We start from the raw sequence: 57,671 nt of genomic DNA, 5'->3' as shown, positions 1-57,671 counted from the left end.
AAATCTTTAGAACTGGAGTCCGATAAGTACTACGCATGGAATAACCTGGGCAATATCTACAAGCAGCTTGGTAGAATGGAGGATGCGCTTCGCTATTATGACCAGGCATTCAAGGTTAATCCTGGTTCAGATATTGCCTACTCAAATAAGATAACGACGCTTCATTATATACCAGGATTTTCGCTTGAAGAAATAGCTAAAGAATGCAGGGCGTGGGATAGTTATTTTAATAAGAAAACGCCTGTCAGGGCAGAGCCCTCTAATAAAGACGTTGAAAAAAAACTGCGTATCGGCATGATTTCAGATGGTTTTCGTCGCCATCCGGTTGGCTATATGATTACGTCGGCTATTGAAAAACTGGTCAGCTACAACTATGAGCTTTACTTTTATTCAACCAATTACGACTATGATGCCTTAACGACGCGTCTTCAGAAAACGGCCGCTAAATGGCAAGAGATCAAGCCATTAGGTGTCGAGCAAACTGAACAACTGATTCGGGAAGACGAGATTGATATTCTGATTGACCTGGCAGGCCATAATTCGGGCAACCGCATGTTAGCCATTGCCAAAGAGCCTGCTCCAATTATCATGAAATGGGTAGGTGGGTTGATCAATACAACGGGTGTCAAGGCAATCGATTATCTGATCAGTGACCATATTGAAACGCCAGAAGGTATTGATCAGCATTATGTGGAAAACCTTATTCGCTTGCCTGGCGACTATGTTTGCTATGAACTACCCGGTTATGAGCCCGATGTTCGTGTGCTCCCTGCATTGAAAAATGGTTATATCACATTTGGTTGTTTTAACAATCCGACCAAGATTAACCCAGAGATTGTTGCTGTATGGTCTGAGATCCTTCTTTCCGTTCCAAATTCCCACATGTTTCTTAAGGGAATGCAGTTTAGCAGTGACGATTTGAAAAAGAGGGTGATCAAGCTTTTTGAAGAGTGTGGCGTGCCGGAAGAGCGGCTGATCATCGAAGGGCCTTCGGCTCATCAACAGCTGTTAGAGAGCTACAATAGGGTCGATATCGCACTGGACCCATGGCCTTATTCGGGTGGGTTAACAACCTGTGAGGCGCTTTTAATGGGTGTGCCTGTGATTACCATGCCAGGACCTACCTTTGCTGGGCGTCATAGTGCCAGTCACCTTGTTAATGCAGGCTTGGCAGAGCTGGTCGTGGGAACATGGGAAGAGTACCGGCAGCGTGCCGTCGGGTTGGCGTCTGACCTGGAAAGTCTTGGCACGATACGCAAAGGGCTGCGGCAGCAGTTGCTAGACTCACCTGTCTGCAACGCAAGAAGCTTTGCAAAACACCTGAATACAGCGTTACGTGCTGCCTGGCAACGCTATTGTGAAGGCAATGCGCCAGCAGCGTTGTCATTTGATCAAAGTGGTCAGGCTTATTTTGAAGGTGACTCAAGGCCTGTTGAGGTTGCGTGTGCAGAACCCATTCTGCAGCATGAGCAGGAGGGCTTTAGTTGGGAGCTAGCTGGTAAAGTTATTGTTATTGATAATGGCAGTAAGCTGATCAGGCAAAATCGCTTTAACCGTTTACGGCAGGTTCAGGCGTTTGGCTTTGTGGGTTTTGACCCTGGGAGCCGAATTGACAATCCTGCTCAGTTTGACGGCAGCGAGGATGTGCAAGTGTTTTCGCATGCCTCTCTTGGTGATGGGCAACCCGCGACATTGTATGCCTGCTTGGACCCCACTCTCAGCAGCACGCTGAAGCCGATGTCATCCGAGCATCAGCGTGAAGCCAATTTAAATCGTACAATGGTGTTGGCCCAGCTACCTATCAATACCATCACGCTGGATAGCATCGATGGACTTTCAAGCCTGGATTGGCTAATCCTGGATGAGCTCAGCGATGCCGCCACCATTCTAGAGAACGGCAAAAATGCGCTGAAAGACACCTTGCTGATTCAGGTCAGTGTGGCTTTTCAACCAACGCATGAAAGGCAGCCAAGCCTCGCCGAGTTGCAACACTGGGCAAGCCGTAACGGCTTCCGCTTTTATCGCTTCAATAACGAGCAACATGCCAGCTACTTACCGGAAACAGTGCCCGAAGAAAAACGTCAGGCCACTGAGCTGCAAAGTGCGGATGTGCTTTTCCTACCCAGCCACGAGCGAATGGCCGAGCTTACTGACAACCAACGCATCAAGCTGGCATTCCTGTTACATACGGTATATGGCATCAGGGATATGGCTTATTTGCTGTTGGCAAAAGTAGATGAGGAGAAGGCAAAGAAATATCTTATAGAAGAAAAGCTGCTTTCGGTTGAGACACCACAGGCCAATGTAGAAAGACAACATCAACTGCCAAAGCGCAAAATTTTCCTTGTTGGTTTTCCAAAGTCAGGTACATCGACTATTCAGAAAGCACTCGAAGAAACGGGCTATACGTCGGCACACTGGAAAGTTAAGGAAGGTTTTGTAGGGCAGCTCATGTATCAAGGGCTGCAGGATCATGATGACCCGTGGCACTACTTACAAGGCTATGATGCCATCACACAAGGTGATGTTTGTATACCTGCCCGGGACCTGAACTATTGGCCAAACTTGGATTTTGAAACTATTGCCAAAATCCAGGAAAAGCACCCTGATTGTTTGTTTATACTCAATTATCGTGATCCTGAAAAAATAGTTTCAAGCATAGAAAGGTGGGGGGATTTGTTGGATCGCCTTAAAGTGAGCTATGTTCCAGGGCTTTATTTTTCTGAAGGTGATGATGCAGAGAACCTGAGAGTCTGGATTGAGAGCCATTTCGATAAAGTGAGGGATTACTTTGAAGGAAGTGAAAACTTCATTGAAGTCGATATCAATAACGAAGATGCCCCAAATAAAATCGGCCAGAAGTTAGGTGTTCAACTTGCGTGGTGGGGTGTGGCCAATGAAAATAAGCAGAAGCAAACTTCCTTTAGTTTGCCTAAGGCTCCTCATATGTCTCCTGCGGAGCGTAAGTTGTTTAAAAAATCACTTAAAAAAGCAGATAAATATTTCGAGTTTGGTTCTGGTGGCTCGACTGTATGGGCTGTCGACCAAGGCTTGACAGTAAAAGGGGTCGAAAGTGACGCTACATGGGTCACCGCGCTGAAGGATAAGTTAGGAGGAAAGTGTCAGGTTGATGCTGTGGATATTGGCCCCACTAAAGAGTGGGGTTTCCCCGTCACTTTGGAGGATTCGGAAAAATTTCCAGCCTATAGCAAGGCAATTCACAGTCATAAGCAATCATTTGACTTGATTCTCATCGATGGCCGCTTTCGTGTTGCTTGTACTATGGCGGCTATTCAACATGTCCTGGAATATTCAGAAGATCCTCAGGAGACCCGTATCTTTATACATGATTTTTGGAATCGCCCTCACTACCACGTTGTGTTGGCATGCTTAGAAACAGTAGAAAAGGTTGAGTCTGCTGGGCTTTTCAGGGTAGCTAAAAATGTGGATAGAAATAAAGTGGCCGCTTTGTGGGAACAGTATGCAAAATCTCCGCAATAGCGCTATCAGGGTGCTTATATATTTCTCTATGTGTAGGGAAATAGTGTTTTGTAGGAAGATGAGGTCTAAGTCGGTATTTTCGCTGTTAGGTTAGTTGCTAATACATAAGTTATATTTGCGTTTGTCAGCGAGGTGCCTTTACATGACTTATGCTCTCTTCTGGGATGCTGATGAGATCGAGAATTATCTAGTCGCTCAGCAAAATGATAAACCACTCCAGCTCATCGTCGATGGCGGCCAAGGAGCTGGCAAAAGCACTCTGATGAATCGGTTGCTGTCTGAATCGAGCCTGCAAGCATTGGCGGATGAGAGGCCATTGGCCTCGATGCCTGCAGCAATGCTGGTTGTCGATGTTCAGCAGGGCGTTACGGCGGTTACTCGCCGTCATTGTGTGTTGATGTCGTTAATGGGGTTGCGTCATATCGCTGTGGCTGTCAACAAGATGGACGCGGTGGCGTATTCCCAGGCACGTTTTGAGAGCATCGTTGCAGAGCTTCAGATTTTCGTGTCGTCGCTGCCTTTGCCTGACATTACGTTCATCCCGGTTTCTTCGCTGTATGGCGATAACATGTTCGCACCCAGTGATAACACGCCGTGGTATGCCGGGACCTCCATACTCGGCTTTATGGAAACGTTGACGGTAGATAGCGAGCGTCTGTTATGCCAGCCGTTTCGCCTGTCTGTGGAAAAAGTTCATCAGGATGCTTCAGGCTTGCAAGCGGCCGAAGGAAGCGTGGCAAGCGGGGCGATATATCCTGGCGATGATATTCGCGTGCAGCCCTCTGGTCGTATCGACAAGGTGAGTCAGGTAGTAGTGGCTGATGAGGGTAGAGTCGATAAGGCCGCTGCTGGGCAGTTGGTTACGCTGTTGCTGGACGGCGACTTGGCTATTGCCTGTGGCGACATTATTTCCAGTGCCGACCAGCCAGCTCAAACGGCGGATCAGTTTGAAGCAGGTTTGATATGGAACAGCAATGAGCCTCTATTGCCTGGGCGTCCCTATGAGATAAGGTTGGGCTCGCAATCAGCGGTCGCTACGGTGACCAGCATCAAGTATCAAATCAACACCGATACCCTGGAGCATGTGGCGGCAAGGCAGCTGCCGGGTGGAGAAATAGGGGTATGCAACCTGAGCTTGAGCCATGAAGTGGCCTTTGATCCGTTCCACGAATCCCCGCAAACCGGCAGTTTTGTGTTGCTTGACCGCATTACGGGCCACATCGTGGGAACGGGGATGCTCAACTTTGCGCTGCGTCGGAGTCAGAACATCCATCGCCAGCACGTGGATATCGATAAGCAAGCGCGTGCCCTGGCGAAAAACCAAAAACCAGCGGTGTTATGGTTCACCGGGCTATCCGGTGCGGGCAAATCGACTATCGCTAATCTCGTCGAGAAAAAGCTGTTTGCCCACGGCCAGCACACCTACTTGCTGGATGGCGATAATGTGCGCCATGGATTGAACCGCGATCTTGGCTTCACCGATGCCGACAGGGTGGAAAATATTCGCCGCGTTGCGGAAGTGGCCAGGCTGATGCTCGATGCGGGGTTGATCGTCATGTCGGCGTTTATCTCGCCGTTTCGCAGTGAGCGCCAACTTGCCCGAGACCTGTTCGTAGACGGAGAGTTTATTGAGGTATTTGTCGACACGCCCCTGGAAGTGGCCGAAAAACGCGACCCCAAGGGGCTCTACAAGAAAGCCCGCCGTGGCGATCTGAAAAACTTTACCGGCATCGACTCGGCTTATGAAGCGCCCCAAGCCCCTGAGCTTACCCTGGATACGGCGGCCATCACGCCAGAAGAAGCGGCCGAGCGGGTGATCCAGCTATTGATTGAAAGACGCGTGGTGAAGTGCCCCGGCGCCCGGTGAGCCATGCGATGGGAGGACTGGCTAGCAGGGCGGTAGCGGCATCCAACGAAAAGGGCGCCTAAGGCAGCCTGGGCAAGCGTAACCTGTGGCGTTGCCTGCCGTTATATTCATTAAAAGAATAAAAAATAATTTCAATATTCTTTTATTCGCTTTTGCGGAGAGAGTAAAATATCGCCCATTACGCCCCATGACGTTTCGTGCGGCGACCCGAATCGTCGGTATTTCGACTAGCGAGGAAATAAGCTCATGCCACTAACACGCCAACTCACATTGACCCTGGGCGCACTTGCCTTGAGCACTGCCAGCGTGGCGTTTGCCGCTGCAGCCCATGCCGAGACGCTCCGCGTGGGCATGTCGGGCGGCTATTTTCCCTTTACCTTTGTAGAACAGGATGAGCTGAAAGGCTTCGAGGTGGATGTCATGAACGCCGTTGGCGAGATCACCGGTGATGACATCGAGTTCGTTACGGCGAGCTTCTCGGGGCTGGCGGGCATGCTCGAATCAGGGCGTATCGACACCATTGCCAACCAGATCACCATTACGCCGGAGCGTGAAGACAAGTATGCCTTTACGGAACCCTACGTGTACGACGGCGCGCAGGTGGTGGTCAAGGCGGGGAATGACACGATCGAGGGTGTCGACGATTTATCCGGCAAAAGCGTCGCGGTGAACCTGGGGTCCAACTACGAGCGGCTGCTGCGTGAACAGCCCAATGCCGATGAAATCGATATTCGCACCTACGAGTCCAACATCGAACAGGATGTGGCCTTGGGTCGGGTAGAGGCCTTTGTCATGGACCGCGTAAGTGCGACCCAGGTCATCAAGGAGAAAGGCCTGCCATTAGAGCTGGCGGGTCAGCCGTTCTCGACCATTGAAAACGCGCTGCCGTTTCGTGATGACGAAGACGGCCGTGCGCAGCGCGACCGGGTAGACGATGCCCTGGCTGAGCTACGCGAGAGCGGCGAGCTGCGCGAGATATCGGAAAAGTGGTTCGATACCGATATCACCCAGCCATAATCGCGGCTCCATCTGTTGATTGCGGCCGTGGCAATGCCACGGCCGTTTGCTTATAAGCGATGCTGCTATGCTCAATCTTGATTATATGTGGGGGCTGTTGCCGGTTCTGCTGCGCTATCTGCCGCTCACGCTCCAAATGGCGACCATCGCTATGGTCTTGGCGCTGGTGTTGGCGTGCCTGCTGGCGGTGGTGCGCGTGTCTCGGGTGCCAGGGTTAAACGGGCTTGCGCTGCTGTTCATCTCGTTTTTCCGCGGCACACCGCTGCTGGTTCAGCTGTTTCTTTTCTACTATGGCTTGCCGCAGCTGATTGAGTCGTTGATCTCGATTACCGGCGTTACCGCCGCCGTGCTGGGGCTGACGCTGCATTTTTCGGCCTACATGGCGGAGTCGATCAGAGCGGCCATTGTCGGGATCGACCGTAGTCAGACCGAGGCCGCGCTTTCCATCGGCATGACCCAGTCGCAGCTGATGCGCCGGATTATTTTGCCCCAGGCGACCCGCGTGGCGACGCCGACTCTGATGAATTACTTTATCGACATGATCAAGGCGACCTCGCTGGCCTTTACGCTGGGGGTTACCGAACTGATGGGCGCGACGCAGAAGGAAGCGGCGGGCAGCTTTCTCTATCTGGAAGCCTTCCTGCTGGTGGCGCTCATCTACTGGGTCATCGTGGAAATGCTGTCCTGGGGGCAGCGCCGTCTGGAAACGTATCTTAACAAGGCCTATCAACGATGATTTCGCTGCAGGGCATTACCAAGCGCTTCGGCGCGCATACGGTATTCAACGACATTGATTTGAGCCTCGCCCAGGGCGAGATCATCGTGATCATTGGGCCTTCCGGTACGGGCAAGTCGACGCTGCTGCGCTGTATCAACTTCCTTGAAAAACCGGATGCCGGGCACTTGCAGGTGGGCGATTTGAAGGTCGACACCCAGCGTGCCAGCAAGGCCGATATCCTGGCGCTGCGTCGGCGCACGGCGTTCGTGTTTCAGAACTATGGCCTGTTCGCCAACAAGACCGCGCTGGATAATATCAGCGAAGGGATGATCGTGGTGGACAAGCTGCCGAAAGCCAGGGCGCATGCGCGGGCCAGAGAGATTCTTGAGCGCATTGGCCTGGCCGATAAAGCGGACGCCTACCCGGCATCGCTTTCGGGCGGCCAGCAGCAGCGCGTGGGCATCGGCCGCGCGATGGCTGCCAACGCCGACGTGATCCTGTTTGATGAACCTACGTCGTCGCTTGATCCTCAATGGGTCGAGGAGGTGTTGAGCCTGATGAAGCAGCTGGCGGTGGAGCGCCAGACGATGATCGTGGTCACCCATGAAATGCAGTTCGCCCGGGACGTGGCCGACCGGGTTGTCTTCATGGACGAAGGCGGCATCGTCGAGCAGGCCCCGCCCGAGGAGCTGTTCACGGCACCCAAGGATGAGCGCACGCGCCACTTTTTGCGAAAGATTTTGGCGCCCATGGGGCAGGCGGTGCCGTAAGGTGGCCGACGTCATTTTGTGTATTGACTACTGCTGGCAAGCCCGCATTCTGCGTGATAGACTATGCCATCCTCTCAGACAAGACCCGTGGACGGGCAGCTGAACTTAACTGCCTGTTGCACTATCTTGGTTGGCCTATTGCGCGAAAATAGCCGCCAAATCAATTGGTTGTTACGGAAGCGTCGTATTGCCCAGGGTGGCTCGCGACGAACACATAGTTAATCCGTTGCCCATTGCGGCAACCTTTATTCTCCAAGGAGATACCAGTGGCGAACAGCAAGCAAGCTCGCAAGCGCGCCCGTCAGGCCGAGAACCGTCGCGTCCTGAAAGCTAGCCAACGCAGCATGGTCCGCACCTACATCAAGCGTGTGATCAAAGCGATCAACACCGGTGACCATGGCCAGGCGATGCAAGAGTTCAAAACAGCGCAGCCGGTCATCGATCGCATCGCTGACAAGGACGTGCTTTCCAAGCGGAAAGCCGCACGCCTGAAAAGCCGCTTGAACAAGCGCATCAAAGCACTGGCGGCGTAAGCCGGCAGGCGCCTTGAAAAAAACCGGCTCCGGCCGGTTTTTTTGTGCCTATGGCGCGAGGTTGTAGGCGGTGTCGACGGGATTTGGGCAAGGATGACATAAGGCGATGACCACGAATTCGCAGCCGGAAGACCGCGAGCAGATCCCGCGTAGCGGGTTGATGCGCTCGGGGCTGATTGTCAGCGCCATGACCATGCTGTCGCGGGTGATGGGGCTTGCGCGCGATGTGGTGGTGGCGGCGCTGCTGGGCGCGGGCGACGGGGCCGATGCGTTTTTCGTGGCCTTCAAGATCCCCAACTTTCTGCGTCGGCTATTTGCCGAAGGCGCGTTCAACCAGGCCTTTGTGCCGGTGCTTTCCGAGTACTCGACCCAGCGCAACAAGCAGGAAATTCGCGAGCTGCTCAATGCCGTAGCGGGCAGTTTAACCGCGATTCTGGCACTGATCACCGCGCTTGCCATGCTCGGCGCGCCCTGGCTGATCTGGCTGTTTGCGCCGGGGTTTGGTCGCGATCCTGAAAAGTTGGCAATGACCGCCGACATGCTACGGTTGACCTTTCCGTATTTGCTGCTGATTTCGCTTACCGCCTTTGCCGGCAGCGTGCTGAACACCTGGAACCGTTTTGCAGTCCCGGCGTTTACGCCAGTGCTGCTCAACCTGTCGCTGATCGGCGCGGCCTTGCTGCTCACCCCGCTGATGGAAGCGCCCGCCATGGCGCTTGCCTGGGGCGTGTTGATTGCCGGTGTGGCGCAGTTGGTGTTCCAGGTGCCGTTCTTGCTGCGCCTGGGGTTGATGCCCACGCCTTGGCCGAACCTGGCCCACGAGGGCGTGCGGCGGATTCTCAAGCTGATGGGCCCGGCGCTGTTTGGCGTCTCGGTATCGCAGATCAACCTGCTGCTGGATACCGTACTGGCCTCGCTGCTGGCGGCGGGCAGCGTGTCGTGGCTGTATTACTCGGACAGGCTGGTGGAGCTGCCGCTGGGCGTGTTTGGCGTGGCGATTGGCACGGTGATCCTGCCGGCGCTTTCCAAGCGCCACGCCGACCAGTCCAGCGCGCACTTTTCGGTCATGCTCGACTGGGCGATTCGCATGGTGCTGTTGCTTGGTTTACCGGCGGCCCTGGCGTTGGTGTTGCTTGCCGAGCCGCTGTTGATCACGCTGTTCCACTACGGCGCGATGACCGACACCGATATCCAGATGGCGGCGATGAGCCTGCGCGCCTACGCCGTTGGGCTGGTGGCCTTTATGTTGATCAAGGTGCTGGCGCCAGGCTTTTTCGCCCGCCAGAACACCAAGACGCCGGTTAAAGTGGCTGTCGTTGCCATGGTCGCCAATATGGTGTTCAACCTGATGTTGGTGTGGCCGCTGGCCCACGCCGGGCTTGCATTGGCCACGGCGCTGTCGGCGTTTTTGAATGCCGGCCTGCTGGGCTACCTGTTGCGCAGGGAAGGCGTGCTGGTGTTTCAGCCTGGCTGGGGGCGCTTTGCGGTGCAGCTGCTGGGCGGCAGCGCGCTGATGTGTGCTGCGCTTTACGTCATCGCGCCCGAATGGACCCAGTGGCTGGCCATGGGCCTGTGGCAGCGGGTCGCGTGGGTGTCGGGGCTGGTAGCGCTGGGCGCGGGGCTGTATTTTGCCTGGCTGGGCGTATTCGGGTTGCGGGTGCGGCATTTGAAAATGCGCGCCTGACGCTGCACTGCGGCGGCCAGGTTCGTTATAATCATGGGCTTTGCCGACCGCGTGTAGAGCGGCGAGCGGGCTAAACGGCTGAGGTGCCATGCGGGTTATTCGAGGTTTGCACAATTTAACCACGTCTTCGCAGGGCTGCGTTGCCACCATCGGTAATTTTGATGGCGTGCACCGCGGCCATCAGGCGATCCTGCAGCAGTGCCGGGAGCATGCCGCACGCCTGGGTGGGCCGGTCACCGTGGTGGTGTTTGAACCCCAACCGCGTGAATTTTTTGCCGGTGATCAGGCACCGCCGCGGCTCACCCGGCTACGCGAAAAAGTGCGCCTGCTGGGCCAGCACGGCGCCGAGCAGGTGCTGTGCCTGCCGTTTAACGATGCGCTGCGCAGCCTGACCGGCCGCGAGTTCATCGATCAAGTGCTGATCGACGGGCTGGGCGTCAGGCATCTGGTGGTAGGTGACGATTTCCGCTTCGGCTGCGACCGGCGCGGCGATTTTACCCTGCTGGAAGCGGTGGGCCGCGAAGAGGGCTTCAGCGTGGAGCACACGCGTACCTTTACCGTGGACGACGAGCGGGTTTCCAGCTCGCGGGTGCGCACCTTGCTGGCCAGCGGCAATTTTTCCGCCGCCGCGCGCTTGTTGGGGCGGCCTTATTCGGTGGATGGCCGGGTGGTACGCGACCAGCAGCTAGGGCGCACCATCGGTGTACCCACCGCCAACCTGCCCATGCTGCCCCAGCCGCTTACGCTGCGCGGGGTCTACGCGGCGGTGGTCGAGCTGGAAAACGGCGAGCGCCACCTGGGCGTGGCCAACGTCGGTTTTCGGCCCACGGTCGGCGCCAAGCGGCCGACCCTGGAGGTACACCTGTTCGATTTTTCAGGTGACCTTTATGGCCAACGCATGACAGTGGTGCCCAGTGCGCGGCTGCGGGGCGAGGTCAAGTTTGACGATATCGAGGCACTGAAAGCGCAGATAGCGCGCGATCAGCGTCAGGCGCGGCGCTACTTTGCGACCGCCGCCGCTGGCAAAAACGCAGCATTTCCGCTGGCCTCGGCCCCGCTCGGGCGAGAGACCGCTTCTTCTGATTCTTCCTCGGCGGGCCATTCCGCCGATGATAACGACGGCTGACCGGACTATGGATTACAAGCACACGCTCAATTTGCCAGAAACCGACTTCCCCATGCGCGGCATGCTGCCCAAGCAGGAGCCGGGGCGGGTGTCGACCTGGCAGGATATGAACCTCTACCAGCGCCTGCGCGACGCGCGTGCGGGGGCGCCGCTGTTTGTCCTGCACGATGGCCCTCCCTACGCCAACGGCAGCATTCATATCGGTCACGCCGTCAACAAGATCCTTAAAGATATTATCGTCAAGTCCAAGAACCTGGCGGGCTTTGACGCGCCTTACGTGCCGGGTTGGGACTGCCACGGTCTGCCCATCGAACACAAGGTGGAAACCACCCACGGCAAGCACCTGGCGCCGGATACCGCCCGTGAGCTGTGCCGCGAGTATGCCGCCGCGCAGATTGAAACCCAGCTGACCGATTTTGTCCGGCTGGGCGTGGTGGGCGACTGGGATCATCCCTACCGCTCGATGGATTTTGCCAACGAAGCGGGCGAGATGCGCGCGCTGGCCGAGATGGTCGACGCGGGCTACGTGTTCAAGGGCCTGAAGCCGGTGAACTGGTGTTTCGACTGCGGCTCGGCGCTGGCCGAAGCCGAGGTCGAGTACGCCGACAAGAAGTCCGATGCCATCGACGTCGCCTTCCCGGTGGAAGACGCAGGCAAGCTCGCCGCCGCCTTTGGCTTAAGCGAGCTGTCCAAGCCCACCGCCGTGGTGATCTGGACCACCACGCCCTGGACCATCCCCGCCAATCAGGCGCTCAACGTCCACCCCGAGTTTACCTACGCGCTGGTCGATACCGGCGAGCGGCTGCTGCTGGTGGCCGAAGAGCTGGTCGAAAGCTGCCTGGAGCGCTATGAGCTGACCGGCGACATCATCGCCACTGCAAAGGGCGAGGCGCTGGATCTCATCAACTTCCGTCACCCGTTCTACGACCGCCTGTCGCCGGTGTACCTTGCCGACTACGTCGAGTCCGAGGTGGGCAGCACCGGTATCGTGCACTCGGCGCCGTCCTACGGCATGGATGACTTTATTACCTGCCGCGAACATGGCATGAGCTTCGACGACATGCTCAACCCGGTGCAGGGCAACGGCGTCTACGCCGACGACCTGCCGTTCTTCGGTGGGCAGATGATCTGGAAGGCCAACCCGAACATCGTTGAGAAGCTGCGCGAGGTGGGCGCGCTGATGGCCCACACGCCCATCAAGCACAGCTACATGCACTGCTGGCGGCATAAGACGCCGGTGATCTACCGTGCTACCGCCCAGTGGTTCGTGGGCATGGATGTGCAGGGCAAAGACGGCAAGACGCTGCGCGAGCGGGCGCTGGAAGGCATCGAGGCCACCCAGTTCACCCCCGCCTGGGGGCAGGCGCGCCTGCACAGCATGATCGCCAACCGCCCGGACTGGTGTATTTCCCGCCAGCGTAACTGGGGCGTCCCCATCCCGTTCTTCCTGCACAAGCAGACCGGCGAGCTGCACCCGAACACGGTTGCGCTGATGGAAGAAGCCGCCAAGCGCGTCGAGCAGGAAGGCATCGACGCCTGGTTCAAGCTCGACCCGGCGGAACTGCTGGGCGCGGAAGCAGCGGATTACGACAAGGTCACCGACACGCTGGACGTGTGGTTCGACTCGGGCACCACCCACCGCCACGTGCTGCGCGGTTCGCACCCCCACGGCCACGAAAGCGGCCCGCGGGCGGATCTGTACCTGGAAGGCTCCGACCAGCACCGTGGCTGGTTCCACTCCTCGCTGCTGACCGGCTCGGCCATCGACGGCCACGCGCCGTATCGCCAACTGCTGACCCACGGCTTCACCGTGGATGCCCATGGCCGCAAGATGTCCAAGTCGATCGGCAACGTGGTCGTGCCGCAAACGGTGATGGACAAGCTGGGCGCCGATATTCTGCGCCTGTGGGTGGCCTCGACCGACTACTCCGGTGAAATGGCGGTGTCGGACGAGATCCTCAAGCGTACTGCGGATGTGTATCGGCGTATCCGCAACACTGCGCGCTTCCTGCTCTCCAACCTCAACGGCTTCGATCCCGAGAAAGACCGGGTAGCGTTTGGCGACATGCTGGCGCTGGATCAGTGGGTGGTCGATCGCGCCGCGCAGTTGCAAGGGCGCATCGAAAAAGCCTACGACGAATATCGCTTTCTGGATGTCTACCAGCAGGTGCACGGCTTCTGTGCCCGCGAGCTGGGTGGTTTCTACCTGGATGTGATCAAGGATCGTCAGTACACCACCCAGGCGGATTCGCTGGCCCGGCGCAGCGCGCAAACCGCTCTGTACCACGTGGTGGAAGCGCTATCCCGCTGGGTCGCGCCGATTCTGTCGTTCACCGCCGAGGAGATCTACGAGCACATCCCCGGTGAGCGCGGCGACAGCATTTTGCTTGAAACCTACTACACCGGGCTCGAGACGCTGGACGACGGGGCCAGCATGGGTCGCGACTTCTGGGAGCAGGTGCTGGAGGTCAAGCACGCGGTCAACAAGTGCCTGGAAGACGCGCGCAACGCCAAGGTGATCAAGGGCAGTCTGGCGGCGGAAGTCACGCTGTACGTCAGCGATGCGCTGCGCACTACGCTCGAAAAGCTCGGCGATGAGCTACGCTTTGTGATGTTGACCAGCGAGGTGCACCTGCAGCCGCTGGCGGACGCCGCCAACGCTGAAAGCACCGAGCTTGACAGCCTTAAAGTAGCGGTATTCGCCAGCGAGTATCAGAAGTGCGAGCGCTGCTGGCACCACCGTCCGGACGTTGGCCAGCACGCCGGGCACGATGATCTGTGTGGTCGCTGCGTGAGCAATCTACCCGATGGCCCCGGTGAGACGCGTCACTATGCCTAAGTCTGCTGCCACCGCAAACGATCAACACGCGCGGCCGCCGATGCACCGGCCGCTGCGCTGGCTGTGGCTGGCGGCGGCGGTGATCGTGCTGGACCTGGCCACCAAGTATCTGGCCAGCCACCTGCTGAACTACGCACAGCCCGTCGAGGTGCTGCCGTTTTTCAACCTGACGCTTTTGCACAATACCGGCGCGGCGTTCAGCTTTCTGGCCGACCATCCCGGCTGGCAGCGCTGGTTCTTTGCGATGGTCGCGATCGGTGCAAGCATTGGCCTGAGCATCTGGCTATCGCGCATCAAGGCCGATGAAAAACTGCTGGCCGTGGCGCTGCCGCTGATCATTGGTGGCGCCCTGGGCAATCTCTACGACCGCCTGGTGCACGGCTATGTGGTCGATTTTCTGTCCTTTCACGCAGCGGGCTGGTACTACCCGGCATTTAACGTGGCGGATATAGGCATTACCCTAGGGGCTGCCGCGCTAATCTGGGAGTCGGTGATGGGCGAGCGGCGACGCAAGAAAGCTCAAGACACTTCGTCTCCCTCCAACAGTGAGTAACGCAATGAGCGACTATCTGATCGACGACGGCATGGAAGTGACCCTGCACTTCACGCTCAAGCTGGAAGACGGCACGGTGGTGGACTCCACCAAGGAAAAAACGCCGGCCACTTTCCAATACGGCGACGGCAACCTGCCGCCGGGCTTTGAGCACCCGATCAAGGGGCTGAAAATGGGCCAGCAGGGCAGCTTCGAGATTACCCCGGAGCACGCCTTCGGCCAGCACAACCCGCAAAATATCCAGACGCTGAAGCGCGACGACTTCGGTGACGAAACACCCGAAATCGGCATGGTGATGTCGTTTGCGGATAAAGCGGGAACGGAATTGCCTGGCGTGGTCAAAACCATCGAGGGTGACCGGATCGAGGTCGACTTCAATCATCCGCTGGCGGGGCGTACCCTGACATTCGATGTTGAAGTGCTGGACGTCAAACCGGTCACAACGCACTAGGAAACGATAAGTAACGACGTTCGTTGCGGCGGCTGAATTCATCCAACGGTGCTCTGCATCAAGGCGCTACTCATGTTGTCAGAATCGCAATCACAGCAGCACACACACCCTATCGAGATCAAGCTGGCCAATCCGCGTGGTTTCTGCGCAGGGGTGGATCGGGCGATCGATATCGTCAACCGGGCGCTGGATGTGTTTGGCCCGCCGATCTACGTCCGCCATGAAGTGGTGCACAACCGCTTTGTGGTGGAAACCCTGCGCGAACGCGGCGCGGTGTTCGTCGAAGAGCTTCACGAAGTGCCCGACGACGTGATTGTGATTTTCTCGGCCCACGGGGTGTCCCGTGCGGTACAGCAGGAAGCCGAAGAGCGCGGCTTGAAAGTCTTTGACGCCACCTGCCCGTTGGTCACCAAGGTGCATCTTGAAGTGCTGCGCTACGCCAAGCGCGGCCAGGAATGCATCCTGATCGGCCACCAGGGTCACCCGGAAGTCGAGGGCACCATGGGACGTTACGATACGGCCAGCGGTGGGCACATTTACTTGGTGGAAGACGAGCACGATGTGGCTAACCTGGACGTTAAAGACCCGACTCAGCTGGCCTTTGTGACGCAAACCACCCTGTCGATGGATGACACCGCCAAGGTGATCGACGCGCTGCGCGATAAATTCCCCGAGATTCAGGGGCCACGCAAGGACGACATCTGCTACGCCACGCAGAATCGCCAGGATGCGGTGCGTGAGCTGGCCGCCGATAGCGATCTGTTGCTGGTGGTTGGCAGCCCCAACAGTTCCAACTCGAATCGCTTGCGCGAGCTTTCCGAGCGCATGGGCACGCCCGCATATCTGATCGATAACGCTGACCAGATCGTCCCCGAATGGCTCGACAACGTCAGCCGCGTGGGCGTCACCGCCGGTGCCAGTGCCCCGGAAGTGCTGGTCAAGGGCGTAATCGAACGTCTGCAAAGCATGGGCGCGACCGCTCCCCAGGAACTGCTCGGCCGCGAGGAGACGATCACTTTCTCCATGCCTCGGGAGCTGCGCGAGCAGGTGATTGCCAGCGGCTAATGCAATGTGTGGAGGTTTGCGACATACTGATTTTGTATGAGCAAACTGATACAGGAGCAAAGCCGCGTGCCCTATGTTTCTCAGCCCTCGTCTGACCGTTCCATCCCGGTGGGTCAGCGCGGCTTTACGCTGATCGAGCTGATGATCGTGCTGGCGATCGTCGGCATCGTGGCGGCCATTGCCTATCCCAGCTACACCCGGTACGCCCAGAAATCCCTGCGCACCGATGCCCACGCCGCGCTGATGCAGGCGGCTTCGGCGCTTGAGCGCTGCAATACGCAATCCTACTCCTACGCTAATTGCGATGATGTGCCGACCAACTCACCCGAGGGTCACTACACCATCGACGTGTCGACCAGCGATGGCGGAGGCTATAAGCTGACGGCCAAGACCGAGCGCGACGATGGCTGTCCTGGCAATATCACCCTCAATGCGATCGGTGAAAGGATGCCCCGTGACTGTTGGTGACCCGGTACAGCAACGAGGCTTTACGCTTATTGAGTTGATGCTGACACTCACCATCGCGTCTCTGCTGACGATGGTTGCCGTTCCCTCCTTTTCTACCTTTATGGCGCGACAGCAACTCGCCGGTGACGTTAATCAGCTTCTCTCGGTGATGACGTTCGCGCGCAGCGAGGCCATCAAGCAGCGTCAGCCCATCACCGTCAGCTTCTCGCCGCCCGACACGTCAATTTCGACGCGTCGCCCCGATGAATGCCGCGACGACGAGCAGATAGACGATAGCGGCGATGACGGCCCGCGCTACGTTTATTCGACCTGGTGCTACTGGGCCGAAAGCCCGGGGAATGACGGTGAAGGCGCTCTCATGCGGGTGGGGCAAGCGGCCAGCATTCGTCAACCCGACGACCCTTTCTCGCTGGTGTTTAAAAGCCTCGGCGATGCCGATGTCAGCGATTGCGCCGACACCGGCCAATGCGAGATTACGCTCGCGCCCTCCGGCGCGGAAGACGCTATCGACCCGGTGACGATCCGGGTGCGCGAAACCGGCAGCCTGCGCAAGGTGACCTCATGACGTCGCAGCGGGGGTTCAGCCTTATCGAAGCGCTGATTGCGCTGCTGGTGCTATCGCTTGGCTTGGTGGGCGTGGCAGCCATGCAGCTCAAGGCATTGCAAAGCGCTTCCGTTGGTTATCAGCGTTCGGTAGCGAGCGTCGCGGCGGTGGATGCCCAGGAGCGTCTTTGGGCGCAGCTGGCGACACTGGATCCCGATGAGACCTGCAAAAATATTAATATTGAAGCGGTAGAAACTGCCTGGAAAAATCATTGGTTTCAAGAGGATGATCATTCGCCCTTGCGTGGCGCTTTACCTTCTTTGAGTAGTATCGGGACAGATGAGGCCACTGATGGTTGTCGCATCTCGATAAATGTAGCCTTAAGTGACGAAGATGCTGATCAGTTCGACTATTCCTTTCGTCTCCCTCTAATAGGGAACTCGTCATGAGACAGCGCCAACAAGGTTTTACCCTGGTAGAGTTGATGGTGGCGATGGTCATCGGCACGATTGTTATTTTGGGGGCTGGTCAGCTCTTCCTAACCACCTTTCAAACTTTCCAGGCTGTTGATAAGGTAAGCCGTAAACAAGAAAACTTGGTTTTTACCGCTCATAGAGTTGCCAGCGAGATTCGCCAGAATGGACCAGGGCGATATACCCTGCGGTGTGAACTAGTAAAAGATAGCTGTAATTGCACAGTGGCAGATCAAAATGAGAACGGACAGCCATTAGTGAGCTTTTTGAAAGACTTGTCAGACGATAACTTAGAAAGCCAGTGTGTCGAGGAAGAGCACGTTTTGGGAGAACGTGTGGAGAACGAATCTGCGCTTTATCGAGTCGCGCTGCCATTGGAAAATAACGGCGAGGCAATTGTTTTTCATGTCGTTCATCGCGCCATGCTCTTTGAGAGCCCTGAAGAGTGAGTTGCTAAGAGCAAGTTGGTTATTTGAAGATAGGCGGCATAGGCGACAAGAATCTTGGTATCACTACAAATAGGTGCATGCGATGAAAAACCAACAAGGGGCTGCGTTAGTCATCGTTATGGCGCTGCTCGCTGGCGCCATGACCCTTGGGCTCTCTGGGATGCAAACCGCCTTGGTGGATGAGCGTTTGGCGAGTAATTACCGGGCTTCAACCCAGGCTCAAATGACGTCGGAAAATGTATTGGCTGCTTTGGCAAGTGATGAAAACAAAGCTACCCGTGAAAACTATCTTGAAGAGCGCCTGGAAAAAGGAAGTGGTGTATTAAAAGGTTCTGAGATAGCTGAGCTTATAAAAAATGGTACGCTTGACGAGTTGGTTGATGGGCTGCTACCCGCCAATTATGAAGATTTGGAGGAAGAAGAAAAGAAGGCTTTGGTTGAAGAGCTTCAAGCTAATTTAGAGCTTGAGTTTGAAGTTGATGGTCAAAATAACACTATTACTATTACTTCTTCGGATCGAGGGCTGCGCAATGATGCATTCCGCGATTCGTCTGTTGTCTATCGCTATAATGTAGATGAGGCAAGCGGTGCAGGTTTTTTTAGTGATGGCTTTATTACCTGTTATGGTGCTGAGTTAAATGGTGGGGGGGGAGTCGCTATTGATAGTTTTGATTCACGAAAAGGTGCCTACGGTGTTGGGGGGAATAGCGGTGGGAAAGCTTCTCTCATAGCTCTTCATGAAAATAGCGATATAGTATTTAATATGGGTTCCACGCCAGGAATGACTGGAGATGTTTTTTCTGCAGGTGGCATTGAGGTAACAAACACAATGCCCATTGTGGGTAGTGTTTATACGGCGGGAAATATATCATTGGATGGGAATAGCGCCTTGATAACAGGTGATTTGTTCTCTGAAGATAGTGTTCTTTTCAAGGTGGGGACTCGAGTAGATGGGAATGTTTCTGCAAATAATAGTATACAAGTATTAGGTAACTGGGGAGAGGTGCGTGCCCTGCAACCAAATGGCAGTACAAGATCCGGTACGACCTATGCAATTGGTGGTGACGCTATATCTCCAGACATTTATACGCAAATAGATAATAGAATTGAAGGTTCCCTGACTAGTGAAAACCCAGAAGTGCGTTTTGAAGATTTTTTAAGCGAAGGGCTAAGTGTCGTCAGAGACAATGATGAATGTTCTGATTACGGTGTCGAGAAAGTTTACGAAGAGTTTAGTTTCAAAAGCAACCCAAGAGATGTTGATGTGGTTAGTAATGTCGGTCCTGTGGGTACCAATATGCTTGGTAAGCCTAATGTGGTCGGTGGTTTTGAAACTTTTCATGTTAATCGGCTAAGGATAGGTGGAAATGGCCTAGTTGTGGAGGAGCCGACAGTTATTGTTGCAGATTCAGATGTGAGTGTAGAGCTATGGGGTAATGATAATGTGATTTCACTAAAAGATGGTGCAACTCTGCGTATTGTGTCAAAGGGGAGGATTTTTTTAAGTGGGTCTAATGTTTTTGATATGAATGGTTTTTCTCCGGTTGTTGATGTGGAAGGCAAGTTGGTTCCTGCATTTTCTTTTAATACGCTGTACGAAGGAAGCGATACTGCTATCAGTATGGCATCTGATGGTGATTTTTATGGTGAGTTATTAGCCCCGTTCGGAAATGTGAATATTACGGGTTCAGCTCGTTTGATGGGGAGGGTCTTTTCGCACACGATTGGTTTAAATGGTGGTGGTTCAATGCACTATGATCGTGCGTATGATGATATAGATATGTCGGTGGGTACTTCTGAGCCTCAGTGGTGTACCTTTGCTGATATATCTCCTCTCGCTATCGCGAGTCCAATTGATCGTTTGAGGTTGCCTTCTTCTCGTGCAACATTTGATGGTGCCGGTATAGTACCTGATATTACAGTTTCCAGTGGCAATGCGGAGAAGGTTTCTAGTGCATCGACTGCTAATGGTAATGTAAGGGAAGGGATTACGAGTGCTTTGTTTGACCGCGAAGAGAATGCTGAAAAGTTTTCTTTATTCATAGATGTGTTAAGGAATAAGGCGGACAGAGTGCTCAATGGTGTGTACAAGAATAATACTTCCTTCGGGGGGGTGGGTGATGAAAAAATTACCTTTGTAAATGGTGATATTGATGCTAATAACATATCTGGTGCAGGTATTTTAGTAGTCAACGGAGACTACAATGGAGGAGGCAACGCTTCCTTTGAAGGACTGATGATTGTGTTGGGTGACTATACTCAGAAAGGCGGCGGTGGTCGGGACTTGAATGGTGCCTTGTTGATCGCTCCATATAGCCGTAGCAGCTTACAGTTTACCCCGGCTAACATTGAATTTATTGGTGGGGGTAATCGTGATTTTAATTATGATGAGGGGGCATTGCGCGCTGCCTTTGGCTTACTTGACGAGAGTGAACAGAAAAGCTGGGCAGATTGTGCTTTGCCCATAAAACCGGATGACGGCTCGTTGTCGTGGTCATTAGTTGATTGGAAGTGACGTTATTCGCCACTTGGCCGAGCTCGCGTTATGATAGTGACATTTGCTTAAGAGCCTGAAAATCATGAATCAGTTCTCCAAAACCCGCGTTCTAACCGGTATCACCACGTCTGGTACGCCCCATCTGGGCAACTACGTGGGGGCGATCAAACCCGCCATCGAGGCGAGCCAGGATCCCAGCGTTCAGTCGTTCTACTTTCTGGCCGATTATCACGCGCTGATCAAGTGTCAGGATCCCAAGCGGGTGCAGCAGTCGCGGCTGGAAATTGCCGCCACCTGGCTGGCGCTGGGGCTGGACACCGATAACGCTATTTTCTATCGCCAGTCGGATATTCCGGAAATCCCCGAGCTGACCTGGATGCTGTCCTGTGTGTGCGCCAAGGGGCTGATGAACCGGGCCCACGCCTACAAGGCCGCCGTGGCGGAAAACGAGGAAGCGGGCAACCAGGATCCGGACAAAGGCATCACGATGGGGCTGTTTGGCTACCCCGTGCTGATGGCCGCCGATATCCTGATGTTCAACGCCCACAAGGTGCCGGTAGGGCGCGATCAAATCCAGCACATCGAGATGGCGCGGGATATCGCCGGGCGCTTCAACCATCTGTACAAAGGTGAGTACTTCACCCTGCCCAACGCGGTGGTGGACGAGAAAAGCCAGGTGCTGGGCGGGCTGGATGGCCGCAAGATGTCCAAAAGCTACAACAATACGATTCCGCTATTTGTGGGCGAGAAAAAGCTGCAAAAGCTGGTGCGCAAGATCAAGACCAACTCGCTGGAGCCCGGCGAGCCGAAAGACCCGGATACCTGCACGCTGTTCCAGATTTATGCGGCCTTTGCCTCCGACGAGGAAACCGCTGCCATGCGTCGGCAGTACGCCGAGGGGATCGGCTGGGGCGACGCGAAAAACCAGGTGTTCGAGTACCTCAACGCCCACCTGGCAGAGCCCCGTGAGCGCTACAACGCGCTGATGGAAGACCCGGGCCACATCGAAGCGGTGCTTCAGCGCGGCGCCGAGCGCGCCCGTGAAGAAACCGCCGTGACCATGGACAAGCTACGCGCCACGGTCGGCCTTGGGCGCTTTAGCTGATTCTCAGTGCGACATCGTATTGTCGACGCCCTTGAACGCCAACGCCCCGCAAAAAGCGGGGCGTTTGTTATTAACGCTGTTCACGATGTTTTGTGTGGCTAAGCGCCCGGGTTCTGCTCGATGCCTTGCAGGTACCAGGGGGCATCCTCGCGCATGGCGCGGGTCAGGTGCCAGGTTTCGTTGAACTCGGTCTGCTCGCCGTTTTCTTCCAGCAGACCATGGAAAATCACCGTCGCTTCGGCATGGTCGCCCATTTCCGTTACATTGCCCAGTTCGGCAAACAGGCGCACGATTTCGGTCTGGTTATTGGCCGGCTGCTGGGCCCGCTCGGCGCGCAGCACGTTGTAGTACTCGGGCGTGACGTATTCCTGCAGGCGGCTGAAGTCGTTATTATCCCAGGCGCGCTGCAGGGTCATGAAATGCTCCTTGGCGCCGCTCAGGAAACGCTCCTTGTCGAACCATGCCGGTGTGGCGGAGGCGGTGGGGCCGCTTGAGGCAACGCCGCCTTGCCCCTGGAAAGACGCTGCGGAAGCGCCCGTTGAGCGCGCATGCCCCGTCGCGGGTTGGCGCATGGCGCGGAACGCCATGACCGCCAGTAAGGCGACGCCGGCCATGACCAGTAGATCCATCAGGCGAAGTTCGTCGAAGGCGCCACCAAAGAACAGCGCCGCCAGCAGCCCGCCGGCCAGCAAGCCGCCGAACATGCCGCCCATGCCCCCACGACGGGCCGCCGCACCGGGCTGGCCCTGATCGCGATTGGTCTGGGCCTGTTGTTGGGTGGCGGCGGGACGGTCGGCCGAGCGCGAAAAGCTGCCGCTGCTAGCGCCGCCGCCCAGGCGGCGGGCATCGGCGGATTCAACCGCCAGACCAACGCCCATCACGCTTACCAGTAACATGACAAAAATCTGTCGCAGCATGGTGTTTCTCCAGGTTATCAAGCGCCTCTGAGCGCAAAGGGGATACAATGGGGAGTATAAAGTGGTTAAAAACGGTCGCTAGTTTACCGCCTATTGATCGCGGGCGTCGTCTGTTTCTAGCGGATAACCATAAAGACAATAATGAGGTGATAACGTGCGTTTGGAACGCGATAAAAGTGTGCTATTGATGGTCGATTTCCAGGCGGGGTTGCTGCCGGTGATCGACGGCGGTGACGAGGCTATTGCTGAGGCCCATTGGCTGTACGGCGTCGCAGAGGCGCTGGAGGTGCCCGTGTGGCTGACCGAGCAGATGCCGGAGAAGCTCGGTGGCACCGCTGCAGCATTATTGGCGGATCGAACCGCGCCGACGATATGGCAAAAGCAGCACTTTGCTGTCACCGAAGACGCCGCGTTTCGGGAGGCGTTGCGCGCCACCGGCCGACAGCAGGTCGTGCTATGCGGTACCGAGGCGCATATTTGCGTGCTGCAAACCGCGCTCGGGCTGTTAGCCGATGGCTATGCGGTGTACTGGCTGAGCGAGGCCACCGCCAGCCGGCGTGCCGGTGAAGCGGCGCTGGCTCGCGAACGGGCCTGTGCGCTGGGGGCGCAGGCGGTTTCGGCGGATATGGTGGCCTACGAGTGGCTGCATCGCTGCGACACAACGTCGTTTGGCGATGTGCACCGCCAGTTCCTGAAGCCTCGCGCGGCAAAGGCGGTGCGGTTTTTTTGACGGCTAGCTGAGCCCTTAGCGGTCAGCCTCGCGGCGGGTAAACACAAAGGTGTCGCCCTGGGAGGCTGCTGGGTCAAACCGGTAGCCGGCGACATCAAAGGCCTTCAGCGCCTCGGGGTCGTTGGCCTGCTGGCGAATGATCCAGGCGCTCATCAATCCGCGTGCCTTTTTAGCGTAGAAGCTGATGATCTTGAAGGTGCCGTTTTTCTCGTCTTTGAACACCGGCGTGATGATCCGGGCATCGAGTTGCTTGGCGTCGACGGCCTTGAAGTATTCATTGGACGCTAGGTTGACCAGCACCTTTGACCCGCTGGCGGCAATGGCGTCATTGAGCGCCGAGGTCAGCGTGGGCTTCCAGTAGGCATATAGATCCTTGCCCGCCGGGTTGGGGAGCTTGGTGCCCATCTCAAGCCGATAAGGCTGAATCAGATCCAGCGGGCGTAGCAGGCCATAAAGCCCAGACAAAATACGCAGATGCTGCTGGGCATAGCGGTTTTCGTCGTCGCTGAAGGTATCGGCTTCAAGCCCCGTGTAGACATCTCCCTGGAAGGCCTGCGCGGCGGGCTTGGCGTTTTCCAGCGAAAACGGCGGCTGCCATTCGGCGAATCGCGCGGCGTTCAGGCCCGCGAGCTTATCGCTGATCCCCATCAGGTCGCTGATCTGCTGGGGCGAGTAGTCACGCAGGATGTCGATCAGCGCCTGGCTGTCGTCCAGAAAGTCCGGCTGGGTGACGTCCTGGGTGGTCGGCGGGGTTTCAAAATCCAGCGTTTTGGCCGGTGAAATGACGCTCAACATGGCAGATTCCTTGGCACGTCCTAGAAGTAATAAGGGCATTATATCAAGCCTCGGCGATGGCCGAGGCTATAGGCCCGATAGCGTCTTTCGCGCGCGAGGCGCGATCAGGGGCAGGGGTTGGGCATGCGGCGATGGATATCGTCGATGGCGTCCAGCACCTCGTCGTCCAGCTTGAGGCTTTCGCTGGCCAGGTTGCTTTCCAGCTGCGCCATGGTGGTGGCGCCGATGATGTTGCTGGTCAGGAAGCTGCGCGAGTTGACGAACGCCAAGGCCATTTGCGCGGGGTCGAGGCCGTAGTCGCGTGCCAGCGACACATAGGCCTTGGTGGCCGCTTCGGCCTCCGGCGAGGTATAGCGCTTGAAACGCTCGAATAGGGTGAGGCGACCGGTCGGCGGCTGCGCACCATCCAGGTATTTGCCCGAGAGCACGCCAAAGCCCAGCGGCGAGTAGGCGAGCAACCCGACATCTTCGCGGTGGGCGATTTCAGCCAGGCCCACCTCGAAGGAACGGTTGAGCAGGTTATAGGGGTTCTGGATCGAGGCCACCCGTGGCACGTCGAGCTGATCGGCGAGTTGCAGGGCGCGCATGGTGCCCCAGGGCGTGTCGTTTGAAAGCCCGATGGCACGAATTTTACCCGCGTCGACCAGCTCCTTGAGCGCGCTCAGGGTCTCTTCCAGTGGCGTGGCGTCTTCTTCCTGGTTATGCACGTAGCCCAGCTTGCCGAAGAAGTTGGTGCTGCGGTCAGGCCAGTGCAGTTGATAAAGGTCAATGTAATCGGTTTGCAGGCGCTCGAGGCTGGTATCGACCGCCTGGAAAAGGTGCTCGCGCGTCAGGCGTGGTCCTCCACGAATATGATCAAGCCCGGGGCCAGCGGCTTTGGTGGCGATAACCACGTCGTCGCGTTCGCGGCGCTGCTTGAGCCAGCTGCCTACATAGCGCTCGGTCAGCCCTTGGGTCTCCGCTTTGGGCGGGACGGGATACATTTCAGCGGTATCGATAAAATTGATGCCAAAGGCCACGGCGCGGTCGAGCTGCTCGTGGGCCTCGGCTTCGCTGTTTTGTTCGCCAAACGTCATGGTGCCCAGGCAAAGTCGGCTGACGTCCAGCCCGGTTCTGCCCAATGGTCGCGTTTGCATGGCTTTCTCCTTGGTTGAGCACGATAACGAGCGGATGCACGGCTAATATAGCGCATCGCGTCGTGGGGTGTGGGGCATGTTAGCGAGGCCTTCGCCAGGCAGCAAATCAGAGGGGTTGAGTCCCCGCCAAGGCAGGCGTATGCTTGCCAGCCCATCGACCGGCTGGCAGCCTGTCGGACTTAACGCTGATCGACTGCGAATCTTCTCGTGACGATCGGTCAAGCCCGACAGGCTGCTGCGGTTTATCGCGTGGTTGGTTGTCTCATAGGGAGTGACGGCTGGCCCAAGGTTTCAACAGACAGACAGGGTGGTTTGCCATGCCACAGGCATCATCTTTGTTTACTCGGCTGGAGTTTCGGCTCGCCGAACGACTGTTTCAGAATCGTTGGCTGTTGCCACGCTCGCCGCGTACTCAGCGGCTTACGCTGCGCTTGTTCAAGCGTTGCGCCGAGGCGGGCCATCCCGACGCGCTTTCCGTGTACGGCCATATGTTGCTGAAGCGCAGCCTGTCGCCCCACGATAAAGCTCGCGGCGCGCGCTATGTGATGGAAGCGGCCCATGCCGGCGATGTGAAATCGCAGTATCAGGCCGCGACCATCTATGAGAACGGTTGTGCACAGTACCCACGCCGTGATGACTATGCGGTTACCTGGTATGCGCGCGCGGCGCAATCCGGCCATGTGCTAGCGGCTGAGCGTCTGGCGCTTGCCTATCGGGTGGGCGAGCTGGGGTTAACGGCCGATGCCGATCAAGCCGCCTATTGGCAGGCCTTGGTGGATCAGCCCTCTGAACACGTGGCGGCCTGACGGGCGCCCTATTTGAGTAAGTGAGGCCGTCTGTGTCCGAGACGCTCCCGACTGTGTTGGATATTGAAGCGTCCGGTTTCGGGCGCGGTAGCTACCCGATCGAGGTGGGGATCGCCCGTGCCGACGGCACCAGCTGCGCGTTTCTGATCCAGCCGCTCGACGAGTGGACGCACTGGGATCCCAAGGCCGAGTTGCTGCACGGGATTTCCCGCGAGCGCCTGATCCGCGAAGGCTACCCGGTGCGCCAGGTGGCGCACTGGCTTAACGACGAGCTTGGCGAGATCGGCAAGGCTTACAGTGACAGCTGGGGATACGATAACACCTGGCTCTCGTTGCTGTTTCACCACGCCGGCATGCTGGCGCGCTTTCGCCTTGAAGCGCTGCGCATCCTGCTCAGCGAAGCGCAGCAGGCCGCGTGGAGTGATACCAAGGAGTCGGTCATCGCGGAGCGTGGCATCCACCGCCATCGCGCCGGTGAAGACGCCCTGCTACTCCAACTGACCTATCAGCGAACCCTCCGGCTCTGCGAGTAGCCGGGCAATCCTCCTATCCCGATGCCTCAACTGCATACCCGTTTGCATGGCCCCTTGCCAGCTAGCGCTTGGCGATAATCGCATCAAGCAGGGCGGCGGGGGTGTCGGCGTCGAGCAACATGTCCCGGGTGGCCTGCGCCATGAAGCCCTGTTCCACGGTGCTGTTTAAAAACGTCAGCAGGGGCGCGTAAAAACCGTCAACGTTGAGCAGCCCGAGTGGCTTGTCGTGCAGCCCCAGATACCCCCAGGTCCAGATTTCGAACAGCTCTTCAAAGGTGCCGATGCCGCCGGGCAGGGCGATGAAGGCATCCGCATTGGCGGCCATGCTGGCTTTGCGCTCGTGCATGTTGGGCACGCGGATCAGCTCGGTCAGGCCGAAATGGGCCTGCTCGCGCTCGACCAGATGATCCGGCATCACGCCGATCACTTCGCCGCCCGCGTCAAGTGCCGCATTGGCCAGCACGCCCATCAGCCCGACCCGGGCGCCGCCGTAGACCAGCGTGTGACCATGGGCCGCCAGGCTGTGGCCAAGCGCCTGGGCGGCGTGACGAAAGGCAGGACTATTGCCTTCCCTAGAGCCAAGATAAACGCAGATTCGGGACATGACACCGGTTCCTTAACGTACAAGATAGAGATAACTAGGTGGGCCGTTGACTCGGCAGTGGTGTGCCGGTCAGGGCAGGAATGCATCGACCTGATAGTGGGCGTCCAGCCACTGGCCGATGACATTGTGGCCGCACAGATGGTGAGCGTACTGGGTATGCAGGCAGCGTATCTGCTGCCAGTTGCTGATGCCGCCAATGCCGCGCTCGGTGAGCACGTCGCGGTAGCCGAGCTTATCCACCTCGACGCGCTGCGCGTCGCTCATCAGCGACCAGCGTGTCTCGACGTAGTCGCGGTGACTTTGCTGGTAGGCCACCAGGAAGTCGGGGTCGTCCTGTAGCTGCTGCTCCAGCGACTTGATAACGCCCACGGCTTCAATGCGCGAAATCTCCACCTTGAGCACGTCGGAGCACAGCCAGTAGAGCGTCGGAAAGGGCTTGCCATCCACAATCGGCGCCATGCGCAGCACCAGCGGGGTGCCGTCGCCGTCCACCGCGGCCACGGCCTCAATGCCCTTGGGCGGGCGGCCGAGCTGTTGGGTAATGATCGCCAGCTGGCGTTCGTCGGGGGCTTGATCGGTGCGAATCACCATGGGGCGTATCTCTTGCGGGCGGTCGTCGTGTGCAGGGTTATTCCTGGACAAACTTGGTGGAGCGGCCGACGGCGCGGAAAAAACAGCGGTTGAGCTGTTCCGGCGATGCCACGTAGTGCCAGGTGCGCTCGCAGTATTCGGCGGCGCGGGCCATCAGCACATCGTAAAGTCGGTTGAACGGCGCATCATAATCGTAGGGGTCGGCACCGAACAAGCGAATATGCGGATAGTCAGCAAAGCGCTCCATGAAGTAGCGCTCGAGGTCCGCCTCGACGGCGCGGTGCTGGGCGGTGTTGTCCGGGTCTAGCCAAAGATTATAGCGGATCGCCATGGGGCACTCCTGGCCGCCCCGTTGCCGGGGCGTTAGCGGTTCAGGCGGGGGCGGGCGCGTCTTGCATATGGGCCTCGAGCGCTTGCCGCAACTCGCCTTCAATGGGCACGGTGCATTTGGCCTGATGGTCATATTGCACTAGAACGGTATGCCCGACGTTGGTTAACTTGCCGTGCTGACGCGCCTCCTGGGTGACGGTAAAGGAGCTTTTGCCCAGGCGCGTCAGGTAGGTACGTAATTCGATATCATGACCGTAAAACAGTTCAGCGCGGTAGTCGACCTCCATCCGCGCCATGATCAAGCGCCACGCCTGGGGGTTCAGGTCGGGGGTGAACAATCTGAACAGGTCGTTGCGCGCCAGCTCGAACCAGGCGGGAAGACGGGTGTTATTGATATGCCCGAGGGCATCGGTGTCGTAAAACGCCGGTTCAATGGTGCGGGTGAACATAACGCCATCCTTGTCATCTTATGAGCAGCGTGGGGGACAAGCCCAGAGGCCGGTTGAAGCGTCAGGATTGCCCCAAGCAAACGCTTGGTCAAGGCCTGGGGGGATGACGCTACACCAGGCGAAGCCCTTGCTGGTCGCGCCAGGCGGCCGCCAGGGCCCTTTCCAGTGGCGTTTGCAGATGCGCGGGCAGCGCCCGTTGCGCGTCTTCCAGATGGTCGAACGTTCGGTTGCGCAGCCAGCAGTAGGCCCAGGCGCAGGCTTCGGCCTCGCTGTCCGGTAGCGGCCGGGCGGGCATCTGGTTGAGCAGGAAAACCGCCGTACGCGGTGCCCATAGCGGAATGTCACCGTCCTGTGACTGGCTCCATGCATCCAGGGTGGCGCCGTCTGGCGTTTCGCTGGGCTCGCCCAACTTGGCGACCCGCGCCGTTTCGGCCAAAATCAGCGCCAGCCGGTCGGCGTCGGCCTGACCCAGCGCGCGCCACTGGCGCAACAGCGCGGGCAATCCGGCGCGCACCTTGGTATAAAAGTCATCTTGCGGCATGCTCAGCTGCACCCCCGGTTAACAAAAGTGAGACGAATAATGGCGTTTGATTTTGCCACGCCCGTTGAGCGGCGCCACCCCGCTGAGGGCTGGGCATCGCAGAAATGGCACCGCTACGCTGACGACGTGCTGCCCCTGTGGGTGGCGGATATGGACTTTCGCTCGCCGCCTGCGGTGATCGACGCCTTGCACGCGCGGGTGGCACACGGCGTTTACGGCTACGGCGAAGTGCCTGCCACGTTAACAGAAACCCTGTGCCAGTGGAGCGCCCACCACTACGACTGGCTCATCAGCGCTGATTGGCAGCAGTGGCTGCCGGGCGTGGTGCCGGCGCTGCATCTGGCCGCCCAGACGCTGACCGCACCGGGCGACGGCGTATTGACGGTTACGCCGATTTACCCGCCATTTCTGGCGGTGGCCGAGCGAACCGGCCGGCTGCCCCAGCAGGCGGCGCTGGCGACCCCGGTGAGCCGTGACGATAGCTGGCGGCTGGATATCGGCGCGCTCGAGGCGGCGGTGACGCCCGAGACCCGCCTGCTGCTGTGGTGCCATCCGCATAATCCGACCGGCCGGGTGTGGTCGTACGGGGAGCTGGCGGCGCTGGCCGCGTTTGTCGAACGGCATGACCTCTGGGTGGTATCCGATGAACTGCATTGCGATCTGCTGCTTGACGAAGGCGCGCGTCATCAACCGCTGGTGGCGGCCTTTCCTGCGCTCGCCAAGCGCACCATCACGCTGTGGGCGCCGTCGAAGACCTTCAATCTGGCGGGGCTGACCACGGCCTGCGCGGTGATCCCCGATCCTGACCTGCGCAAGCGCTTTGCCCAGGCGACCAAAGGCCTGCTGCCCGATGGCAACGTGCTCGGCCTGGTGGCGGCAGAGGCCGCCTATCGCGATGGCGAGCCGTGGCGCCAAGCCCTGCTGCAGGTGCTGCGTGAACATCGCGCCACGCTCAAGGCGCGTGTGGCGACTTGGCCCGGGGTCGAAATGAGTTCGCCCGCCTCGACCTATCTCGCCTGGCTGGACATGCGCGACGCGAACCTTGGTGAATCACCCCAGGCGACGCTCCTCGAGCAGGCCGGGGTCGCCTTGTCCGACGGCGCGGCCTTCGGCCATCCGGGCTATGTGCGGCTCAATTTCGGCACCACCGCCTCGCAGCTGGAGGCGGCGCTCACCCGAATGGATGCGTTGCTGGCCCGCTGAGCAATCAATACAGCAGGGCAAAGAGTTTGCGGCGATAGGCGACGGTCAGTGGATGGTCGGCGCCCAGGGCGTCGAACACCTGCAATAGCGTTTTGCGGGCGGCGTCGTCATTGTAGGCGCGATCCTGCTTCATCAACGTGAGCAGCGCATCCAGCCCGGCCTCGTAGTGACCGTCCGCTACCTGACGCAGTGCACGCTGGTACTGGGCGTCGCTGTCGGTGCGGTCGCCCAGCGCGGCGATCTCCTCGCTGGACAGCGCCTGCTCGCCAAATTCGATGCTGGCTCGCACGCCGCGTGCGGATGGCGCATCGCGCTCTTCCGGCGGCAGGTTGTCCAGCAGGTTACGCGCTTCGTCACGACGCCCCTCGGCCACCAGCGTCCTGGCGAGGGCAACCTGATAGGGATAGTGGTCAGGGTACTGGCTGACCAGGGACTGATAGGTATCCCGCGCGCCGGCGACATCGCCCGCTTCGAGCGCCGCTTCAGCCTGCTCTTCGGGGCTGGGGGGCGCATCTTCGGGAGCGGGGAAGTAGCGGTTGAGCCACTCGCGAACCTGTTTTTCGGGCAGTGCGCCTTGGAAGCCGTCGACCAGGCCGCCCTGGCTGATCAGTTTGACATCGGGAACCGACTGGACACCCAACTGGCTGGCGATTTGCGGGTTGGCCTGGGTATCCAGCTTGGCCAGCAGGAAGGCGCCAGCGTATTCGAGCGCCAGCTTTTCGAGTATCGGCGTCAGCTGGTTGCAGGCCTCAGCGTCCGGCGACCGGCAGTCCATGAGCACCGGCACCTGCGAAGAGGCTTCCAGTACCTGCTGGATGTTACCCGCGTTGAGGTCGATGATAACGTCCTCTGGGCGAACCGCTGACTGGCCGGCCTGAGCTTGCCCGTCGTTGCCTGCGTCAGGGCTGGTCAGCGCTTCACCGGTACGTGGATCAATGATGGACGACATAAACATGCTCGCGAATGGGGAAATTTAGCTATAGATATGCAGCCGAATCCCCGCGGATTCAAGGCGAGCCGGCTAAAAAAGCGATCGGGCCGGCGAGTTGTTTGTATATTCCAGAATGGTATAGATCACGTCGAATAAAACATTTCACGCTAACTTTCTGCCCCGGTAGGCTTAGCGCACTATCCATCTCGATCAAAAGCGCCTGTTGTTCAGCAGGCGCTTTTGGCGTTGCTCAAGGTGATCCTATGACTACAGCGACTCGAACGCCTTCGGCCACGTATCGCGTGCCACTTATCGTGGCGGCGGCGATCGTGCTGGGGGCGCTGATGATCGGCGTGGTGTTTGACGCCAATACCGGCCTGCTGATGATTGTCGGCGGCCTGTTTGGCCTGGTGCTGTATCACGCGGCCTTTGGCTTCACGTCGGCCTGGCGGGTGTTTATCAAGGAGCGCCGTGGGCGCGGCCTGCGCGCGCAGATGGTGATGCTGGCGCTGGCCGTGGTGCTGTTTTTCCCCGCACTGGGGGCGGGTACGCTGTTTGGCCGCGAGGTCTACGGTTTTGTCGCGCCGATTGGCGTTTCGGTGCTGGTGGGCGCGTTTCTCTTCGGCTTGGGTATGCAGCTCGGCGGCGGCTGCGCGTCGGGGACCTTGTTTACCGCCGGCGGCGGCAATGCGCGCATGGTGATCACGCTGCTGTTTTTCATCGTCGGCTCGGTGATCGGCAGCGCGCACTTTGCCTGGTGGCAGAGCCTGCCCGCGTTTCAGCCGGTATCGCTGGTTAACGTGGCGGGCTCCGGCGGGGGCATGGCCATCAGCCTGGTGCTGTTTGCCGCCATTGCCGCGTTTACCCTGGTGATGGAAAAGGGCCGCCATGGCCAGTTGGAGAAAGCCCCGCAGGTCGACAAGCACGGCTACCAGCGCTGGCTGACCGGCCCGTGGCCGCTGGTGGCCGGGGCGGTGGCCCTCGCGGTATTGAATTTTGTCACCCTGGCGCTGGCCGGGCGGCCCTGGGGGATTACCTCGGCGTTTGCGCTATGGGGGGCGAAAGGCTTTGAACTGGTCGGTGGCGATGTGTCCCAGTGGGGCTATTGGCAGTCGTCGGGCAATGCCGCCGCGCTCACTTCCAGCGTATGGAGTGATGTGACGACGGTGATGAATGTCGGCATCATGCTCGGCGCACTTGCCGCCGCCAGCCTGGCGGGTCGCTTTGCGCCGAATTTCAGGATTCCCCTGCGTTCGGTGCTCGCCGCGATCATCGGCGGGTTGCTGCTGGGTTATGGCGCGCGCCTGGCGTTTGGCTGCAATATCGGCGCTTACTTCAGCGGCATTGCGTCCGGCAGCCTCCATGGCTGGGTATGGCTGGTGGCTGCCTTCGCGGGCAACATGCTGGGCGTCAAGCTGCGGCCATTATTCTTCACCGGTGAAGCCGCCCGGCGGCCGGCTGCCAAAACCTGTTAGGGCGCGCTTCGTCAGCGCGATTTTCAGTATGTATCTCTCTTTGCGCCCCAACCTCGGTTGGGGCGTTTTTGTCGCTTTAATGCGCCTGCTTGCTACCTTTGTCGAAAGGGCATGTTACATTACGCTCAAAGACTGCAGACGCGCTATGTTGCTGCATTGCAATAGAAATTTGCGACAAAAAGAGAGTGCTTATGACCACCGCGAGCAAACGCCCCCTGTACCTTCCTTACGCCGGTCCTTCCCTACTTGAAATGCCGCTATTGAACAAAGGCAGTGCGTTTACTCAGCAGGAGCGGCTGGCATTCAACCTGATCGGCCTGCTGCCCCAGAAGGTCGAAACCATTGATGACCAGCTAGAGCGCGTCTATCGTCAGTACCAGCAGTGCCACAGCGACCTGGAGCGACATATTCATTTGCGCGCCATTCAGGACGATAACGAAACGCTGTATTTTCGGCTGGTCTCCGAGCACCTCGAGGAAATGCTGCCGATCATCTACACGCCGACGGTCGGCAAGGCGTGCCAGGAATTTTCCAATATCTATCGTAACCACCGGGGGCTGTTTATCAGCTACCCGGATCGCGAGCACATGGACGACATCCTGCGCAGCGCCACCAAGGATAACGTCAAGGTAATCGTGGTGACCGACGGCGAGCGGATTCTGGGCCTCGGTGATCAGGGCATCGGTGGGATGGGTATCCCCATCGGCAAGCTGGCGCTATATACCGCCTGTGGGGGCATCAGCCCGGCGTATACCCTGCCGATCATGCTCGATGTAGGGACGAACAACAAAGCGCTGCTTGACGATCCGATGTACATGGGCTGGCGGCATGAGCGGGTCAGCCAGGAAGAATATGACGAGTTCATGGCGACCTTCATCGCCGCCGTCAAACGTCGCTGGCCCAATGTGCTGCTGCAGTTCGAGGACTTCGCCCAGGCCAATGCGATGCCGCTGCTCGAGAAGTACCGTGACGAGCTGTGCTGCTTCAACGACGACGTGCAGGGTACCGCCTCGGTGGTCGTGGGCACGCTCATGGCGGGCTGCCAGGCCCGCGAGCAGACTATCGCCGACCAGCGGGTGGTGTTCGTGGGCGGAGGTTCTGCCGGCTGCGGCATCGCCGAGCAGGTCGTGGTGGCGATGCAGACTGAGGGATTGAGCGAGAGCGAGGCTCGCAAGCGCATCTACATGGTGGATCGTGAAGGGCTGATGACCAACGACCAGCCGTGGCAGCGCGACTTCCAGCGGCGCCTGGCCCACGATGCCAGTCTGGTCGCCGAATGGAACGGGCAAGGGCTTGAGGAGACCATTGCGCAGATCAAACCGACGGTGCTGATTGGCGTATGCGGCCAGCGGGGCATTTTCACCGAGCAGGTGGTGCGCACCATGCACGCGGGCTGCGAGCACCCGGTGATCATGCCGCTCTCCAACCCCACTTCCCAGGCGGAAGCCGTGCCGGAAGACGTCATTCGCTGGACCGACGGCCAGGCGCTGGTGGCCACCGGCAGTCCGTTCCCGCCGGTGGTCTTCAACGGCCGCACTTACCCCATTGCCCAGTGCAACAACGCCTATATCTTCCCCGGTATCGGGCTTGGCGTGGTGGCGGCCAGGGCGTCCCGGGTGACCGATGAAATGCTGATGAGTGCCTCGCGAGCGCTGGCGCGGGAGGCACCGCTGGTCAAGAACGGCAAAGGCGCCTTGCTGCCGCCGCTGTCGCGTATTCGCGATATCAGCCAGTCGATCGCCTTCGAGGTAGCGGCCCAGGCACAGCAGAACGGTGTGGCGCTCAAGACCGGCGGTACCGAGCTGCGTGCAGCCATCGAGCGCGCCAGTTGGTCGCCCGAGTACCGTGTCTATCGGCGCCGTGCCTTCTAAATAGACAGCCAGGTTCCGCGCAAAAAAAAAGCCCCCACCAAGTGGGGGCCAGCAAGCATTGGTCGGTTTCCCGATTAGGCTGCGCCAATCATGTTGCGCAGCACGTAATGAAGGATACCACCATGACGGAAGTACGCCAGTTCATTCTCGGTATCGATGCGGCACTTGGCATCAACGGTTCTTTCGCTATCGGCATTCTTGATGGTGACCTTGACGCTACCGCCCGGTGTCAAGTCGCTGAGCCCGGCAATCGAGACTTCTTCATCGCCGGTGAGCCCAAGGCTGATCCGGCTTTCGCCTTCGGGGAACTGCAGCGGTACCACGCCCATGCCGATCAGGTTGGAGCGGTGAATACGCTCGAAGGACTCGGCGAGCACCGCGCGCACGCCCAGAAGGCGCGTGCCCTTGGCGGCCCAGTCCCGCGAGGAGCCGGTGCCGTACTCTTTACCGGCGATCACGACCAGCGGCTTGCCTTCCTCCTTGTACTTCATCGCCGCGTCGTAGATCGCCATCTGCTCGCCGCTGGGCACGTGACGGGTTTCGCCGCCGACCACGCCGTCGAGCATTTCGTTCTTGATCCGCACGTTGGCAAAGGTGCCGCGCATCATGACTTCGTGGTTGCCGCGGCGCGAGCCGTAGGAGTTGAAGTCCACTGGCTTGACGCCTTTCTCCTGAAGGTAGCGTCCGGCGGGGCTGTCGGGCTTGATGGCGCCGGCTGGCGAGATGTGGTCGGTGGTCACCGAGTCACCCAGCATGGCCAGCACGCGGGCGTTGTGCACATCCTCGATGGCGTCAGGCTCGCGGCCCATGCCCTCGAAAAACGGCGGGTGCTGGATGTAGGTCGACTCGGGCCATTGGTAGACCTTGCTTTCCGGCACCTTGATGGCTTTCCAGACATCGTCGCCTTCAAAGACGGCGCCGTATTCCTTGTGGAACATCGCGGTGTTGACCCGCTCGACGGCGGTGGCGATTTCCGCCTGGCTGGGCCAGATATCCTTGAGATAGACCGGATTGCCGTTGCCGTCCTTGCCGAGCGGGTCGTTGCTCAGGTCACACTGCACGTTGCCGGCCAGGGCGTAGGCGACGACCAGGGGCGGCGAGGCCAGCCAGTTGGTCTTCACCAGCGGATGCACGCGCCCTTCGAAGTTACGGTTGCCCGAGAGCACCGAGGCGACGGCCATATCGCCGTCGGCAATGGCCTTTTCAATCTCATCGGGCAGTGGACCGGAGTTACCGATACAGGTGGTGCAGCCGTAGCCGACCAGGTTGAAGCCGAGGGCGTTCAGATCGTCGTCTAAATTGGCGGCGGCCAGGTAGTCGGTGACCACCTTGGAGCCCGGGGCGAGGGATGTCTTGACCCAAGGCTTGGTTGTGAGGCCTTTTTCGCGGGCTTTCTGGGCAAGCAAGCCGGCGGCCATCATCACGCTGGGGTTGGACGTGTTGGTGCACGAGGTAATCGCCGCAATCACCACCGCGCCGGGGTCGAGGTTGAAGTCCTGATCATCGAGCTTCACGGCCTGGCTGGTGTCGTGTTCAAAACTGCGCTCGACCCCCACGGCGGTCTGGCCGCCCTCGGACGACAATTTCCCATTGGCGGTGGGTTCCGCATTGGTGTCTTCCTGCAGGAACTTGTCAAAAGCGGCGGCCATATCCTTGAGGGCGACACGATCCTGGGGACGCTTGGGCCCTGCCAGGCTGGCTTCCACCTCGGTCATGTCCAGGTGCAGCGTGTCGGTAAAGACCGGCTCGTCGCCCGGCTCGCGCCACAGGCCCTGAGTCTTCGCATACGTCTCGACAAGGTCGATTTGCTCGTCTTCCCGACCGGTGAGGCGCATGTAGGTAAGCGTTTCGTCGTCGACCGGGAAGAAGCCGCAGGTGGCGCCGTACTCGGGCGCCATGTTGGCAATGGTCGCCCGGTCGGCCAGCGGCAGGTCTTTCAGGCCGTCGCCATAGAATTCGACAAATTTACCCACGACGCCTTTCTTGCGCAGCATTTCCGTCACGGTAAGCACCAGGTCGGTGGCCGTGATGCCTTCGCGCAGCTTGCCGGTGAGCTTGAAGCCGATGACCTCGGGAATCAGCATAGAGACCGGCTGACCCAGCATGGCCGCTTCCGCCTCGATGCCGCCCACGCCCCAGCCGAGTACGCCCAGGCCGTTGATCATGGTGGTGTGGGAGTCCGTGCCGACCAGAGTGTCGGGGTAGGCCAGGTTGCGGCCGTCTTCTTCCTTGGTCCACACGGCCTTGCCCAGGTATTCCAGGTTGACCTGGTGACAGATGCCGGTGCCCGGCGGCACCACGCGGAAGTTGTCGAACGCCTGCTGACCCCAGCGCAGAAACTCGTAGCGCTCGCGGTTGCGCTGCATCTCGATGTCGACGTTTTCCTGGAATGCGGCGGCGTTGCCGAACTTGTCGACCATGACCGAGTGGTCGATCACCAGGTCAACCGGGGTAAGCGGGTTGATCTTGGCGGGGTCTTCGCCGAGTGTCGCGACGGCGGCGCGCATGGAGGCAAGGTCGACCACCCCCGGCACGCCGGTAAAATCCTGCATCAGTACGCGGGCAGGGCGATAGCCGATCTCGCGGCTGGACTTGCCTTCCTTTTGCCAGTCGACCAGGGCCTGCATATCGTCCTGGGAAACGCTTTCGTCGCTGGCAAAACGCAGCTGGTTTTCGAGCAGAATTTTGAGCGTCTTGGGCAGTCGGTCAATGGAACCGAGTGTCTTGGCAGCGTCTGGCAGGCTGAAATACTGATACTGCGAATTGCCAACCGTTAATGTTCTTTCCGTGTCGGGCAGCTTGCTCATGCGATTCTCCTCTATTGCTTGGCATTGCGCGGTGCGCGCCGGTCACTGTCTTCCTCTAGTATGGCTCATCCTGGTCGTTACACCTGTCGTTCATCACCACGCCTAACGGTTTAGGTGGGTGTGCGAGCGCCTTGTTTCAAGCTGGGTGGGCGTTTTTGAGCCATGTCGGCCTTGCAATCCCTTGTACTTGACGCCATTTCAGGCAGACTCTGTGCAAAATTATCAGCCGACTCTTTACAAGGTGGTGTCATGCAAACACGTCACGAGCGCTTAATCATCCTGGGATCCGGTCCTGCGGGCTACACGGCGGCCGTTTATGCGGCGCGCGCCAACTTGAAGCCGCTGCTGATCACCGGGATGCAAGCGGGAGGACAGTTAACCACCACGACCGATGTGGATAACTGGCCGGGTGATGCGCAGGGCGTGCAGGGTCCCGAACTGATGGAACGCATGAAGCAACACGCCGAGCGTTTCAATACCGAAGTACTTTTCGACCATATTCACGAGGTTAGCGTAGGCGATAAACCCTTCACCTTGAAAGGCGACAATGGTGTATATACCTGCGATGCCCTGATTGTTGCCACCGGTGCCAGCGCGCGTTATCTGGGGCTGCCCAGCGAACAGCAGTTCATGGGGCAAGGGGTTTCCGCCTGCGCTACCTGCGACGGTTTTTTCTACCGCAATCAGGACGTCGTCGTGGTGGGCGGTGGCAACACCGCCGTCGAGGAAGCCCTTTACCTGTCGAATATCGCTGCCAAGGTGACCCTGGTGCACCGTCGCGACACTCTGCGTGCCGAAAAAATCCTCCAGGACAAGCTGTTCGAAAAAGTCGAGGCAGGCAAGATCGAGCTCGAATGGTTCCAGGAGGTGGAAGAAGTATTGGGTGACAACACCGGTGTGACCGGCGTGCGTCTCAAGTCGACCAGGGACGGCTCCCACAAGGATATCCAGGCCCCGGGGCTGTTCGTGGCCATCGGGCACAGCCCGAATACCGGCATCTTTGACGGCCAGCTGGACATGAACGGCGGCTACATCAAGGTGACGTCTGGCCTGCAGGGCAATGCCACGGCTACCAGCGTGCCTGGCGTCTTTGCCTGCGGCGATGTCATGGATCATGTCTATCGTCAGGCCATTACCTCGGCGGGCAGCGGCTGCATGGCGGCCTTGGACGCCGAGCGCTACCTGGACGGCATTGCCGGCTGACACCGCCTTGCTCAGTGCCCACAGTCGGTGGGCACCTGCGCCATCCGCCAGCGACCAAGCTGGCTGAGCACCAGCGTGCTGCCCTCAACGCGTTGCCTACCGCGCTGGGGGCAGAGGGTGAAACGCCCGTTATACCCGCTGCTATGGCCTAGCGCATCGTAACGGATGCGTCGCCAGCCTCGGCTGTACTCTACGTCGACTCCCGGGGTGGCCGGGAAGGTGCGCAGCACGTCGGCGGGGGAGATATTTTCTGTCTGGTCGCCCCGCACCGCCATCAAGTCCCGACTCCAGTTGTCGTCACAGCGCCGCTTGTGAGCAGATTCGACGCTGCTGGGGCACAGCGTGACCGGCTGGCGCTGGCTGATGGCCGTCTGGCGCGCGAAGCCCAGCGCCGTCTGCAGCCGGTTGGCCGCCTCCAGGCGCGCATGACGTTTACCCATTGCCTGGAAGCCGGGAAGTCCCCAGGCGGCGACAATGGCCATGATCAGCAGCGTCACCAATAGCTCCAGAAGCGTGAATCCCTGTGCGTGGTTGCCGCCGACTCGGCGTCCCGACGTTGACATGATACCTCCCTGCGCTTGACCCCTTTATTCCCGGCGTTATGCTCATGGCATGTGTGACGGGTATGAGTCTCTTATCCTAGGCGCTGATGATGCTTTTTGATGTAAGCCATTATGGACAGAGCGTGTGAGCGATTTCTTAATTGTAGGCGGCGGTGTCATCGGCATGATGACAGCGCTGCAGCTAGCCGACGCGGGTCAGCAGGTCAGTCTGGTGGAGCGCGGCATATGCGGCCAGGAAGCGTCCTGGGCGGGCGGCGGCATTGTGTCCCCGCTGTATCCCTGGCGCTATGCGCCGGCGATTTCCCGGCTGTCGCGCTGGTCGGAGGGCGCCTACCCGAGTCTGGCGCTGCGCCTGTGCGAAGAGACCGGCATCGACCCGGAATATCGCCAAAAGGGGCTTCTGTACCTGAACGTTGATGACCCCGAGACCGCGCTGGCCTGGGCGCGGGAGATGGGTAAGCCGCTGGAGCGCGTGAGTGCGGACATGGTGCGTGCCAAGGAGAATTCCCTGCCCGCCACCGAAGGCACGCTATGGATGCCGACCCTGGGCAGCGTGCGTAATCCGCGCCTTGGCAAGTCGCTGCGCGCTCGGCTGTCGGCCATGCCCAACGTGACGCTCCACGAGCAGTGTGAGGTGACGGACTTTGTGCGCCATGGGGAGCGCATCGAGGGGGTGCGTACCGTTCAGCGGGTCATCACCGCCGGGCATACGATCGTATGCGGTGGCGCATGGGCAGGAAAGTTGCTGGAAAGGCTTGGCGTCTCGCTGCCGGTGCGGCCGGTGAAAGGCCAGATGATTGCCTATCAGGCCCCGCCCGGGCTTGTGCGCCGGGTGGTGCTCAAGGACGGTCGCTACGTGATTCCGCGCGCCGACGGGCTGCTGCTGGTGGGCTCGACGCTGGAGGAGAGCGGTTTCGACAAGACCACCGACGAGGACGCGCTGGCCTCACTGCGTCAGAGTGCCGAGAACATCGTCCCGGCGCTTGCCGATTACCCGGTGGCGTATCACTGGGCCGGGCTGAGGCCAGGCTCGCCGGACGGCGTGCCGTTTATCGGCGAACTGCCGGGCTGGCAGCACATATCGGTCAACGCGGGACACTACCGTAACGGGCTGGTGCTGGCCCCGGCGTCGACGCATCTGGTGGCGGATCTGGTGCTGGGGCGTCAGCCGCTGATCGATCCGGCGCCCTATCAGCTGACACCGGCGCGGCTGGGCTAGGTGTCGGTATCGTTGTCGCGCGGGGCTTGTTTCTGCTCCTGAAGGAAACGGTCGCGGTGGGCGCTGGAGCAAAACCATTGTCCCTCGTCGCGTAGCGCTTCGTTTTCCGGCAGGTGCACCTCGCACCAGCGGCAGCGCACCATGTGGCCGCCGTCCTGCTGCTGATCCTGGCGTTCCTGGGTCAGCCGGTCGCGCTGCCATTGCCGATACATGCCCAGCAGCTTTAACCCGGCGTAGAACAGCACCGCGAAAATGAGTAGCCGAATAATCAAAAGGTTCATCCTGTCGTCGCCCTCATGCAATTCGCAAGCGCGGCCTTTGCCTGCGGGCGGCCCTTGCGGGACAATGCGTATTGGTGGTGAGTACCTATCCTAAAAGATTCTCAAGAGATTTGATCGCCCATGCAAGACTTAACGCTGGTCATGGCCCAACTCGATCCCCTGGTGGGGGATATTCCCGGCAATGCCGCGCGCGCCATCGAGGCCGTACGCGAAGCGCGCATCGAGCATGGCGCCGACATCGTGGTGTTTCCCGAGCTGTTTCTGTCGGGCTACCCACCGGAAGATCTCTTGCTGCGCCCGTCGATGGAAACCCGGCTGCGTGAGGCGCGCGCCAGCATGGCCGAGAAAATGTCCCCGGACGTGCTGGTGATCATTGGCTACCCCGGTATGCGCGAAGGCCGCTGCTATAACCTGGCCGGCGTGTTGTACAACGGCCAGTGGGACGCCGAGTATGCCAAGCAGGCGCTGCCCAATTACCAGGTGTTCGACGAGCAGCGCTACTTCACGCCGGGCACCGAGCCGCTGGTCTATGAGCACAAGGGGGCCAAGCTTGGCCTGCTGATCTGCGAGGATCTGTGGGATGGCGCGCCGGTGCAGGCGGCAGCCGCAGCGGGGGCCGAGGTGCTGATCAGCCTGAATGCCTCACCCTATCATCAGGACAAGCCCAGCGAGCGTCTGCGCCTGCTGGAACAGCGCGCGCAAGACGTCCAACGCCCCATCTTCTACGTCAACACCATTGGCGGCCAGGATGAGCTGGTGTTCGACGGCGGCTCCTGCTGCGTCGATGCCCAAGGGCAGATACAGGTGCTGGCGCCTTACTGGCAGGTGGGTCTGATGCCCGTTCAGCTACTGCAGACCGCCGCCGTTTCCTGGGTGCCCCAGGCCGGGGAGGTCGAGCCCGAGGTCGAAACGGAAGAGAGTCTTTACTGCGCCCTGGTGACCGGCGTGCGCGATTACGTCAATAAAAGCGGGTTTGATGGTGTGGTGCTGGGCCTTTCCGGTGGTATCGATTCGGCCCTCTCGTTGGCCATTGCCGTTGACGCGCTGGGGCCTCAGCGGGTGCAGGCGGTGATGATGCCCTATCACTACACCGCCGATATCTCCAAGCAGGACGCCGCCGAGCAGGCCGAGCTGCTGGGGGTGCACTACGACATCATGCCCATCGAATCGATGGTCGAGGCGTTCATGACCACACTGGCGGAAAGCTTTGCCGGCACCGAGCGCGATACCACTGAAGAAAACCTCCAGTCACGCTGTCGCGGTGTGCTGCTGATGGCCATCTCCAACAAGAAAGGCCTGATGGTGCTGACCACCGGCAACAAGAGCGAAATGGCGGTGGGTTACGCGACACTGTACGGCGATATGGTGGGGGGCTACAACGCCATCAAGGACGTGTACAAAACCTGGGTTTACCGGCTGGCTCGCTGGCGGAATACCCAGTCACCGGCGATTCCTGAACGTGTCATTGAACGCCCGCCCAGCGCCGAGCTGGCGCCGGATCAGCAGGATAGCGACTCACTGCCCGACTATGACGTACTGGACGCTATTCTGGCACGCTACATCGAAGGCGATATGAGTGCCGAGGCGATCATTGACGCCGGCTTTGCCCGCGAAGACGTCTACCAGGTCGTCAAGCTGGTCGATCGCTGCGAATACAAGCGCCGCCAGGCGCCGGTGGGCGTGCGGGTAACGCCACGTGGGTTCGGGCGTGATCGGCGCTACCCGATTGTCAACGGCTGGCAGCCCGGCGAATAGTCGGGCGTCGCGCTGCCGACCTAGCAGATCGGCATGCGCGGCGGAACCAGGCTTTGTCTGACCATGTCGCTGGCCGACACCGGCTTGCAGAAGTAGTACCCCTGATAGGCATGGCACTGGTGGTCATGCAGGTAGCGCCAGTGCGCCAGGGTTTCCACGCCCTCGGCGATCACGTTCAGTCCCAGCGAGTGCCCCATGGCGATGATGGTCTGCACGATGGCCATGTCGTCCGGGTCGTGATGCAGGTCGCGGACGAATGACTGATCGATCTTGATCTGATCCAGCGGCAGCCGCTTGAGGTACTGCAGCGACGAATAGCCGGTGCCGAAGTCATCCATCGCGAAGCTGAGGCCCAGCGCCTTGAGTTGGTGCATGCGGGCAATGGTGTCGTCCACCTTGCCGATGACCGTACTCTCGGTGAGTTCCAGCTTCAAACGCTGCGCCGGCGCCCCGGTTTGGCTCAGGATGTTGCTAACCGTGACCACGAAGTCAGGCTGCTGAAACTGCTTGGCGCTGACGTTTACCGCCAGCGTCAAGTGCCGGGTGCTCTCGTCGTTGGCCCAGACAACGAGTTGCTGGCAGGCGGCTTCCAGCACCCAGTCGCCGATCGGTACGATCAGTCCGGTTTCCTCGGCCAGGGGAATAAACTCACCCGGCGAGACAGAGCCGCGACACGGGTGCCGCCAGCGGATCAAGGCTTCCGCCCCGATAGCCTGTCCCTCGCTACCTACCTGTGTCTGATACACCAGTACGAATTCCTGGCGTTCGATGGCCAGGCGCAGGTCGTGTTCCAGTTCGGTTTTAGCTTCCAGTTCCGCCTGAACCGCGGGGTCGTAAAAGCGCATACCGCTGGGGCGCGATTGCTTGGCGAGGTGGGCGGCGGCATTGGAGTACTGGAACAGGTTATCCGTGGTCTCCCCGTCGCCGTTGAATAGGGTGATGCCCATGCTCACGCTCAGGAAATACTCGCGGTCGGCTACCTGGTAGGAGGGGCTGAGTGCCTGCTGCAGTCGTTCGGCGAAGGCCTCGGCCTTCTCGGCTGCCTGCAGCTGTTGCTCGGCCAGTCCGTCGACGATCACCATGAATTCATCGCCGCCCAGGCGGCCGATGCTGGCACTATCGGTGTCCAGCGCGCCGAGCCGCTCGGCGATCTGGCGAAGGAGACTGTCGCCAACCCGGTGGCCGCTGCTGTCGTTGATGCGCTTGAAGTCGTCAACGTCCAGGTAGATCAGGGCGCCGTAGGTGTTTGTCAGCTGGTGGGTGTCCAGGGAATGCTGGAGGTGCTCTTTCATCAGTCGCCAATTGGCCAACCCGGTCAGGGTGTCGTAGTGAGCGAGTCGATGAACCTGGCATTCGGCTTCGCGTCGCTGTTGTTCGATCTCACGTACGTTCAGCAGCGCCGAGGCAATACGCTTGAGTGGGCCGCTGTGATGCTGGCTGAGCTGCTGTATCGTTGCAAAATCAGGCAGCGCCTGATCACGGTTTGAAATCGCCAGGATGGCATCACCGATGGTGAGCAGCCGGCGGTTGATTCGCCAGGCGGCGAGCACTGCCGCACCGATCAAAGGTGCCAGGAGGCCTGCGCCAAGCCAGAAGAGCAGCCCCAGTGATTGGCTCAACGAGCTGGGTTGCTCTCGCGCGATGTTTAGTGCCAGACCGATCAGAACGAAAGCGGGCAGGATGATCATCAGAATCGGTAGCAAAAACACCATGAGAAGGCGTTGGGTGGGTTTCATATTCGCCTCGCTACAGAGGGTCTATCACATAGGCTCCCCCGGGAGGGGAGCCTTTCATTGAGGTAGGTGCCAGGCACTGGCAGACAGTCACACATTGTTAACGCTTAGAAGCTTTCCCACTCGGGCTGGGATTTCTGCTGGCGCAGAGCAGGGCGCGGGGTGTTGGTCGGTGCGCTGGTGGTGCGGGGAGCGTTCGCCAGCGCTCGGGTGTGGTCTTCGCCGCTGCCAGGCAGCTTGAAAATCGACATTGAGTCGATCAGCTTGTGGGCGTTTTCGCGCAGATTGCCTGCCGAACGGGCGCTTTCCTGAACCAGAGCGGCATTCTGCTGAGTAACCTGATCCATTTCGGTCACCGCCTGGCCGACCTCTTGAACCCCGGCGCTCTGTTCGGCGCTGGCATGGCTGATTTCTTTCATGATGTCGGTGACGCGACCGATGGCGGCCACGATTTCTTCGGTTGACCTGCTGGCGTCGGCGGCGCGTTCGTTGCCGTGCTTGACGCGTTCCAGGTTGCTGGAAATCAGGTCGTTGATTTCGCGGGCAGCGTCAGCACTTCGCTGGGCAAGCTTGCGAACCTCTTCGGCCACCACCGCGAAACCGCGACCATGCTCGCCGGCGCGGGCGGCTTCGACCGAGGCGTTCAGAGCCAGAATGTTGGTCTGGAAGGCAATGGAGTCGATGGTCGAGATAATCCCGGCAATTTCCTGCGAGCTCTTGTTGAGGTCGTTCATGGTGTCGACCACCTGGTGGACGGCGTCGCCCCCCTGAGTGGCGGTCTGCGACGCGCTGGATGCTTCCTGGCTCGCTTGCTCGGAGTTCTCGGCGTTGAGTTTTACCGTGCTGTTGAGCTGCTCCATGGCCGAGGCGGTTTCCGCCAGCGCGCTGGCCTGCTGCTCGGTACGCGACGACAGGTCGTTATTGCCCTCGGCAATCTGCTCGCTGTTGCTGGCCACGGCTTCCGCCGAGGCGCGCACTTCGGCAACGATGTTCTGCAGCTGACGCGCCATGTCAACCTGCGAGGCCATGATGCTGCGGGTGTCCCCCTGCTTCAAGCGTCCCTGGCTGTCCAGTTCGCCGCGGCCGATCGCTTCGGCAAAGGCTTTTACGTCGTGGGGCTCTGCACCTAGCTCGCGGAGCAGCTGACGGGTCAGGAATACGGCAATCAAGCTACCTACCAACAGGGCAAACAGCGTTAAACCGAGCATCTGCATCTGAAAACCGGACGCGGTATCACGGGCGGATGCGGTAGTCGCGTCGTTGAGCTGTCCCTGAAGGTCGATGAACTGGTTGATACGGTCAAGCCACTCGGCGTAGGCAGGGCCAGCCTGTTCCAGCAGTATTTGCTCGGCCGTCTCGAAATCTCCTTCGCCGTGGGCGTCCAATACCTGCTCGGTCAACGCGCGAGTGGCCTGCGCCTGCTCCTCGATACTTGCCAGAATACGCTGTTCTTCGCCGCTGTCGGCGTTGTCAGCGATGACGTCTTCCATACCCTGGGAAGCGCTTGTGTAGTTGTCCTGCAAGCGCTGCATGGTGTTCTGGAGCGCGCTGATGTCTCCCGAACGGGTGAGCACGATGTCGCGCAGGGCAATGGCGCGATCATGGACGCTGCCGCGCCAATCGATGGCGTGGCGCTGTTTTTCGCCGTTGACGTCGTTGATGATCGTGAGATCGCGATCGATCTGGTTGACCTGGTAAATGCCGATACCTGTCAGCAACACGAGAAGGGCCAGGATGGCCGAAAAGCCCAGCGCCAGGCGGGTGCTTACTTTGGTTCCGCTGAAGCGGGCGGTGAACAGGCGCATTACGTTTCTCCTTAGGCACCGTGAAGATGCTTGATCATGTTGGTACTGGAATACTAAGCCTAAGTATAGCTTTTGTACAATTATGATTTATCGTCTGCACAGTCATCTTTAGCTAACTAGTTGATATTGATCATTAATGATCGGAGATAAAAAAAGCCACGCATCGGCGAGGCTTTTAAATGGCTTTTTGATGAGAAACTTATACGACGCTGGCACCACCCTGGTCGTTAGCGTTCAGGTGCCAGTGGTAAGGTCAGTCGAGATACTTCGGGGCGAAGCGATTGCCGTCAAGCTGGTCATGGTCAGGGGCGTTTTCACGCAGTACGGCCAGCACTTCATCGGCCCGGTCGTCCATGTCCAGTCCCTGGTAGCCTTCTACCATGGTGGCCAGGGCGTCGTGGGTGGCGTTGGACTCTGGATAGTGTTCGACCACCCAGCGTCCCCGCTCGACGGCGGCCAGGTAGGCACCACGCCGCAGGTAGTAGTCAGCGACATGTAGCTCATGTCGTGCGAGCAGCTCGCGCAGATAGACGATGCGCTGCTTTGCATCCGGGGCGTACTCGCTTTGCGGATAGCGCTGAATGAGTTCGCGGAAGTCGCCGTAGGCGTCGCGGGTGGCGCCCAGGTCACGCTTGGAAATATCGATCAGGCGCAGGCGCTCCAGGCTGAAACGACCGGCCTGCCAGGCGGCCAGGCCGCGCAGGTAATAGGCGTAATCGATCTGGGGGTGGTCAGGGTGAAGGCGGATAAAACGGCTGGCGGCGGCGCGGGCCTCTTCCCAGTCGTCATTCTTGTAGTAGGCGTAGACCAGCTCCAGTTGGGCCTGTTCAGCGTGTTCACCGAACGGGTAACGGGTGTCCAGCGCTTCCAGGCGTTCGACCGCGATGTTGAAACGGTTGCTATCCAGGGCGTCACGGGCTCGGTCATACAGCTCGCGCTCGGCCACGCCGGCGTATTGGTCCTCGTCGGAGGTCGTGTCATTGCTGGCGCAGCCCGCCAATAAGGCAAAGCTTAACGCGAGTACGCCAAAGCGATTGGCAGCGGAAAAAACGCGCATCATCATCCTCGTTGCAAACAAGCCTCAATCACCGAAAAGCGACGATGGCCATAAGTAGAAATGGTAGGATAGGTCTCAGTTCGCCCACTATAAATCACCTCGACGCAAAACGCAGGCGTCGGATGACGTTGTCGGGGTGTCGTCAAAGGAAATTATCCCATGCCTCGCAGTGTTGAAGCGACGCAGCGCGTGCCCACGTCATTGGCAGGCGCCCGATTGGATCAGGCGGCTGCCGAGTTGTTCAGCGATTACTCCCGGGAGCGCTTGAAAGCCTGGATTCATTCCGGTGAGTTGACGGTGGACGGCGCGCAGGCCAAGCCGAAAGCCAAGCTCCACGGTCACGAGACGCTGGCATTACGGGCAACGCTCGAGGAAGACACCCGCTTCGAGCCCCAGGACATACCGCTGGATATCGTCTTCGAGGACGACGCGGTCATGGTGGTCAACAAGCCCACCGGCATGGTGGTTCACCCGGCAGCGGGAAACCCGGATGGGACGCTGCTGAATGCCTTGCTGCATCATCATCCGGCATTGGCTGAAATACCTCGCGCGGGCATCGTGCACCGGCTGGACAAAGATACGACCGGCCTGATGATGGTCGCCAAGACGCTGCCGGCACAAACCACCCTGGTCGAGCAGCTGCAGGCGCGCAGTGTTTCTCGCCAGTACGACGCGGTGGTGATTGGCAAGCCGATCGCCGGCAGCACGATCGATGCACCGATTGGTCGTCACCCCAAGGACCGCAAGCGACAAGCCGTCAATGCGTCGGGCAAACCGGCCGTGACGCATTTCCGGGTAGTCGAGCGTTTCCGGGCGCATACCCACGTTCGCTGCCAGCTCGAAACCGGCCGTACCCACCAGATTCGTGTGCACATGGCGCATGCCCGCTACCCGCTGATCGGCGATCCGCTCTATGGTGGCCGCGCCAAGCTGCCCCCCGGCGCGGCAGGGCCGCTGAAAGAGATCCTGCGCGAATTTCCACGGCAGGCACTGCATGCCCGCAAGCTGAGTTTCGTCCACCCTGTCAGCGGTGAAACGCTGACTTTCCACGCGGGCCTGCCCGATGATTTACTATTGTTGCTGGATTACCTGCGCGACGATAGCGAGACCATGCAATGAGCGATGCCATTGATCTAAAGCCAACGCTGTTGATACCCGATTGGCCGGCGCCTGCCAATGTGGGAGCGTTTGTGACCACCCGGGAGACGGGGCCCAGCCAGGATGCGTTCGCGGCCTTTAACCCGGCATCGCACGTGGGCGATAACCCCGACCATGTGGCGCTGTGCCGACGCCTATTGCAGAAAGAGATCGGTGACGAGCGCCCGCTGCTGTGGCTCAATCAGGTTCACGGAGCGCGCGTCCAGCAGGGCTATCAGACCGAGGCGCCCGACGCCGACGCCTCGATTGCCACCGCTAATGACTATGCCTGCGTGGTACTCTCCGCCGACTGCCTGCCGGTGCTGTTTTGTAACCGTGACGGCACCCAGGTGGCCGTTGCCCATGCGGGCTGGCGGGGGCTGGCGACCGGCGTGCTGGAAGCCACCGTGGCGGCCATGAACAGCGCGCCGGATGACATCATGGTGTGGCTGGGCCCGGCGATCTCCAACGCCCAGTTTGAGGTCGGCCCAGAGGTATACGGTGCCTTTGCGGCCGTTCAGCCGGAAACCGCCGACGCTTTTGATCACAGCCCTTATCGCCTGGGCCACCACATGGCGGATCTTTACCGTCTGGCGCGCTTTCGCCTCGAGGCGCTGGGTATTCACCACATCAGCGGCGGCCATTTCTGTACCGCCTGCGAGTCACGCTTTTATTCTTACCGGCGCGACGGCGGACAAACAGGAAGAATGGCAACCGTGATCTGGATCAAGTAAATCCGCAGACAGGCAAGTCTCCCCTTGAAACCTCATGGAACCGACGCCATTTAACTTGTCAAGCTAACCGTGATTAGCACGTCTAACGACAGGTTATCGGGATACGCCGCGCGTCCAAACGCGCGGCCACCCCCAGGAGGAACTGCATGAGATTCGATAAATTTACTGCCAAGCTCCAGGCCGCCATTGCCGAAGCGCAATCGCTGGCGGTAGGCCGTGGGCACAACCAGCTCGAGCCTGCCCACCTGGTGCTAGCGCTGCTGGATACCCGGGATACCGGTATCAAGGCGCTCATCGAGAAAGCCGAGGGCAGCAGCTCGCGGCTGCGCGATGGGCTGACCCAGCAACTGGATGATTTACCTAAGGTGGGCCAGTTCGACGGCGAAGTGCAGCCGTCGCGGGAGCTTATCAAGCTATTCAACCTGACCGACCGCGAAGCGCAAAAGCGTGGCGATCAGTTCATTGCCAGCGAGCTGGTGATATTGGCCGCGCTGGAAATGAACAGCGCCATCACTAAGCTGATGAAGGAGGCCGGGTTGGCCCGTAAGGCGCTGGAGTCGGCGATTGATAGCCTGCGCGGCGGGGCCAAGGTGGACGATCCCAACGCGGAAGATCAGCGTGAGGCGCTGAACAAGTACACGCTGGACCTTACCCAGCGCGCCTTGGACGGCAAGCTGGACCCGGTGATCGGCCGCGACGACGAAATACGTCGCACCGTTCAGGTGCTGCAGCGGCGCACCAAGAACAACCCGGTGTTGATTGGTGAACCGGGCGTGGGTAAAACCGCGATCGTCGAAGGCCTGGCGCAGCGCATTGTCGACGGCGAAGTGCCGGAGGGCCTCAAGGACAAGCGCGTTCTCTCGCTGGATATGGGCTCGCTGCTGGCGGGCGCCAAGTTCCGCGGCGAGTTCGAGGAGCGCCTCAAGGCGGTGCTCAAGGAGCTTTCCCAGGAAGAAGGCCGGGTCATCCTGTTCATCGATGAGCTGCACACCATGGTCGGTGCCGGCAAAGCCGACGGCGCCATGGACGCGGGTAACATGCTCAAGCCGGCACTGGCGCGGGGCGAGCTGCACTGCGTCGGGGCGACCACGCTGGATGAGTATCGCAAGTACATCGAGAAAGACGCGGCACTCGAGCGCCGTTTCCAGAAGGTGCTGGTCGACGAGCCTACCGAAGAAGATACCGTGGCCATCCTACGTGGCTTGAAAGAGCGTTACGAAGTCCACCACGGCGTGGATATCACCGACTCGGCGATTATCGCTGCGGCGAAACTCTCCACGCGCTATATCACCGACCGCCAGTTGCCCGACAAGGCCATCGACCTGATCGACGAGGCTGCCTCGCGTATCCGCATGGAGCTTGACTCCAAGCCCGAGGAGATGGACAAGCTCGATCGCCGCTTGATTCAGCTCAAGATGGAGCGCGAGGCGCTCAAGAAAGAGACGGATGAGGCCACCAAGAAGCGCCTGGAAGCGCTCAATACCCAGATTCATGAGCTGGAGCGCGAATACGCCGATCTCGATGAAATCTGGAAGGCTGAAAAGGCCAGTATTCAGGGCGCGGCTCAGTTCAAGGCCGACCTGGAGCAGGCCCGCATCGATCTTGAACAGGCCCGCCGCCAGGGTGACCTGGGCCGCATGTCGGAAATCCAGTACGGCAAGATTCCCGAGCTCGAGAAGAAAATTGCCGAAAGTGGCGAAGGCGAGGCGGATACCGCAAGCCATCAGCTGCTGCGCTCCAACGTAACGGAAGAAGAAATTGCCGAGGTGGTGTCCCGCTGGACGGGCATTCCGGTGGCCAAGATGCTGGAAGGTGAGCGCGACAAGCTGCTGCGCATGGAAGAGGCGCTGCACGAGCGCGTGATCGGCCAGGATGAAGCAGTCGAGGCGGTGGCCAACGCTGTGCGTCGCTCACGGGCCGGTCTTGCTGATCCCAACCGCCCCAACGGTTCCTTCCTGTTTCTCGGCCCCACTGGGGTGGGCAAGACCGAGCTGTGCAAATCGCTGGCCAACTACCTCTTCGATACCGAGGAGGCCATGGTGCGCATCGATATGTCGGAGTTCATGGAGAAACACTCCGTGGCTCGCCTGATCGGTGCGCCGCCCGGCTATGTAGGCTACGAAGAAGGCGGCTACCTGACAGAAGCGGTACGCCGCAAGCCTTATTCGGTGATGCTGCTGGATGAGGTAGAGAAAGCCCACCCGGACGTCTTCAATATCCTACTCCAGGTGCTGGAGGACGGCCGCTTGACCGACGGGCAGGGCCGCACGGTAGATTTCCGCAATACCGTGATCGTGATGACCTCCAACCTGGGATCGGACATCATTCAGCGTATGGGCGGTGACGTCAGTGCTGATAAACATAGCGACTATGAGTCGATGAAAAACATGGTGATGGACGTGGTCGGCAACCACTTCCGCCCCGAGCTGATCAACCGTATCGATGAAGTAGTGGTCTTCCACGCGCTGGGCCAGGAGCAGATTCAGGCGATTGCCGGCATTCAGCTTGAGCGCCTGAAGGCGCGCCTGGCTGAGCACGAGCTAAGCCTCGAGATCAGCGACGATGCCTTGGCACAGTTGGCCGTGGTGGGCTTCGACCCGGTCTATGGGGCAAGGCCGCTCAAGCGGGCTATTCAGAGCCGCATTGAAAACCCTCTGTCCCAGGATCTGCTGGCCGGCAAGTTCTCGCCGGGGGATACCATCCATATCAGCACGCAAGATGGCAAGCTGGTCTTTGGCTAACCGTCGCTGCGCTACCCGAAAGCCTCGCCTGGCGTTGCCGGCGGGGCCTTTTTTTGTCCAGAACCGGGCAATTGTCGGCTTTAGCGGGATCGAAGGTTGACAGGCTGAGCATGCTAATGGAATCTTGTGGGTTCCTGATTTGCGGGCGCGGAACCAACGGGCAACCCCCACTCCCCGCGCGAAGGGTAGGCTAAGGCCTTTACCCGCCGAAGGACTTCCGGGCTTGGGCTAACCGCCTGACCTGGCCAACGCCCCGACACGGCAAACCGCCGTGACAGGGAATGGCTGATCTGGTTCGCCATGCATCGCTGTTCCCGACGAGAGTGCAGGCCCTAACCGGGCCGTATGCCAGGGTTTGGCATCAGGTGCCGGCATGGGCCGGCAGCGGCATACCGCCGCACTCGACACCGTAGCATTGTCTGCGGATCGCACTCGAGACCTCCAGGGGAGAAACACTGTGGAACTGCTTTCCGGCGCAGATATGATCGCCCGCTTCTTGCAAGACGAGGGCGTTGAGTACATTTATGGTTATCCAGGCGGTGCGGCGCTGCACATCTACGATGCGCTCTTCCGCCAGGACAAGGTGAAGCACATTCTGGTGCGTCACGAACAGGCGGCCACCCATGCTGCCGACGGTTATGCCCGGGCCTCGGGCAAGCCCGGCTGCGTGCTGGTCACCTCGGGCCCCGGGGCCACCAATGCCGTGACCGGCATTGCCACCGCCTACATGGACTCGATTCCCATGGTGGTGCTATGTGGTCAGGTAATGAGCCATCTGATCGGCGATGACGCCTTCCAGGAAACCGATATCGTCGGCGTGACCCGCCCAATCGTGAAGCACAGCTTCTCGATTCGTCACCCGTCGGAAATCCCCGAAGTGCTCAAGAAAGCCTTCTATTTGGCGGCGACCGGTCGTCCTGGCCCGGTGGTGGTCGATATCCCGAAGGACATGACCGCGCCCACCGAACGCTACGAGTACGTCTACCCGAAAAAGGTCAAGATGCGCTCGTACAATCCGGTTACCCGGGGGCATACCGGCCAGATCAAGAAGGCCGTCGAGATGATGCTCAAGGCCAAGCGGCCGGTGTTTTATACCGGTGGCGGCGTGGTGACGGGCAAGGCCAGCGAAGGCCTGACCGATCTGGTCAAGCAACTGGGCTTCCCGATTACCACCACGCTGATGGGCATTGGCGCCTACCCTCAGAGTGACCGGCAATGCCTGGGCTGGCTGGGGATGCACGGCTCGTACGAGTCCAACATGGCCATGCACCACGCGGACTTGATCATTGCCGTTGGCGCACGGTTCGACGACCGCGTTACCAACAACACCTCCAAGTTCTGCCCCACGGCAAAAATTATCCACGTCGACGTTGACCCAAGTTCGGTGTCCAAGACCGTACGCGCCGACGTGCCGATTGTCGGGCCGGCCGCCAGCGTGATCAACGAAATGATCAGTCTGGTGCAAGGGCAAAGCATTGCGAACCCCGAGGCGCTGACCGAGTGGTGGCAGACCATTGACGGCTGGCGCGCCGACCGTGAAGGCAAGCTGTATGAGCCTTCCAAGGCAGGCGAGGCGCTCAAGCCCCAGGAAGTGATCGAGGCGCTGTGCCGTGTGACGCGCGGCGAGGCTTACGTGACTACCGACGTCGGCCAGCACCAGATGTTTGCGGCGCAGTACTACAAGTTTGATAAGCCCAACCGGCTGATTACCTCGGGCGGACTCGGCACCATGGGCTTTGGTTTTCCTGCGGCCATGGGCATCAAGCAGAACTTCCCGGATGATGACGTGGTATGCGTCACCGGCGAGGGCAGTTTTCAGATGATGATGCAGGAGCTCTCGACCTGTAAGCAGTACGGCGTAGGCGTCAAGATCGTCAATCTCAACAACGCCTCGCTGGGCATGGTGCGCCAGTGGCAGGACTTGAACTACAAGTCACGCCATGCGCATTCCTATATGGAGTCGCTGCCTGACTTTCATATGCTGATCGAGGCGTACGGGTTTACCGCGATCACCGTGACCACGCTGGATGAGCTGGAGCCGGCGCTGGAGCGGGCGTTTGCCGACAAGCATGAGCTGGTGTTTCTTGACGTGAAGGTCGACCCCTTTGAGCACGTCTATCCGATGCAGGTGCCGTTGGGTGCCATGCGCGACATGCTGCTGTCTAAAACGGAGCGTACCTGATGCGTCATATCATCTCGATTCTGATGGAAAACGAACCGGGTGCGCTGTCACGTGTGGTCGGGCTGTTTTCCCAGCGAAACTTCAACATCGAAACGCTTAACGTGGCGCCCACGGAAGATCCGTCGCTCTCGCGGCTGACGGTCACCACGGTGGGTGATGACCGTGTGATCGAGCAGATCACCAAGCATCTCAACAAGTTGATCGACGTGGTGAAGCTGGTCGACCTCACCGAAGGCAACCATATTGAGCGCGAGCTGATGCTGGTGAAGGTCAAGGCGCTAGGCGCTGCCCGCGACGAAGTGAAGCGCACCGTGGATATTTTCCGCGCGCAGATCGTCGACGTGACGCCAAGCCTCTACACGGTGCAGATCACCGGCGACGCCGCCAAGCTGGATGCCTTCCTTCAGGCCATGGCGCCGGTGGGTATTCTGGAAGTGGCGCGTACCGGGGTATCGGGCATTGCCCGTGGTGACAAGGTACTGTCGCTCTAAACCGGTTGTTTGTATGCAATTAGGCCGCCCCGCGTTGGGGCGGCTTTTTTATGAGTGGCGCTGGGCTAGCGGACGCTGACGGTGGCCCAGAAAGCGTCAATCATGGGATTCTTCAGCCGCCGATTAAGCACGCACAGCCCGACATCGTAGTGGGGCAGTTCAGGCTTGACGTTGAGCACCTGCACCCGTTCAGCCAGCGGGCTGTTATTCAGCACGATCTTGGGAACCACGCCCACGCCAAATCCTAGCCCCACCATACTGACGATTGCTTCGTGCCCGGCCACCTGGGCATAGATGCGTGGCGTGATCCCCATGGCCTTGAACCAGGTGTTGGCGTACTCCCGGGAAAGCCCGGCCTCCGAGAGAATCATCGGGACTTGCTGCCATTGCGCTGCGGTCGAGCTTTCCGGCCGTTGGGGCAGCCAGGGATGCGCGTCGGTAGGGGCGATGAAGACAAGCGGCGAACGGGTGAGCGATTTGAAGGCCAGCGCGCGCGGCGGGATGCGCGGGCGCGGCGTGATCGCCATGTCGTCGGCGCCGTCCAGCACCCGGGTCATGGCCTCCGCAGGATCGCCGGTATGCAGCTTGAGCTCGATACCGGGGTGGCGGATGCGCACGTCGCTCAACAGCTCGTAGAGAAAACTGTAGCTGGCGGTCACTGAGCAGTAGATGCTGATTTCGCCGCGTAGCTGCGCCGTGGTAGCGGCCAGCGTGCGCTTCTGGGTTTCCCACTGTTCCAGCGTGTCTTTTGCATAGTGCTGAAACGCGGCGCCTTGGGGGGTGAGCGTGACGTGGCGATTATCACGTTCAAACAGCGGAGTGCCCAGTTCGCTTTCGACCTGTTGAATCGAGCGGCTCAGGGTCGAGGGGCTGATATGGCACAGCTCGCTGGCGCGCCCGAAGTGCAGCGTTTCAGCCAGCGTGACGACATGCTTGAGTAAGCGAAAATCCATGGCAACCTGGCGATAACGGCAAATATTTCATAAAAAGAAATAGTATGTTGCAAATATAGCGTTTTACGCAACAGTGCCGGTGCCGTAGAGTTGAATCATTGCCAAGCCCAGCGCCGCATGAGACGGCGCGGGTGGCCATCAACGCTGATCAACTAACCTGATGTTTTGGAGTTTTGCCATGCACGTTTATTACGATAAAGACTGCGATCTTTCCCTCATTCAAGCCAAAAAAGTCACTATCGTCGGTTACGGCTCGCAAGGCCATGCCCACGCCAACAACCTGAAAGAATCGGGCGTTGACGTGACGGTGGCGCTGCGCAAAGGCTCTTCATCCGCCGCAAAAGCCGAAAGCGCCGGCCTGAAAGTGGCAAGCGTCCCCGAGGCCTGTCAGACCGCTGATGTGGTAATGATCCTGGCGCCGGATGAAAACCAAAAAGCCATCTACGAGCAGGAAGTTGAGCCGAACCTCAAAGAAGGCGCCACGCTGGCGTTCGCCCACGGCTTTAACATCCACTATAACCAGGTCGAGCCGCGCAAAGATCTCGACGTGATCATGATCGCCCCCAAGGCGCCGGGCCACACGGTTCGTTCCGAGTTCGTCAAGGGCGGTGGCATTCCTGATCTGATCGCGATTCATCAGGATGCCTCTGGCAACGCCAAAGAGCTGGCGCTCTCCTACGCGGCCGGCGTTGGCGGTGGCCGCAGCGGGATCATCGAGACGACCTTCAAGGATGAGACTGAAACCGACCTGTTTGGCGAGCAAGCCGTGCTGTGTGGTGGTGCGGTCGAGCTGGTGAAAGCCGGTTTCGAAACGCTGACCGAAGCAGGTTACGCGCCGGAAATGGCCTACTTCGAGTGTCTGCACGAACTCAAGCTGATCGTCGACCTGATGTACGAAGGCGGCATCGCCAACATGAACTACTCCATTTCCAACAATGCGGAGTATGGCGAGTACGTGACCGGCACCGAGGTTATCAACGAGCAGTCGCGTGCGGCCATGCGCAATGCTTTGAAGCGCATCCAGACCGGCGAGTACGCCAAGATGTTCATCAACGAGGGTAACAGCAACTACCCGTCGATGACCGCGCGTCGCCGCCTCACCGCTGAGCACGAAATCGAGCAGGTGGGTGCCAAGCTACGCGGCATGATGCCGTGGATTGCCGCTAACCAGCTGGTCGACAAGTCCAAGAACTAACCGACCCGCTGATGGTGACGCCCCGAGCGCTTCGCGCCTCGGGGCGTTTTTCTTGGTGGCGGCAATTGGCTGGCTGCCTGGAGCTCACCGTGTAGAATGGAGATAGACCACTGATCATGTGACTTCACTTCAACCGGATGACACCTATGACCCAGGATGCTCGCGATCAAGAGCACGAACAAAGGCCGCATTCAGCGGCTCATGAGGACGCAAAAGCACAAGGCGGTGATACGGCAGGTGCTGGCAACGCTAACGAGGACAGAGCCAGTAACGAAGACCTTGCCGCTGCCTTTCTGCGTGAAACCGAAGTGGTAGAGGAGGCGGTCGAGGACGGCAAGAAGATTCGCCGCAAAGGCATTTACCTGCTGCCGAACCTGTTCACGACGTCGGCGCTGTTTTCGGGGTTTTTCGCGGTGGTGGCCGGCATCAACGGCGAATTCACCTCCGCGGCGGTGGCCATCTTTATCGCCATGGTGCTCGACGGGCTGGATGGCCGTGTCGCCCGTATGACCAATACGCAAAGTGCTTTCGGCGCCGAATACGACAGTCTGGCCGATATGATCTCATTTGGCATGGCGCCGGCGTTAGTCGCCTTCACCTGGATCTTGCAGGATATCGGCAAGACGGGGTGGGTGGTGGCGTTTCTCTATGTTGCCTGCGCGGCGCTGCGCCTGGCTCGTTTCAACGTGCAGATCGGTAGCGTGGACAAGAAATGGTTCATCGGCTTGCCAAGCCCTTCGGCGGCCGCCCTTGTGGCTGCCAGCGTATGGACGTTTCACAGTTTCGACGCCGATGCGTTCGTCTTCAAGCTGTTGATGCTGGTCGTTGTGGCAGCGGCGGGTGTCCTGATGGTCAGCAATATTCGCTATTACAGCTTCAAGGATCTGGACTTTAAAAAGCCGGTTCCCTTCGTGGTACTGCTGGCGGTGGTTCTGGGGTTCGTGATGATTTCTGTGGAGCCGTCGGTGATGCTGCTGCTGTTGTTTGGTACCTATGTGCTTTCTGGGCCTGTACTGGCCGTCATGCGCAAGGCGAAACCGGAAAGTTAACTTTTTGTCGTTCCACCCCTTGCCAACCCGGCAGCAACACCGTAAAGTACGCATCCGCTGCCGGGGACGCCAGGCGTTGCCAGCGGTGAATGAGGTGTAAAATCCTCGGTTTGTCAGTAGGTTAGGCAAATAGCGGGAAGGAAAATCGCATCAAACATTTCCTTCGCTTCTGCCAAACAGCCATTGACAAACAC

General features: G+C 59.3%; 50 protein-coding genes (1 of these 50 running past the window's edge). 34 read left to right on the top strand and 16 right to left on the bottom strand.

What is annotated here, in order from left to right; translation table 11 throughout:
- From QC815_RS14865 to QC815_RS14780, 18 genes are all read left to right on the top strand, one after another.
- Positions 1 to 3,501: the 3' portion of an O-linked N-acetylglucosamine transferase family protein gene (locus QC815_RS14865; RefSeq protein WP_230445909.1), read on the top strand. The gene continues 459 nt to the left of window position 1, outside the view; the window shows 3,501 of its 3,960 coding nt (coding positions 460-3,960); its start codon lies off the left edge, out of view; its stop codon occupies positions 3,499 to 3,501.
- Positions 3,502 to 3,616: 115 nt separating this feature from the next.
- The gene (cysC, locus tag QC815_RS14860; RefSeq protein ID WP_310540650.1) at positions 3,617 to 5,368 is read left to right on the top strand and encodes an adenylyl-sulfate kinase; all 1,752 of its coding nucleotides are present in this window, start codon (positions 3,617 to 3,619) and stop codon (positions 5,366 to 5,368) included.
- A gap of 246 nt (positions 5,369 to 5,614) precedes the next feature.
- Positions 5,615 to 6,385, top strand: a complete 771-nt coding sequence (locus QC815_RS14855; protein WP_230445911.1) for an amino acid ABC transporter substrate-binding protein — start codon at positions 5,615 to 5,617, stop codon at positions 6,383 to 6,385.
- 67 nt (positions 6,386 to 6,452) lie between these two features.
- Positions 6,453 to 7,121 carry an amino acid ABC transporter permease gene (locus tag QC815_RS14850; RefSeq protein WP_230445912.1) on the top strand — a complete coding sequence of 223 codons (669 nt, stop codon included), beginning with the start codon at positions 6,453 to 6,455 and terminating at the stop codon, positions 7,119 to 7,121.
- The gene (locus QC815_RS14845; protein WP_230445913.1) at positions 7,118 to 7,873 is read left to right on the top strand and encodes an amino acid ABC transporter ATP-binding protein; all 756 of its coding nucleotides are present in this window, start codon (positions 7,118 to 7,120) and stop codon (positions 7,871 to 7,873) included. The genes QC815_RS14850 and QC815_RS14845 overlap by 4 nt, the downstream gene beginning before the upstream one ends.
- Before the next feature lie 266 nt (positions 7,874 to 8,139).
- Complete coding sequence (rpsT, locus tag QC815_RS14840) at positions 8,140 to 8,406, top strand: 30S ribosomal protein S20 (RefSeq protein WP_230445914.1); 267 nt, start codon at positions 8,140 to 8,142, stop codon at positions 8,404 to 8,406.
- Between the two features lie 106 nt (positions 8,407 to 8,512).
- Complete coding sequence (gene murJ, locus QC815_RS14835) at positions 8,513 to 10,090, top strand: murein biosynthesis integral membrane protein MurJ (protein WP_310540646.1); 1,578 nt, start codon at positions 8,513 to 8,515, stop codon at positions 10,088 to 10,090.
- 88 nt (positions 10,091 to 10,178) lie between these two features.
- Positions 10,179 to 11,216, top strand: coding sequence for a bifunctional riboflavin kinase/FAD synthetase (gene ribF / locus QC815_RS14830; protein WP_310540644.1), 1,038 nt, complete (start codon positions 10,179 to 10,181; stop codon positions 11,214 to 11,216).
- A gap of 7 nt (positions 11,217 to 11,223) precedes the next feature.
- Entirely contained in the window at positions 11,224 to 14,055 is a 2,832-nt protein-coding gene (gene ileS, locus QC815_RS14825) for an isoleucine--tRNA ligase (protein WP_310540642.1), read from the top strand.
- Positions 14,048 to 14,608, top strand: a complete 561-nt coding sequence (lspA, locus tag QC815_RS14820) for a signal peptidase II (RefSeq protein ID WP_230445918.1) — start codon at positions 14,048 to 14,050, stop codon at positions 14,606 to 14,608. The genes ileS and lspA overlap by 8 nt, the downstream gene beginning before the upstream one ends.
- A 4-nt stretch (positions 14,609 to 14,612) precedes the next feature.
- Entirely contained in the window at positions 14,613 to 15,059 is a 447-nt protein-coding gene (gene fkpB / locus QC815_RS14815; RefSeq protein ID WP_230445919.1) for an FKBP-type peptidyl-prolyl cis-trans isomerase, read from the top strand.
- Between the two features lie 72 nt (positions 15,060 to 15,131).
- On the top strand, positions 15,132 to 16,124 hold the full coding sequence (gene ispH / locus QC815_RS14810) for a 4-hydroxy-3-methylbut-2-enyl diphosphate reductase (protein ID WP_230445920.1): 993 nt from the start codon (positions 15,132 to 15,134) through the stop codon (positions 16,122 to 16,124).
- A 36-nt stretch (positions 16,125 to 16,160) separates the two neighbouring features.
- Entirely contained in the window at positions 16,161 to 16,592 is a 432-nt protein-coding gene (locus QC815_RS14805) for a type IV pilin protein (protein ID WP_310540639.1), read from the top strand.
- Entirely contained in the window at positions 16,579 to 17,157 is a 579-nt protein-coding gene (locus QC815_RS14800) for a GspH/FimT family pseudopilin (RefSeq protein WP_310540638.1), read from the top strand. Before QC815_RS14805 ends, QC815_RS14800 begins: the two co-directional genes overlap by 14 nt.
- Complete coding sequence (pilV, locus tag QC815_RS14795; RefSeq protein WP_230445922.1) at positions 17,154 to 17,585, top strand: type IV pilus modification protein PilV; 432 nt, start codon at positions 17,154 to 17,156, stop codon at positions 17,583 to 17,585. Before QC815_RS14800 ends, pilV begins: the two co-directional genes overlap by 4 nt.
- Positions 17,582 to 18,058 carry a prepilin-type N-terminal cleavage/methylation domain-containing protein gene (locus QC815_RS14790; RefSeq protein ID WP_230445923.1) on the top strand — a complete coding sequence of 159 codons (477 nt, stop codon included), beginning with the start codon at positions 17,582 to 17,584 and terminating at the stop codon, positions 18,056 to 18,058. Before pilV ends, QC815_RS14790 begins: the two co-directional genes overlap by 4 nt.
- Before the next feature lie 82 nt (positions 18,059 to 18,140).
- Positions 18,141 to 20,573, top strand: coding sequence for a pilus assembly PilX family protein (locus QC815_RS14785; protein ID WP_230445924.1), 2,433 nt, complete (start codon positions 18,141 to 18,143; stop codon positions 20,571 to 20,573).
- A 64-nt stretch (positions 20,574 to 20,637) separates the two neighbouring features.
- Complete coding sequence (locus QC815_RS14780; RefSeq protein ID WP_230445925.1) at positions 20,638 to 21,660, top strand: tryptophan--tRNA ligase; 1,023 nt, start codon at positions 20,638 to 20,640, stop codon at positions 21,658 to 21,660.
- 98 nt (positions 21,661 to 21,758) lie between these two features.
- Here QC815_RS14780 and QC815_RS14775 read toward each other — a convergent pair whose 3' ends face one another.
- Complete coding sequence (locus QC815_RS14775; protein ID WP_230445926.1) at positions 21,759 to 22,577, bottom strand: Tim44 domain-containing protein; 819 nt, start codon at positions 22,575 to 22,577, stop codon at positions 21,759 to 21,761.
- Positions 22,578 to 22,731: 154 nt separating this feature from the next.
- Here QC815_RS14775 and QC815_RS14770 point away from each other — a divergent pair, with 154 nt between their 5' ends.
- Entirely contained in the window at positions 22,732 to 23,307 is a 576-nt protein-coding gene (locus tag QC815_RS14770; protein WP_310540634.1) for an isochorismatase family protein, read from the top strand.
- A gap of 15 nt (positions 23,308 to 23,322) precedes the next feature.
- Here the strand turns inward: QC815_RS14770 and yaaA are convergent, their stop codons facing one another.
- Together yaaA and QC815_RS14760 are read right to left on the bottom strand one after the other, a co-directional pair.
- Positions 23,323 to 24,102, bottom strand: coding sequence for a peroxide stress protein YaaA (gene yaaA / locus QC815_RS14765; RefSeq protein ID WP_230445928.1), 780 nt, complete (start codon positions 24,100 to 24,102; stop codon positions 23,323 to 23,325).
- 104 nt (positions 24,103 to 24,206) lie between these two features.
- On the bottom strand, positions 24,207 to 25,238 hold the full coding sequence (locus QC815_RS14760) for an NADP(H)-dependent aldo-keto reductase (protein ID WP_230445929.1): 1,032 nt from the start codon (positions 25,236 to 25,238) through the stop codon (positions 24,207 to 24,209).
- A 317-nt stretch (positions 25,239 to 25,555) separates the two neighbouring features.
- Here QC815_RS14760 and QC815_RS14755 point away from each other — a divergent pair, with 317 nt between their 5' ends.
- Complete coding sequence (locus QC815_RS14755; RefSeq protein ID WP_230445930.1) at positions 25,556 to 26,044, top strand: tetratricopeptide repeat protein; 489 nt, start codon at positions 25,556 to 25,558, stop codon at positions 26,042 to 26,044.
- 32 nt (positions 26,045 to 26,076) lie between these two features.
- Positions 26,077 to 26,577 (top strand): hypothetical protein, encoded by a 501-nt coding sequence (locus QC815_RS14750; RefSeq protein ID WP_230445931.1) that lies wholly within the window; start codon positions 26,077 to 26,079, stop codon positions 26,575 to 26,577.
- Between the two features lie 61 nt (positions 26,578 to 26,638).
- Here QC815_RS14750 and QC815_RS14745 read toward each other — a convergent pair whose 3' ends face one another.
- The 5 genes from QC815_RS14745 to QC815_RS14725 all read right to left on the bottom strand — a co-directional run bounded on the left by QC815_RS14745 (position 26,639) and on the right by QC815_RS14725 (position 29,092).
- On the bottom strand, positions 26,639 to 27,181 hold the full coding sequence (locus QC815_RS14745; RefSeq protein ID WP_230445932.1) for an LOG family protein: 543 nt from the start codon (positions 27,179 to 27,181) through the stop codon (positions 26,639 to 26,641).
- A gap of 69 nt (positions 27,182 to 27,250) precedes the next feature.
- Positions 27,251 to 27,772 carry a DUF501 domain-containing protein gene (locus QC815_RS14740; protein ID WP_230445933.1) on the bottom strand — a complete coding sequence of 174 codons (522 nt, stop codon included), beginning with the start codon at positions 27,770 to 27,772 and terminating at the stop codon, positions 27,251 to 27,253.
- A gap of 37 nt (positions 27,773 to 27,809) precedes the next feature.
- Positions 27,810 to 28,103 (bottom strand): hypothetical protein, encoded by a 294-nt coding sequence (locus tag QC815_RS14735; protein WP_230445934.1) that lies wholly within the window; start codon positions 28,101 to 28,103, stop codon positions 27,810 to 27,812.
- A 40-nt stretch (positions 28,104 to 28,143) separates the two neighbouring features.
- Positions 28,144 to 28,551: an acyl-CoA thioesterase gene (locus tag QC815_RS14730; RefSeq protein ID WP_230445935.1), complete on the bottom strand. Its 408-nt coding sequence runs from the start codon at positions 28,549 to 28,551 to the stop codon at positions 28,144 to 28,146.
- 109 nt (positions 28,552 to 28,660) lie between these two features.
- Positions 28,661 to 29,092, bottom strand: a complete 432-nt coding sequence (locus tag QC815_RS14725; protein ID WP_230445936.1) for a hypothetical protein — start codon at positions 29,090 to 29,092, stop codon at positions 28,661 to 28,663.
- Positions 29,093 to 29,131: 39 nt separating this feature from the next.
- Here QC815_RS14725 and QC815_RS14720 point away from each other — a divergent pair, with 39 nt between their 5' ends.
- Positions 29,132 to 30,295, top strand: a complete 1,164-nt coding sequence (locus tag QC815_RS14720; RefSeq protein WP_230445937.1) for a MalY/PatB family protein — start codon at positions 29,132 to 29,134, stop codon at positions 30,293 to 30,295.
- 4 nt (positions 30,296 to 30,299) lie between these two features.
- Here QC815_RS14720 and QC815_RS14715 read toward each other — a convergent pair whose 3' ends face one another.
- A complete protein-coding gene (locus QC815_RS14715; RefSeq protein ID WP_230445938.1) occupies positions 30,300 to 31,244 on the bottom strand; it encodes a co-chaperone YbbN in 945 nt (314 codons plus the stop codon).
- Positions 31,245 to 31,489: 245 nt separating this feature from the next.
- Between QC815_RS14715 and QC815_RS14710 the strand changes: the two genes are divergently transcribed.
- Both QC815_RS14710 and QC815_RS14705 read left to right on the top strand, forming a co-directional pair.
- Positions 31,490 to 32,701, top strand: coding sequence for a YeeE/YedE family protein (locus tag QC815_RS14710; protein WP_230445939.1), 1,212 nt, complete (start codon positions 31,490 to 31,492; stop codon positions 32,699 to 32,701).
- A gap of 191 nt (positions 32,702 to 32,892) precedes the next feature.
- Positions 32,893 to 34,572, top strand: coding sequence for an NAD-dependent malic enzyme (locus QC815_RS14705; RefSeq protein WP_230445940.1), 1,680 nt, complete (start codon positions 32,893 to 32,895; stop codon positions 34,570 to 34,572).
- Positions 34,573 to 34,646: 74 nt separating this feature from the next.
- Here the strand turns inward: QC815_RS14705 and acnA are convergent, their stop codons facing one another.
- Positions 34,647 to 37,379, bottom strand: a complete 2,733-nt coding sequence (acnA, locus tag QC815_RS14700) for an aconitate hydratase AcnA (RefSeq protein WP_230445941.1) — start codon at positions 37,377 to 37,379, stop codon at positions 34,647 to 34,649.
- Positions 37,380 to 37,628: 249 nt separating this feature from the next.
- On the opposite strand from acnA, the gene trxB reads away from it, so the two are divergent.
- Entirely contained in the window at positions 37,629 to 38,582 is a 954-nt protein-coding gene (gene trxB, locus QC815_RS14695) for a thioredoxin-disulfide reductase (protein WP_230445942.1), read from the top strand.
- Positions 38,583 to 38,593: 11 nt separating this feature from the next.
- On the opposite strand, the gene QC815_RS14690 is transcribed toward trxB, so the two are convergent.
- Positions 38,594 to 39,145: a GspH/FimT family pseudopilin gene (locus QC815_RS14690; protein WP_230445943.1), complete on the bottom strand. Its 552-nt coding sequence runs from the start codon at positions 39,143 to 39,145 to the stop codon at positions 38,594 to 38,596.
- A 124-nt stretch (positions 39,146 to 39,269) separates the two neighbouring features.
- Between QC815_RS14690 and thiO the strand changes: the two genes are divergently transcribed.
- Positions 39,270 to 40,364, top strand: a complete 1,095-nt coding sequence (gene thiO, locus QC815_RS14685; RefSeq protein ID WP_230445944.1) for a glycine oxidase ThiO — start codon at positions 39,270 to 39,272, stop codon at positions 40,362 to 40,364.
- On the opposite strand, the gene QC815_RS14680 is transcribed toward thiO, so the two are convergent.
- Positions 40,361 to 40,645 carry a PP0621 family protein gene (locus QC815_RS14680; protein ID WP_230445945.1) on the bottom strand — a complete coding sequence of 95 codons (285 nt, stop codon included), beginning with the start codon at positions 40,643 to 40,645 and terminating at the stop codon, positions 40,361 to 40,363. The two genes, thiO and QC815_RS14680, sit on opposite strands and share 4 nt — an antisense overlap.
- A gap of 120 nt (positions 40,646 to 40,765) precedes the next feature.
- On the opposite strand from QC815_RS14680, the gene QC815_RS14675 reads away from it, so the two are divergent.
- Positions 40,766 to 42,400 (top strand): NAD+ synthase, encoded by a 1,635-nt coding sequence (locus tag QC815_RS14675; protein WP_230445946.1) that lies wholly within the window; start codon positions 40,766 to 40,768, stop codon positions 42,398 to 42,400.
- A gap of 20 nt (positions 42,401 to 42,420) precedes the next feature.
- Here the strand turns inward: QC815_RS14675 and QC815_RS14670 are convergent, their stop codons facing one another.
- The 3 genes from QC815_RS14670 to QC815_RS14660 form a co-directional block, all read right to left on the bottom strand.
- Positions 42,421 to 44,136, bottom strand: a complete 1,716-nt coding sequence (locus QC815_RS14670) for a putative bifunctional diguanylate cyclase/phosphodiesterase (protein WP_310540623.1) — start codon at positions 44,134 to 44,136, stop codon at positions 42,421 to 42,423.
- A gap of 104 nt (positions 44,137 to 44,240) precedes the next feature.
- Positions 44,241 to 45,938, bottom strand: a complete 1,698-nt coding sequence (locus QC815_RS14665) for a methyl-accepting chemotaxis protein (protein WP_230445948.1) — start codon at positions 45,936 to 45,938, stop codon at positions 44,241 to 44,243.
- Between the two features lie 253 nt (positions 45,939 to 46,191).
- Positions 46,192 to 46,995: an outer membrane protein assembly factor BamD gene (locus QC815_RS14660; RefSeq protein ID WP_230445949.1), complete on the bottom strand. Its 804-nt coding sequence runs from the start codon at positions 46,993 to 46,995 to the stop codon at positions 46,192 to 46,194.
- Between the two features lie 159 nt (positions 46,996 to 47,154).
- Between QC815_RS14660 and rluD the strand changes: the two genes are divergently transcribed.
- From rluD to ilvN, 5 genes are all read left to right on the top strand, one after another.
- A complete protein-coding gene (gene rluD, locus QC815_RS14655; RefSeq protein ID WP_230445950.1) occupies positions 47,155 to 48,114 on the top strand; it encodes a 23S rRNA pseudouridine(1911/1915/1917) synthase RluD in 960 nt (319 codons plus the stop codon).
- Positions 48,111 to 48,866, top strand: a complete 756-nt coding sequence (gene pgeF, locus QC815_RS14650) for a peptidoglycan editing factor PgeF (RefSeq protein WP_230445951.1) — start codon at positions 48,111 to 48,113, stop codon at positions 48,864 to 48,866. Before rluD ends, pgeF begins: the two co-directional genes overlap by 4 nt.
- A 146-nt stretch (positions 48,867 to 49,012) precedes the next feature.
- Complete coding sequence (clpB, locus tag QC815_RS14645) at positions 49,013 to 51,607, top strand: ATP-dependent chaperone ClpB (RefSeq protein ID WP_310540620.1); 2,595 nt, start codon at positions 49,013 to 49,015, stop codon at positions 51,605 to 51,607.
- Positions 51,608 to 52,064: 457 nt separating this feature from the next.
- The gene (locus QC815_RS14640; RefSeq protein WP_230445953.1) at positions 52,065 to 53,789 is read left to right on the top strand and encodes an acetolactate synthase 3 large subunit; all 1,725 of its coding nucleotides are present in this window, start codon (positions 52,065 to 52,067) and stop codon (positions 53,787 to 53,789) included.
- Complete coding sequence (ilvN, locus tag QC815_RS14635) at positions 53,789 to 54,280, top strand: acetolactate synthase small subunit (protein ID WP_027336791.1); 492 nt, start codon at positions 53,789 to 53,791, stop codon at positions 54,278 to 54,280. Before QC815_RS14640 ends, ilvN begins: the two co-directional genes overlap by 1 nt.
- A 65-nt stretch (positions 54,281 to 54,345) precedes the next feature.
- Here the strand turns inward: ilvN and ilvY are convergent, their stop codons facing one another.
- Entirely contained in the window at positions 54,346 to 55,233 is an 888-nt protein-coding gene (gene ilvY / locus QC815_RS14630; RefSeq protein ID WP_230445954.1) for an HTH-type transcriptional activator IlvY, read from the bottom strand.
- Between the two features lie 178 nt (positions 55,234 to 55,411).
- Between ilvY and ilvC the strand changes: the two genes are divergently transcribed.
- Together ilvC and pssA are read left to right on the top strand one after the other, a co-directional pair.
- Complete coding sequence (gene ilvC, locus QC815_RS14625; RefSeq protein WP_230445955.1) at positions 55,412 to 56,428, top strand: ketol-acid reductoisomerase; 1,017 nt, start codon at positions 55,412 to 55,414, stop codon at positions 56,426 to 56,428.
- Positions 56,429 to 56,574: 146 nt separating this feature from the next.
- The gene (pssA, locus tag QC815_RS14620) at positions 56,575 to 57,477 is read left to right on the top strand and encodes a CDP-diacylglycerol--serine O-phosphatidyltransferase (protein WP_230445956.1); all 903 of its coding nucleotides are present in this window, start codon (positions 56,575 to 56,577) and stop codon (positions 57,475 to 57,477) included.
- The last annotated feature ends 194 nt before the right edge of the window (positions 57,478 to 57,671 follow it).

Source organism: Vreelandella gomseomensis, from assembly GCF_031451645.1.
In the GTDB taxonomy this organism is placed as follows: domain Bacteria; phylum Pseudomonadota; class Gammaproteobacteria; order Pseudomonadales; family Halomonadaceae; genus Vreelandella; species Vreelandella gomseomensis.
Note: the sequence above shows the minus strand (reverse complement) of the source record. Positions and strands in the feature narration are given on the sequence as shown.

What these genes read in the sequence shown, in the direction of transcription:
- QC815_RS14855 (WP_230445911.1), top strand. Translation starts at nt 5,615, where the DNA reads ATGCCACTAACACGCCAACTCACATTGACCCTGGGCGCACTTGCCTTG.
- QC815_RS14850 (WP_230445912.1), top strand. Translation starts at nt 6,453, where the DNA reads ATGCTCAATCTTGATTATATGTGGGGGCTGTTGCCGGTTCTGCTGCGC.
- QC815_RS14845 (WP_230445913.1), top strand. Translation starts at nt 7,118, where the DNA reads ATGATTTCGCTGCAGGGCATTACCAAGCGCTTCGGCGCGCATACGGTA.
- murJ (WP_310540646.1), top strand. Translation starts at nt 8,513, where the DNA reads ATGACCACGAATTCGCAGCCGGAAGACCGCGAGCAGATCCCGCGTAGC.
- ribF (WP_310540644.1), top strand. Translation starts at nt 10,179, where the DNA reads ATGCGGGTTATTCGAGGTTTGCACAATTTAACCACGTCTTCGCAGGGC.
- ileS (WP_310540642.1), top strand. Translation starts at nt 11,224, where the DNA reads ATGGATTACAAGCACACGCTCAATTTGCCAGAAACCGACTTCCCCATG.
- lspA (WP_230445918.1), top strand. Translation starts at nt 14,048, where the DNA reads ATGCCTAAGTCTGCTGCCACCGCAAACGATCAACACGCGCGGCCGCCG.
- fkpB (WP_230445919.1), top strand. Translation starts at nt 14,613, where the DNA reads ATGAGCGACTATCTGATCGACGACGGCATGGAAGTGACCCTGCACTTC.
- ispH (WP_230445920.1), top strand. Translation starts at nt 15,132, where the DNA reads ATGTTGTCAGAATCGCAATCACAGCAGCACACACACCCTATCGAGATC.
- QC815_RS14805 (WP_310540639.1), top strand. Translation starts at nt 16,161, where the DNA reads ATGAGCAAACTGATACAGGAGCAAAGCCGCGTGCCCTATGTTTCTCAG.
- pilV (WP_230445922.1), top strand. Translation starts at nt 17,154, where the DNA reads ATGACGTCGCAGCGGGGGTTCAGCCTTATCGAAGCGCTGATTGCGCTG.
- QC815_RS14790 (WP_230445923.1), top strand. Translation starts at nt 17,582, where the DNA reads ATGAGACAGCGCCAACAAGGTTTTACCCTGGTAGAGTTGATGGTGGCG.
- QC815_RS14785 (WP_230445924.1), top strand. Translation starts at nt 18,141, where the DNA reads ATGAAAAACCAACAAGGGGCTGCGTTAGTCATCGTTATGGCGCTGCTC.
- QC815_RS14780 (WP_230445925.1), top strand. Translation starts at nt 20,638, where the DNA reads ATGAATCAGTTCTCCAAAACCCGCGTTCTAACCGGTATCACCACGTCT.
- QC815_RS14775 (WP_230445926.1), bottom strand. Translation starts at nt 22,577, where the DNA reads ATGCTGCGACAGATTTTTGTCATGTTACTGGTAAGCGTGATGGGCGTT.
- yaaA (WP_230445928.1), bottom strand. Translation starts at nt 24,102, where the DNA reads ATGTTGAGCGTCATTTCACCGGCCAAAACGCTGGATTTTGAAACCCCG.
- QC815_RS14760 (WP_230445929.1), bottom strand. Translation starts at nt 25,238, where the DNA reads ATGCAAACGCGACCATTGGGCAGAACCGGGCTGGACGTCAGCCGACTT.
- QC815_RS14755 (WP_230445930.1), top strand. Translation starts at nt 25,556, where the DNA reads ATGCCACAGGCATCATCTTTGTTTACTCGGCTGGAGTTTCGGCTCGCC.
- QC815_RS14745 (WP_230445932.1), bottom strand. Translation starts at nt 27,181, where the DNA reads ATGTCCCGAATCTGCGTTTATCTTGGCTCTAGGGAAGGCAATAGTCCT.
- QC815_RS14740 (WP_230445933.1), bottom strand. Translation starts at nt 27,772, where the DNA reads ATGGTGATTCGCACCGATCAAGCCCCCGACGAACGCCAGCTGGCGATC.
- QC815_RS14735 (WP_230445934.1), bottom strand. Translation starts at nt 28,103, where the DNA reads ATGGCGATCCGCTATAATCTTTGGCTAGACCCGGACAACACCGCCCAG.
- QC815_RS14730 (WP_230445935.1), bottom strand. Translation starts at nt 28,551, where the DNA reads ATGTTCACCCGCACCATTGAACCGGCGTTTTACGACACCGATGCCCTC.
- QC815_RS14725 (WP_230445936.1), bottom strand. Translation starts at nt 29,092, where the DNA reads ATGCCGCAAGATGACTTTTATACCAAGGTGCGCGCCGGATTGCCCGCG.
- QC815_RS14720 (WP_230445937.1), top strand. Translation starts at nt 29,132, where the DNA reads ATGGCGTTTGATTTTGCCACGCCCGTTGAGCGGCGCCACCCCGCTGAG.
- QC815_RS14715 (WP_230445938.1), bottom strand. Translation starts at nt 31,244, where the DNA reads ATGTCGTCCATCATTGATCCACGTACCGGTGAAGCGCTGACCAGCCCT.
- QC815_RS14710 (WP_230445939.1), top strand. Translation starts at nt 31,490, where the DNA reads ATGACTACAGCGACTCGAACGCCTTCGGCCACGTATCGCGTGCCACTT.
- QC815_RS14705 (WP_230445940.1), top strand. Translation starts at nt 32,893, where the DNA reads ATGACCACCGCGAGCAAACGCCCCCTGTACCTTCCTTACGCCGGTCCT.
- acnA (WP_230445941.1), bottom strand. Translation starts at nt 37,379, where the DNA reads ATGAGCAAGCTGCCCGACACGGAAAGAACATTAACGGTTGGCAATTCG.
- trxB (WP_230445942.1), top strand. Translation starts at nt 37,629, where the DNA reads ATGCAAACACGTCACGAGCGCTTAATCATCCTGGGATCCGGTCCTGCG.
- QC815_RS14690 (WP_230445943.1), bottom strand. Translation starts at nt 39,145, where the DNA reads ATGTCAACGTCGGGACGCCGAGTCGGCGGCAACCACGCACAGGGATTC.
- QC815_RS14680 (WP_230445945.1), bottom strand. Translation starts at nt 40,645, where the DNA reads ATGAACCTTTTGATTATTCGGCTACTCATTTTCGCGGTGCTGTTCTAC.
- QC815_RS14675 (WP_230445946.1), top strand. Translation starts at nt 40,766, where the DNA reads ATGCAAGACTTAACGCTGGTCATGGCCCAACTCGATCCCCTGGTGGGG.
- QC815_RS14670 (WP_310540623.1), bottom strand. Translation starts at nt 44,136, where the DNA reads ATGAAACCCACCCAACGCCTTCTCATGGTGTTTTTGCTACCGATTCTG.
- QC815_RS14665 (WP_230445948.1), bottom strand. Translation starts at nt 45,938, where the DNA reads ATGCGCCTGTTCACCGCCCGCTTCAGCGGAACCAAAGTAAGCACCCGC.
- QC815_RS14660 (WP_230445949.1), bottom strand. Translation starts at nt 46,995, where the DNA reads ATGCGCGTTTTTTCCGCTGCCAATCGCTTTGGCGTACTCGCGTTAAGC.
- rluD (WP_230445950.1), top strand. Translation starts at nt 47,155, where the DNA reads ATGCCTCGCAGTGTTGAAGCGACGCAGCGCGTGCCCACGTCATTGGCA.
- pgeF (WP_230445951.1), top strand. Translation starts at nt 48,111, where the DNA reads ATGAGCGATGCCATTGATCTAAAGCCAACGCTGTTGATACCCGATTGG.
- clpB (WP_310540620.1), top strand. Translation starts at nt 49,013, where the DNA reads ATGAGATTCGATAAATTTACTGCCAAGCTCCAGGCCGCCATTGCCGAA.
- ilvN (WP_027336791.1), top strand. Translation starts at nt 53,789, where the DNA reads ATGCGTCATATCATCTCGATTCTGATGGAAAACGAACCGGGTGCGCTG.
- ilvY (WP_230445954.1), bottom strand. Translation starts at nt 55,233, where the DNA reads ATGGATTTTCGCTTACTCAAGCATGTCGTCACGCTGGCTGAAACGCTG.
- ilvC (WP_230445955.1), top strand. Translation starts at nt 55,412, where the DNA reads ATGCACGTTTATTACGATAAAGACTGCGATCTTTCCCTCATTCAAGCC.
- pssA (WP_230445956.1), top strand. Translation starts at nt 56,575, where the DNA reads ATGACCCAGGATGCTCGCGATCAAGAGCACGAACAAAGGCCGCATTCA.